The following is a 55875-nucleotide window of genomic DNA, read 5'->3' on the forward strand; positions in this document are numbered from 1 at the left end:
AGTTGTCCCGCCAGGGGCACGGCTGGTTGGCTACGTTCGGTCGGGATAACCGCTGAAAGCATCTAAGCGGGAAGCCTTCCTCAAGATGAGTTCTCCCTCCCCGTTTCGGCGGGGGTAAGGCCCCCAACAGACTATTGGGTTGATAGGCCGGAGATGGAAGCATCGTAAGGTGTGGAGTCGACCGGTACTAATAGGCCGAGCGACTTGACACACATTATGTTTCGGTTGGCGATTCTGCTGCAGATTGTGTTCGCGTCCCTGTGCGGTTCCTGGAAAACAAACGGGAACCGTTTGAAATTTTGAATATCGAGCCTGACGGTTCGGACGAGTCTTGCCGCGCTCCTTGTGTTGGGGTGTGTGCGTGGGTCGTTCGGTGGTTATGGCGAAGGGGAAACACCCGGTCCCATCCCGAACCCGGAAGTTAAGCCCTTCAGCGCCGATGGTACTGCATGGGAGACTGTGTGGGAGAGTAGGACACCGCCGGACATTTATTAGGGGGAGGCCCCGCCACGAAAGTGGCGGGGCCTTCTTCATTTTCCGGGGTCTTTGTGCGTCGGAGGAAGCTCCGTCCCGGTAGTGGATGCGTCAAGATGGGCGTACCAGTAGGGAGGAGAACCACCTATGGCCAAGTACCTGCTGCTCAAGCACTACCGTGGCGCTCCGGCCTCGGTGAACGACGTGCCCATGGAGAAGTGGACGCCGGAGGAGATCTCGGCGCACGTGCAGTACATGCGCGACTTCGCGGCCCGGCTGGAGGAGAGCGGCGAGTTCGTCGACAGCCAGGGACTCGCGCCCGAGGGAACGTTCGTCCGGTACGACGGTGAAGGACGCCCGCCGGTCACCGACGGCCCGTTCGCCGAGACCAAGGACCTCATCGCCGGGTGGATGGTCATCGACGTCGACGGCTACGAGCGCGCCATCGAGCTGGCCGGGGAGCTGTCGGCCGCCCCGGGGGCCGGCGGCGAGCCGATCCAGGAGTGGCTGGAAGTGCGCCCGTTCCTGGCCGCCACGTCGACCACCACGGAGTGTCATCACCGATGAACGAGGCTCTGCTCCGGAGCCTGGTGCCGAGCGTGCTCGGGATCCTCGTCCGCCGCGGGGCCGACTTCGCGTCGGCCGAGGACGCCGTGCAGGACGCCCTGGTGAAGGCGGTCAGCGTCTGGCTGGACGATCCGCCGCGGGACCCGAAGGGGTGGCTGATCACCACGGCCTGGCACCGGTTCCTCGACGCGACCCGGGCGGACAGCGCCCGCCGGCGGCGCGAGGAACTGCTCGTGGAGGAGCCGGCGGCCGGTCCGGCCTCCGAGGTGGACGACACGCTCCAGCTCTACTTCCTGTGCGCCCACCCGTCGTTGACGCCGTCGTCCGCGGTCGCGCTCACGCTGCGGGCCGTGGGAGGGCTCACCACCCGCCAGATCGCCGCGGCCTACCTGGTCCCCGAGGCGACCATGGCGCAGCGGATCAGCCGCGCCAAGCGCACCGTCTCCGGCGTGCGGTTCGATCAGCCGGGCGATGTCGCCACCGTGCTGCGCGTCCTCTACCTGGTGTTCAACGAGGGCTACTCCGGTGACGTCGACCTCGCCGCCGAGGCGATCCGGCTCACGCGCCGGCTCGCGGCGTCGATCGACCATCCCGAGGTGGCGGGACTGCTCGCGCTCATGCTGCTCCACCACGCCCGGCGCGCCACGCGGACGGCGCCCGACGGCGGCCTGGTGCCGCTCGCGGAGCAGGACCGCGGCCGCTGGGACACCGCGCTGATCGCCGAGGGCGTCGAGATCCTTCAGGCGGCACTCGCCCGTGACCGGCTGGGCGAGTTCCAGGCCCAGGCCGCCATCGCGGCGCTGCACGCCGACGCGCCCACGGCGGAGGAGACCGACTGGCCGCAGATCGTCGAGTGGTACGACGAGCTCGCGGAGCTGACGGACAGCCCTGTCGTGCGGCTGAACCGCGCCGTGGCCGTCGGTGAGGCCGACGGGCCGCACGCGGGACTGGCGGCGCTCGCGGAGCTGGACGACTCGCTGCCCCGCCATGCCGCGGTCGCCGCGTACCTCCATGAGCGCGCGGGGGACCTGGCGACGGCGGCGCGCCTGTACGCGGAGGCGGCAGGGAAGGCCCCCAACCTCGCCGAACGCGATCACCTGACCCGCCAGGCCGCCCGCCTGAACAGCACCCGCCGCTGACGGTCAGGCGGGGGCGGCCTCCAGGCGGGCCAGGTGGGCCGCGGCGTCGTCGAGGGCGGTCTCGGCGAAGACCTGGACACCCGCGCGGCGCAGCAGGGCCGTCGTGATGCCGGCGCCGGGCGTCTTGGTGCCGGTGAACGTCCCGTCGTGGACGTGGTGGGTGGCGCAGGAGGGGCTGCCCTCCTTGAGGATCGCCATGCGGGCGCCGGCGCGTTCGGCGGCGGCCAGGGCCAGGCGGGCGCCGCGGAGGAAGGCGGCGGTGACGTCGGTGCCGTCGGCGGTCAGGACGCGGGCGGTGCCGTCCAGGACGGCGGCGGCGTCCCCGTCGAGTTCGGCGGGCGGGCGCGGGGTGGGCAGGCCCCCGGACACCTCCGGGCAGAACGGCACCAGGCGGCCCTCGGCGCGCCAGCGGTCCATGAGCGCGCCGTGCACGGGTTTGGCGGCGCCGTCGTAGCGGACGGGCCGTCCCAGCAGGCAGGCGCTCACCAGGATGCGTTCCATGCCGTCCAGGTTATGCGGCCCCGGAAACCGTCTCTTGCGTCTGGTGGGACGGCGGCGAATAGTTGAAGTGACCCCGTTCACAGGAGCGTCGGCATGGTCCTTCTCGGCCGCCCCGTACCGGAGGCGCAGCCGCGGGTGCGTCCCGCGGGTTCGGCGCTGGTTTCGTGGATCACGACCACCGATCACAAGGTGATCGGATATCTGTATCTGACCACCTCGTTCGTCTTCTTCCTGCTGGCCGGGCTGATGGCCATGGTGCTGCGGGGAGAGCTGGCCGAACCGGGCCTGCAGATGGTGAGCAACGAGCAGTACAACCAGATGTTCACCGTCCACGGGACGGTGATGCTGCTGCTGTTCGCGACGCCGCTGTTCGTGGGGTTCGCGAACGTGATCATGCCGCTGCAGATCGGGGCGCCGGACGTGGCGTTCCCGCGGCTCAACATGTTCAGCTACTGGCTGTTCCTGTTCGGCGGGCTGATCGTGTTCTTCTCGTTCGTGGCGCCGGGCGGGGCGGCGAGCTTCGGCTGGACGGGGTACGCGCCGCTGTCGGACGCCGTCCGGTCGCCGGGGGTGGGCGGCGATCTGTGGATCATGGGGCTGGTGCTGTCGGGGTTCGGCACCATCCTGGGCGGGGTCAACTTCATCACGACGATCATCGGGATGCGGGCGCCGGGCATGACGATGTTCCGGATGCCGATCTTCACCTGGAACATCCTGCTGACGAGCCTGCTCGTGCTGATGGCGTTCCCGGTGCTGGCGGCGGCGCTGCTGGCGCTGGAGGCGGACCGGCGGCTGGGCGCGCACGTGTACGACCCGGCGCTGGGCGGCGCGCTGCTGTGGCAGCACCTGTTCTGGTTCTTCGGCCATCCCGAGGTGTACATCATCGCGCTGCCGTTCTTCGGCATCATCACCGAGGTCATTCCGGTGTTCAGCCGCAAGCCGCTGTTCGGGTACATCGGGATGGTGGGCGCGACGATCACGATCGCCGGGCTGTCGATGGCGGTGTGGGCGCATCACATGTTCGCCACCGGGCAGGTGCTGCTGCCGTTCTTCTCGTTCATGTCGTTCCTGATCGCGGTGCCGACCGGCATCAAGTTCTTCAACTGGGTCGGCACGATGTGGCGCGGGACGATCACGATGGAGACGCCGATGCTGTTCTCGGTCGGTTTCCTGGTGACGTTCCTGTTCGGCGGGCTGACCGGGGTGATCCTGGCGTCGCCGCCGCTGGACTTCCACGTCACGGATTCGTACTTCGTGGTGGCGCACTTCCATTACGTGGTGTTCGGCACGGTGGTCTTCGCGATGTTCGCGGGCTTCTACTTCTGGTGGCCGAAGATGACGGGGAAGATGCTGAACGAGCCGCTCGGCAAGTGGCACTTCTGGTTCCTTTTCATCGGCTTCCACACGACGTTCCTGGTGCAGCACTGGCTGGGGGCCGAGGGGATGCCGCGGCGGTACGCGGACTACCCGGATGAGTTCACGGCGCTGAACCGCGTGTCGAGCCTGGGCGCCCTGATCCTGGGGCTTTCCACCCTGTTCTTCATCTACAACGTGTACCGGACGGCCCGGCACGCGCCGCGGGTGGACGCCGACGATCCGTGGGGGTTCGGCAACTCTCTGGAATGGGCGACGTCGTCCCCGCCGCCACGGCATAATTTCGTCGCGATCCCCCGGATCCGGTCCGAACGACCCGCGTTCGACCTGCACTTTCCGCGGCGGACGGCGGTGGAGCAGGGGCGTGTTGGTCCATCGAAGCAATGAGGTTTCCGCCCGCCCGGCCGACCGCTTCGTCACGCGGGAGTAACAATCACCTGCCATGAGGCAAACCCGCCGAGTGTCTCGCGGGGATGGAGTACGGTTCTCACACCGTCGAGTGAGATGGATCACAGGAGACCGTAGGGGGCGCCGTGAGCGTTGTCCGTGCCGCCGGCGTGGGGGCCTGATGGCGGGGCGTACGAGGTCGGTCAAGTCCAGGATCGTGATCCTGCTCGTCCTGCCGGTCACCGCGTTGGTGGCGCTGTGGGCGTTCGCCGCGGCCCAGTCGCTGCAGGACAGCCTCCGGCAGACGCGGGCGCGCACGTTCACCGAGAAGGTGCTCCGGCCGACCGACCAGATGATCGCGGCGCTGCAGGACGAGCGCCGCATGTCGCTGTCGTTCCTCGGCGACGACGCCACGATCGGCCGCGCCGGGTTCGACGCCCAGCGCGCGGAGACCGACCGCACCCGCGACCTGTTCCGCCGGTCGGCGGCCGACGGCGACATCGCCGGCGCGACCCGGCCGGCGACGCGGGACCGGATGGCGCGGCTGGCGAGCGCGCTCACCGGCCTGGACGAGCTGCGCCGCTCCGTGGACGGGCGGGCGCTGGACCGCTCGCAGGCGCTCGGCCGCTACACCGAGTACATCGAGCTGGCCGCCGAGATCTACGACGAGGTCCACTCGCTGGACCCCGAGCTCGTGCGGGCCAACCGCATCCTGCGCACCCTGGAACGAGCCAGGGAGAACCTCGCCCGCGAGGACGCGCTGGTGACCGGCGCGCTGGCGGCCGGGCGGCTGGAGGGCCAGGAGCACCTGCAGCTGGTGCAGCTCGCCGGGGCGCACCGGTTCCTGTACGACGACGCCTCGCGCGGCCTCCCGCCCGCCGAGCGCGCGGCGTACGAGCGGATCGTCTCCGGCCCCGAGTTCACCCGGTTCAAGGACCTGGAGGACCGGCTGATGCGCGGCGGCGCGACCGATCAGCGGCCCGCCGTCGACATCGGCGCGTGGCACACCTCGACGGAGTCCGCGGACGCCCAGCTGGCGGGGTTCTCGAACGAGATCCGGTCCGGCACCACGGCGCGCGCCCGCGACGAGGCGAACAGCGTGCTGCTGCGGCTCGGCCTGATGGGCGGGCTCGGGCTGGTCGCGGTCGTGGTGGCGATCGTCGTCGCGGTGCGGGCCGGCCGCCGGCTGATCGTGGAGAGCCGCGACATGGCCGCCACCGTGTCGGAGTTCGCGCACCACCGGCTGCCGGAGATCAGCGAGCGGGCGCGGCGCGGCGAGCCCGTCCCGCAGGAGGCGCCGCGCGCGTCCGGGGCGTTCCGGGTGACGGAGATCGCGCAGATCGACCGCGCGTTCGGTGAGGCCCGCCGGGAGGTCGTCCGCGCGGCCGAGGGCGAGGCGGCCGCGCACAAGCGGCTGAACGAGGTGTTCGTGACCCTGGCCCGCCGCAACCAGTCGCTGCTGCAGCGGCTGCTGCGGATGCTGGAGGGGATGCAGCGCGCCACCGAGGACCCGGACGAGCTGGAGCGGCTGTTCGAGCTCGACTCGCTGGCCACCCGGATGCGGCGGCACGCCGAGGGCCTGGTGATCCTGTCCGGCCGCCCGTCCGGCCGCAGCTGGCGCAACCCCGTCCGGCTCGTGGACGTGGCCCGCGCCGCGGCCGCCGAGGTGGAGGACTACGCCCGCGTCGAGGTCGTGCCGATGGGACGGACCGCGCTGACCGGCCCCGCCGTGGCCGACACCATCCACCTGATGGCCGAGCTGATCGAGAACGCGGCGGCGTTCTCCCCGCCCAGCACCCCGATCCGGGTGACCGGCCAGCAGGTCGCGCACGGCTTCGCGCTGGAGGTCGAGGACCGCGGTCTCGGCATCGACCCGGAGACGATGGCGGAGCTCAACCGGCTGCTGGCGACCGACCCCGAGCTGGACCTGGACGACAGCGCCCGGCTCGGCCTGTTCGTGGTGGCGCGGCTGGCGGCCCGGCACGGCATCAAGGTCACGCTGCGCGGCTCGCCGTACGGCGGCGTCATCGCCATCGCGCTGGTCCCGCCGGAACTGGTCGTGGAGCCGGGCGAGATCGACGCGGCCGCCCGCCGCCGCGCGCCCGCCCCGATCGCCGCCGGCCCGTCCGGGACCGTACCGGCCCTGGCCGCGCCCGTGCCCACCGGGCCCGCGAGCGGGGGCGAGCCGGCGCACCGTCCCAGCGAGGCGACCGGCCCGATCGCGACGATCGGCCCCACCGGCTTCGCCGGCCCGACCGGCCCCGGCACCACCCCACCGGCCGACCGCCCCGGCGCCCCCCTGTGGGGCGACGCCCCCGCCCCGCAGACCGACGGCCCCGGCCCCGGCGAAGGCGCCTCCCCCGCCGGAACGGGCGGGTACGCGCTCCCGAGCAGGCCAGGCGAGTACACGTCCCCCGGTGGAACGGAGGGTCATGCGTCTCCCGGCGCGTCCGGCGAGTACGCCTCCTCCGGCGGGTACGCGTCCGGCGGAGCGGAGGGACATGGGGCCTCCGGCGAGACGGGCGAGTACGCGTCGTCCGGGGGGTCCGGGGAGTATGCGAGCTTTTCGGGGGGTGCCGGGGAGCATCCGCCGACGTTGACGACCGGGGAGCTGCCGTTGCCCAGGAGGCGGCGGCAGGCGAGTATCGCGCCGCAGCTCAAGCGGTCCCCGCAGGAGGAGGAGCCGGCGGCGGAGGACGAGCCGGTGGCGCGGTCGCCGGAGGCGGCGCGCGATCTCATGGCGACGATGCAGCGCGGCTGGCGGCGCGGCCGGGACGAGGCCGCGCCGGACGGCGGTGAGCAGGGGCCGGAGGGGCCCGGCGGCGACGGCTCCTGGTACGGGGGCGGCGGCGCGTGATGTCCGGGGGCGGGCCGGACGACCTGTGGGTCGATGAGGAGGCCGGGCCGGTGGTCCGGCCGTTCGCCGTGGCGCGCGGCCGGACCCGCCAGCGCGGCGGCGAGCTGGACCTGATCGCGGTCGTGGTGACGGCCGAGGTGCCGATGCCGGAGCCGGCGACGCTGGGGCCCGAGGACGAGCGGATCCTGGAGCGCTGCATCAACCCGGTGTCGGTGGCCGAGCTGGCCGCCGACCTGCTGCTGCCGGTGGGCGTGATCCGCGTGCTGCTGGGCGATCTGATCGAACGGGGCCTGCTGGAGGTCCAGACTCCGGTCCTCCAGGCGGGCCGTCCCGACGTGCGCATTCTCAAGGAAGTGATCGATGGTCTCCGTGCGCTCTGACGGGCTCCGGGCCCGGGGCAAGGCGCTGCTGGCCGGGACGGCGCTGCTGGCGCTGCTGGCGGCGGGCTGCGGCGGTGCGGGCGACGACGGCTCGGCGTCGCCGGCCCCGGGCGTCACCGGGAAGCCGTGCCCGCAGCCGGTCAACAAGGACAACGGCTGCATCTACCTGGGCATCGTCTCCGACCTGTCGGCGGGGCCGTTCAAGTCGCTGGGGGTGCCGCTGACGCGGGCGCAGCAGGCGTTCTGGGACCGGATCAACCGGCAGGGCGGCATCGGCGGGTACGACATCGACGCGCGCACGTACGTCCGCGACAACAGGTACGACCCCGCCACGCACCGCCGCGCCTTCCAGGAGATCAAGGACGATGTGCTGGCGCTGGCGCAGAGCCTGGGGTCGCCGACGACCGAGGCGATCCTGACCGAGCTGCGCGCCGCGCGGATGATCGCGGTGCCCGCCTCGTACCCGTCCAAGTGGGAGTTCGAGAACGTCATCCTGGAGGCGGGGGCGTCGTACTGCTTCGAGGCCATGAACGGCATCGACTACGCCGTCGACAACCTGGGGGCGCGCAGCGCGATGGCGGTGTACTTCCCGGGGGACTACGGCGGCGACGCGGCGGCCGGTGCGAAGGCCGCCGCCCGGGCGCGCGGGCTGTCGTACTCGGAGGTGCCGACCCGGCAGGGCGCGGCGGCGCAGGACGCGGCGATCAGGGCGATCGTGGAGCGCAAACCCGACGTGGTGATGCTGACGACGGGCCCGGCCGAGGCGGCGGCCATCGTCGCCAAGACCGTGGCCGCGGGGTTCGGCGGCCGGTTCATGGGCAGCAACCCGACCTTCGTCAAGGAGCTGTTGCGTTCGCCGGCGTTCCCGGTGCTGAAGGAGCGGTTCTGGTACGTGGCGCCCTGGAAGCCGTTCGCGTACGACTCGCCGGGGCACACCGCGATGCGCCAGGCGCTCGGCCGGGTGGATCCGGACGACTCGTACACCACGGGCTGGACGCTGTCGTACGCGCTGAAGACCGTCCTGGAGAAGGCGGCGGCGAACGGGAACCTGACGCGGGAGGGCGTGTACGAGGCGCTCGGCCAGGTGACGCGGGTGGACTACGAGGGCATGCTGCCGGCGCACGCGGGCGACTTCTCGGGCACCCCGAACTCGGCGGCGTTCCGCGAGTCGGTGATCTCGCGTCCCGACGAGCGGCAGTACACCGGCACGCGGGTGATCACGGACTTCCTCGCGGGGCGGACGGTCAAGGCCCACCGGCTCGACACGCCCTGCTACAACCCGCGGTGACCCCGGAGCCGGCCCCGGCCGCGGCTCAGCGCTTGTCGGCGCGGATCCGGTCCACGGCGAGCTGCGCGACCCGTACGGCGGCGCCGGGGTTGAGGCGGACGCCGCGCCAGGCGGCCCGGCCGTGCGCGGGGGCGACGATGAGCGCCTGGTTGCGGCGCACGCCGCGCATGATGTCGCGGGCGAGTTTCTCGGCGGTGTAGAGCCGCGGGGACGCCTTGGCGATGTCGTCCTTGGCGTCGCCGCTCATCGGCGTCTCGGGCAGGCCGGGGTTGACGTTGGCGAGCAGCGGGGTGTCGACGAAGCTGGGGCACACGACGCTGACCTTGACGCCGCGGCCGGCGGCCTCGGCGCGCAGGCCGAGCGACAGGCCGACGACGGCGTGCTTGGTGGCGGTGTAGGGGATCCCGATCGGCATCGGGACGAGCCCGGCGAGCGAGGCGGTGTTGACGATGTGCCCGGAGCCCTGCTCCAGCATGAGCGGGTACGCGGCGTGCACGCCGTGCACCACGCCCTTGAGGTTGATGTCGATCGCGCGGTTCCAGTGGTCGAGGGTGAGCTCCTCGGCCAGCCCGCCGATCGCGATGCCGGCGTTGTTGAACACCAGGTCGAGCGCGCCGTGCTCGTCGCGCACCGCGCCGTAGGCCGCGGCGACCGCGGCGGCGTCGGTGACGTCGAGCCGGGCGGCGGACGCCTTGCCGCGGCCGAGCGTGTTGAGGCGGTCGGCGACCTTGCCCGCGCCGGCCTCGTCGATGTCGGTGACGACGACGGTGTCGCCGCGGGCCACCAGTGCCGTGGCGATGGCCCGGCCGATGCCGGACGCGCCCCCGGTCACGATAGCGATGCTCATCGCGCTGCTCCGCTCACATATTGGATGCCGTGTTGAATTGCGCCGAGTCTAGGGCGGCCGCGTCCCCTTGAACACCCGTCCCGGGCAACACTCCGGCCCGCCTCCCGCGCACATTCGCACGGGAGGCGGGCGGGGCGCGGCGGCTCAGGCGGCCTTGGGCGCGCGGCGCCGGGTGTTCGTGCGGCGCTGCTTGGGCTCGTCCCAGATGCCCAGCGCCTTCCACAGCCGGCGGTTGACCGGGGTGATCAGGCCCAGCTCGAACATCAGGTCGCGGACCTTGCCGACCGAGTCGCTGACCTCGTCCATGTGGGCGCCGTCCTTGTACGCCTCGCGGACGACCTCCGGCGGGATGTTGAACCGCTTGACCATCGGCCCGGGCGGGGAGAGCATGATCCGCGCCATCCAGCCGAGGATGAGCGGCGAGGCGATGCCGATGGCGCGCCGCCGGCCCTTGCTCAGGTTGGGCACCCGGTGCTTGAGGTAGTGCCGGGCGAACGAGATGTGCCGGGCCTCCTCGGCGATGTGGATCTTCATGATCATCTCTTCGAGCGGGTGCTTGATGTGCCCGCCCTTGAGGTTCTTGCGCTGCACGTAGTCGATCGGGTCCTCGCCGCCGAGCACGAAGATGAAGAAAAGCTCCGTGTTGACCAGCGGGATCCAGGGGGCGACCTGGGCGAGCGTGGTGAGCGCCCGGGGCATGCCGCGGATCGGCATCTTCGTGCGGTTCACGAACTCCTGGAACATCATGCCGTGATGACATTCCTCGGTCGTCTCGTGGTAGACGTACCGGAACTCGGGCCGCCCGTTCGGCAGCCAGTACGCGTAGTTGAGCAGCCCGCGCTTGAGCAGGTTCTCGAACTGCAGCCCGATCTTCATCGCGGTGGCCACCCGCCACAGCCCGATCTGCGCCTGGATCTCGACCGGCTGTGACCGGTACCACTCGGTGCGGCCGAGCTGGTCCATCTCGCCCAGGATCCAGCGCGGGTCGTTCGGGTCGATCTGGAGTTCCGGGTCGTCCCAGGGGATGTCGACGTACGCTTCCCAGTGCTTGTCGACGGACGCCTTGTTGAGGCGGTCGATGACGCCGTGGTAGGAGCCGCGGTCCTTGACCTGCTCGCGGACTTCCTCGGCGAGTTCGGTGGGGGCTTTGGTCATGTCGGGGGCTCCCTCGCGGGTCGTGCTCAGGGGTGGGGTCGGGGTCAGGGGGCGGGTGCGGCGGCGGGGGCCGCCTCGGCCGGGGCGGCCGTACCCGGTACGGCGCCGGTGTCGGGGACGAGCAGCCGGGCGAAGTCCTTCAGCTGGGCCAGCACGGCGGCCTGGTGGCCGCGGGCGTCGCCGTCCAGCGAGTTCTGTAGCGACAGCCCGACCAGCAGGGCGAACAGGCCGCGGATCAGGGTGTCCACGAGATCCGGCGGGAGGGTCTCCGGGAACAGGTCGTGGAACACCTCCTTGACGATCTGGATCACGCGCTCGTTGAGGTCGACGCTGAGGGCGCGCAGGTCCTCGTCGGTACGGCCGGCCAGGGCCAGCTCCAGCAGCGCCATCGCGGGCGGCTGCCGCAGCGTGTCCCAGAACAGGTCCAGGGCCCCCGCGACGTCGCGCCGGTCCTGGGGGAGTGCGGCGAACGCCTGCTCGTACTCGGCCCGCAGCCGGTCCAGCAGGTGCTCCAGAGCGGCGGCGACCAGCGCCATCTTCGTCGGGTAGTGGTGCTGCTGCGCGCCGCGCGAGACGCCGGCGCGCCGCGACACCTCGGTCGTCGACAGGCCCGACCAGCCGAGATCGGCCAGTGCCTCGGCGGTGGCGTCCAGCAGCCGCTGCTGGGTCTCGGTCCGCCGCTGGGCCTGGGTGCGCCGCCCGCCGTGCCGGCGGTGGTGGCGCCGTCGCTCGTTCACTGACACACCTCGAAGGTACGAGCGCGGTTACAAGCAAGCAAGCCTGCTTGTATGTTGCGCGCATCACAATTGGACATCGAGTCTGATTCGCTCGCGGCCATGGACGCGTGTACGCCTTGCGGTGTACGGGCTCGCGGCTTGCTGCACCCCTGGATGCAGCCCGGGTGACGCTCCTCACCCGACGACGGGCGGCATGCCGGTGGACGAGGATCGCGTCCATGGCGGAGACGACGGGGTCCCCGGTGACGATCAGGTCCGAGGCCCGCGGCGCCCGGGGCCGGGTGACGTGCCCGCTCGCGGCGGTGTCCCTGGGCGTGGCGTGGCCGGCCGGGACGCTGGTCCTGGGCGACACGCTCGCGGCCGCACTGGACCGCCTCCCGGCGTCCGGCCCGGAACGCGGCGGCTCCCTGACGCTGCTCCGCGACGCGCCCGCGATCTTCGGGACGGTGGCGCTGCTGGTGGCGGGGCTCGGCGTCCACCGCGCGTTCGCCGCCACCCGCGGGCGGCGCGCCCCCGAGCGGGCGCGGGTGCCGCCGGCGGAGCACCGTACGGCGACGGCGCGCATCCTGGTCGGGCTCGTGCTGGCGGCCATCGCCGCGGGCGCGGTCGTCACCGGCGCGCTGATCGGCTCGGCCAGCATGACCGACGCGGGCGCCGCAATGACGGTGGCCGTCACGGCCCTGCTCGGCCCGGCCGCCGCCCGCCTCGCGGCGGTCCTCACGAGCGCCTCGCCGGCCGGCATCCCCAGGGGCGGCCCACCGGCCGCCCGTGACTCACGTTGTGCGGCCGGGGTGGTCATGGTGGGGGCCGGGGCGGTCGCGCTGCTGGCGGTGGTCGCCGGGGCGGCGCGTGCGGCCGCCGGGCGGCTGCCGGCGGGGACGGACGCGAGCGCGCTCGCCGGTGCCGTGGACGGCATGTTCGCGCTGGCGGTCGTGGTGGTGCTGCTCGGGACGGTCGGCATGCCGGCTCGGCCGGTGCGTGCGCGCATGGTGCGGGCCGTTCCAGCGCGGGATAGGGCGGGGCTCTGGGAGGCGCTCGTCGGGGTGCTGCTCGGTACGGCCGCGGGCACCGGGATCGGGCTGTTCCTGGGGTGGGCGCTGACCAGGGCGCGGGATGCGCCGTTCGCCGCCCAGCCCCTCCAGATCGGCCTGATCGTCGTCGCCGGGGCCGCCGCCGGGATCCCGATCGCCGCCCGCGCGGCCCGGCGCGGGGCCGCGCACCCCGCGGCGAAAATGCGTTGATCGTCGCGGATATGCTGCGTCCATGCAGGTCACTCAGTCGAGCAAGCTCGCCAACGTCTGCTACGACATCCGCGGCCCGGTGCTCAAGCGCGCCAAGCAGCTGGAGGCGGAAGGGCAGCGGATCCTCAAGCTGCACATCGGCAACCCGGCCCCGTTCGGCTTCGAGGCCCCGCCCGAGCTGCTGCAGGACATGGTGCTCAACCTGCCGGAGGCGCACGGCTACAGCGACTCCAAGGGCATCCTCCCCGCCCGCCGCGCCGTAGTGCAGCGCGCGCAGGAGCAGGGCATCGTCGGTGTGGACGTCGAGGACGTCTACCTCGGGAACGGTGTCTCCGAGCTGATCGTGATGACCTTGCAGGCGCTGCTCGACAACGGCGACGAGGTGCTGATCCCGGCGCCCGACTACCCGCTCTGGACGGCCGGCGTCTCCCTGACCGGCGGGACGCCCGTCCACTACCTGTGCGACGAGGCCGCGGCCTGGGCGCCCTCGCTGGAGGACATCGAGGCGAAGATCACCGACCGCACCCGGGCGATCGTGATCATCAATCCGAACAACCCGACCGGCGCCGTCTACCCGCGCCCGGTGCTGGAGGGCATCGTCGAGATCGCCCGCCGCCGCAACCTGATCGTCTTCGCGGACGAGATCTACGACCGGATCCTGTACGACGGCGCCGAGCACGTCTCCATCGCCTCGCTGGCCCCCGACCTGCTGTGCCTCACCTTCGGCGGGCTGTCCAAGAACTACCGGGTCGCCGGGTTCCGCTCCGGCTGGCTGATCCTGTCCGGCCCCACCGAGCACGCCGAGTCGTACATCGAGGGCCTGGACATCCTGGCCAACATGCGGCTGTGCCCCAACGTCCCCGGCCAGCACGCGATCCAGGCCGCGCTCGGCGGCTACCAGAGCATCGACGACCTGGTACTGCCGACCGGCAGGCTCGGCGAGCAGCGCGACCGAGCCTGGAAGCTGCTGAACGACATCCCCGGCGTCAGCTGCGCCCGGCCGGACGGCGCCCTGTACGTCTTCCCGCGCCTGGACCCGGACGTGTACCCGATCGAGGACGACATGCGGTTCGCGTTCGACCTGCTGGAGCAGCAGCGGATCCTGATCGTCCAGGGGACCGGGTTCAACTGGCCCGCCACCGACCACTTCCGCGTGGTGACGCTCCAGTACGCCGACGACCTGGAGGAGGCGATCGGCCGGATCGGCGAGTTCCTGGAGTCCCGCCGCGGCTGACCGGCGGGGACGCCGGCGGGCGTGAGAGCGCGGTAACGGGGGAAGGACCCCGTCCATGAACACACCTGCCGACCGTCCCGTCCTCGAGGAGCTGGACGCCGCGGAGTGCCTTGAGCTGATCTCGCCCGGCGGGGTCGGCCGGGTCGCGTTCGACGACGGCGAGGGACCCACCGTCATCCCGGTGAACTACACCGTCGAGGGCACCGCGGTGATCTTCCGTACCAGCCTGGAGGGACGGCTCAACCAGAGCCTGGCGACCGTCCTGACCGGCGCGGCGGTCCGGGTCGCGTTCGAGGTCGACCGGATCGACGAGGAGCGGCACGAGGGCTGGAGCGTGCTGCTGCGCGGCGGCGGCGAGCACCTGCCCGACCACGAGCGCCCGACGGGCGCCTCCGTCGAGCCGTGGCCGGGTGGCGACCGCCCCGCCTACATCCGGATCGAGCCGCAGGAGATCTCCGGCCGCCGCCTCGGCCACCGGTGACCGCCGCGGCTCAGCGGCAGCGGACGATGCGCCCGATCCCCTCCAGCAGGTCCTCGGTGGCCGTGGCCAGGGACAGCCGGATCCAGCCCGCGCCGTGCGGGCCGAACGTCGTCCCGGGCGCGACCGCGACATGCTCCTCCTTCAGGAGCCGGATCGCCCACTCGGTCACGTCGTCGCCGCACCGGTCCGACACGTCCACCCACAGGTAGAACGCGCCCTCGGGACGCAGGTACGGCAGCCCCGCCGCGTCGAGCGCCGCCGTGGCCGCCTCCCGCCGCTCGCGGTACGCCTCGCGCGCCTCGGCCTTCTGGTCCTGCGGCCCGGCCAGCGCCGCGAGCGCGCCGTACTGCGCGGGCGCGTTCACGCACGCCACCAGCGGCTCCTGGAGCTTGGCGCAGACGGGCGCCAGCACCGGCGGCGCCAGCACGTAGCCGACGCGCATGCCGGTCATCGCGTACGTCTTGGAGAAGCTGAAGCAGCTGATCACCCGGCCGTCGGTGTCGTACACGGCGGGGCTGACGTGCGGCCCGTCGAAGGTGATCTCCTCGTAGCACTCGTCGGAGACCAGCCACAGGTCGTGCTCGCGGGCGAACGCGACGAGCCGCTCGACGGTCTCCGCGGGCAGCACGGTGCCGAGCGGGTTGGACGGCGAGTTCACCACGATCGCCCGGGTCCGCGGGGTGACCAGCGCGGCGAGGTCGGCGACGTCGGGCTGGAAGCCGTTCTCCGGGCGCAGCTCGTACCGGACGGGCACGCCCTGGAGGAGCTGCACCAGCATGTTGAAGTTCGGCCAGCCCGGGTCGGGGATCAGCACCTCGTCGCCGGCGCCGACGACCGAGCTCATGCCGAGCTGAAGCGCCTGCATCCCGCCGGCGGTCACGATGACCTGCTCGGTGGTCGCGGCCGCGATGCCGTTGAGGTCGCGGAGCTTGGCGGCGATCGCCTCGCGCAGCTCGGTCACCCCGGCGTTGGGGACGTACCGGGTGCGCGCCTGTTCGTAGGCGGCGGCCGCCGCGTCCAGGACGTGCCTGGGCGTGGTGAAGCTGGGCTCACCCACGTGCAGCCCGATGACCGGGTCCGGCAGCCGCCAGGCCATGTCCATGATGGCGCGGATGCCGGAGCGGGGCATCCGCTCGGCGTTGGGGGCGATGGACGGCATCAGGGCTCCTTCGTTGCGAGTTCGGGGAACAGGGACAGCGCGGTGCCGCCGTGCAGCGCGGCGCGTTCGGCGGCCGACAGGCCGGGCAGCGCGTGCGCGGCCAGGCCGAGCAGCTCGGCGTAGCCCGGGACGTCGCGGGTCCACGGGTAGTCGGAGGCCCAGAGCATCCGGTCCGCGCCGTAGGCGTCGGCGAACGCGCGCACGACGCCGTCGAGGTCGGAGTACGGCGGCTCCTCCCGGGACAGCGCGTACTGCCCGGAGAACATCAGGTACGCGTTCGGGTGGCGGGCCAGCTCCAGGACCGTCTCCACCACGGGCGGCGGGAACGGATCCTCGAAGTACGGCCGGCCGTGCGCGTCCACGCGCATGCCGTGCGGGGCGAACCCGAGATGGTTCAGCACGATCCTCAGGTCGGGCACCGTGCCCGGCAGCTCGCGCAGGAGCGGGAGCTGGCCGGGCGGGAGGTAGCTCCACAGCGGCAGCCCGCGCTCGGCGAGCTCCCGCAGCACCGGCAGCATCGGGCTGCCGGCCAGCGGGCGGCCCGGCTCGCCGAGCCACTGCGTGCGGAGGCCGGAGAAGCCCTGCGCGAGCCGCGCGCGCAGGGCCTCCAGCGGGCCCGGGCCCGGGCGCCTTCCCTGGATCTCCGGGCCCGCGACCGCGACCGCGGCGAAGCGCCGCGCATGGGCGGCGCGCGCCTCGGCCACGTACTCGTCCTCCGGGCCGAGCGGCACGAGCACCGCCCGGTCGACCCCGGCGGCCGCCATCAGGCCGAGCAGGTCCCGCGCCGGGGCGTCCCGGCCGGCCGGGGCCAGCTCGTCCACCGCCCGGCGCCGTACCGCGGCCGGGCGGAAGACGTGCAGGTGCGCGTCGACGATCACGATCGCGCCGCCGCCGCGATCTGCGCCGCCACCGTCGCGGCGCGCTCGGCGATGCCGGGAACGTCGCCGGGACCGGGCGCGGCGGGGACGAGGTCGGAGCCGAGCCCGACCGCCACCGCGCCCGCCGCCAGCCACTCGCCGGCGGCGTCGTGCCGGACGCCGCCGGTCGGGATGAACGACACCTCCCGGAACGGGCCGCGCAGCGCCTTCAGGTACGGCGGCCCGAGCGCGCCCGCCGGGAACAGCTTGATCAGCCGCGCGCCCGCGTCCTGCGCGGCGGCGACCTCGGTGGGGGTGGCGGCGCCCGGCAGCGGCTCCAGGCCCGCGCCCAGCACGGCGCGGATCAGCCCGGTGTCGGTGTGCGGGCTGACGCAGTAGCGGGCGCCGCAGGCCGCGGCCTCCTCGACCTGCTCGCGGGTACGGATCGTGCCCGCCCCCAGCAGCGCGTCGGCGGGCAGCGCGGCGCGCAGCTCGCGCAGCGCGGCCGGGGAGCCGGGGTGGTCGAAGGTGACCTCCATGGCCTTGATGCCCGCCCCGTACAGGGCGGCGCCGACCGCGGCGATGTGCGCGTGGTCGGTCATCCGCAGGATGGCGATCGCGCCGCCGAGGCCGGCGGCGGTCACGGGCTCGGTCGCCCCGGTCATCGCAGGATCCTCCGTCCCTCGGCCCCGCGCCGCGCCAGGTCCGCGGGGCGGATCCGGCAGGCGTCGCCGGGCATGGTGTGCTGGAACGCGCCCGCCCAGGCCGCCTTGTCCGCGACCTCGGCGGGGCCGTCGCCGGCCAGCCGGGCGGCCAGCAGGACGCCGAGCGCCGCGTCGCCGGCCCCGAACGTGTCGACGACGTCGGCCTCGTGGGTGCCGCCGGCGTGCTCACCGCCGGCGGTGACGGCGGTGACGCGGGCGGCGACCCGCCGTCCGGGCAGCTGGTCGGTCTCGCGGAGCACGACCATCTCGTGGCCGAACTCCCCGATCGCCCGCCGCGCCAGCTCCGCCACCGCGGCGTCCGCGGGGGCGTCCGGCAGCAGCCGCAGCAGGTCGTGGCGGCTGGCGAGCAGGACGTCCACGTGCGGCAGCACGCCGCGCAGCACCGGGACGGCCTCCTCCCACGTCCACATCCGGGCGCGGTGGTTGACGTCGAACGCGGTGACCGCGCCGTTGCCGCGCGCCGCCGACAGCAGCGCCGCGACGGCGGCGGCCGGGCCGGGGCCGAGCGCGCAGGTGATCCCGCTGCTCAGCGCCGCGCCGGCGCCGTCCGTCAGGGCCGCCCAGTCGAACGCGTCCGGCGTGAGGTCCCGCATCGCGGTGCCGGAACGGTCGTAGAGGACCTCCGACGGCCGCGGCGGCACGCCCTGCTCGACGAAGTACAGCGGGGCGCGGGCGCCGGGGTCCCATTCGATGTGGGTCCGGACGCCGAACGCGTGCGCGTGCGCGGCGATCCGGTGCCCGAGCGGGTTGTCGGCCACCCGGGAGATCCAGGTGGCGGGCACGCCCAGCCCGGCGGCCGCGATCAGCGCGTTCATCTCGGCGCCGCCGACCTCCACCTCCAGCCCGGTGGCGTGGTCGAGCCGCCGGTGGCCGGGCGGCGAGAGCCGCAGCAGCGACTCGCCGAGGCCGACCACGTGCGGCACGACGGGCACCGGTGGCACGGCGGGCGCGGCGGGCCCGGAAGGAGGTTCGGGAGCGTCAGTCATCGTTGGTCCTCGGTACGAAGAGTGCGGCGGCCGCCAGGATCACGACGCCGCGGATCAGGTCGGAGGCGGTGGCGGGGAGCTGGAGCAGCGTGAACGAGCTTTCCACCAGGGCGAGCAGCGTCACGCCGCCGAGCGTCCCGGTCAGGCTGGCCCGGCCGCCCAGCAGCGAGGCGCCGCCGACGACCACGACCGTGATGGCCGACAGTTCCAGGCCCTGGCCCGCGCTGGGAGAGCCGATCGTGGCGCGCGCGGCCAGCATGATCCCGGCCGCCGCGGCCAGCGTGCCCGCGATCATGAACGCGAGCAGCAGGGTGCGGTGCACCGGCACGCCCGCCGAGCGGGCCGCCTCCTTGTCGCCGCCGACCGCGTGGACGTGCCGCCCGAACCGGGTGCGGTGCAGCAGCACCGCCACGATCGCCACGGCGACCGCCAGCACCGCCAGCGCCAGCGGGAACGGCCCGGCGCGCCGCATGCCCACCGCGGCCAGCGCCCGGGTGACCTGGCCGGTCGGGGTGGTGCTGATCAGGAACGCGATGCCCTGGATCAGGTAGAACGTCGACAGCGTCACCACGAACGCCGGGATCGTCGTCCGCGCCACGATGAGCCCGTGCAGAACGCCGATCGCGGCGCCCAGCGCCAGCATCGCGATGATCGTGGGGATCGTCCGGATCGGGTAGCCGTCGATCAGCATCGCGGTCAGCAGCGCGGACAGCGTCGCGGTGGACCCGACCGACAGGTCGATGCCGCCGGTCAGCACGACCAGGTGCTGCCCGAGGGCCACCAGCCCGAGCACGACGGTGGCCGTCAGCACGTTGGCGATGTTGGCCGCCGCCCAGAACCCGCCCGGGTTCGCGACGGTCAGCACCGCCACCAGCACGGCGACGATCGCCCAGGCCGCCAGCCCGGTACGGGCCGCCGCGGCGAGCACGTCCCCCGGCGAGCGCCCGGCGGCGCGCCCGCCCGGCGCGGTCATGACGGTCATGACGCCACCTCGTCTCCGGTGCCGGAGGTGCCGAGCGCCACATGCATGATCCGCTCCTCGTCGATCTCGTCGCCGGTCAGCTCGCCGGCGACCCGGCCGTCCCGGCACACCAGCACCCGGTGCGCCAGCCCGGTCACCTCCGGCAGCTCGCTGGAGGCGAAGACCACGGCCAGGCCCTGGGCGGCCAGCTCGGCGATGATCCGGTAGATCTCGGTCTTGGCGCCGATGTCGATGCCGCGGGTCGGCTCGTCCAGCAGCAGCACCTTCGGGCCGGTGCGCAGCCACTTGGCCAGCACGATCTTCTGCTGGTTGCCGCCCGACAGCTGCCCGGTGCGCTGCCCCGGGCCGGACACCCGGATCCCGAACCGGTCCCGCTCCTCCTCGAACGCGGCGCGCTCGCGGGCCCCCGACAGCCAGCCGCCGGGGGCGACCGACCGCAGGCTCGACAGCGTCGTGTTGGCCCGGACGGGCAGGTCGAGCACCAGGCCCTCGGTCTTGCGCTCCTCGGGCACCAGCACGACGCCCGCGTCCACGGCCGCGCGCAGCGACCCCCGCACGGCGGCGCCGTTCACGGTGACCGTCCCGGCCGAGCGCGGCATCACGCCGGCCAGGGTGCGCAGGAGCGTGCTGCGGCCGGAGCCGAGCAGCCCCGCGACGCCGACGATCTCGCCGGCCCGCACGGTCAGGTCCAGCGGCGGTACGGACCGTCCCGCCGGCACCAGCCCCCGCACGGCCAGCACGTCCTCGTCCCGGGGGGCGGCGAGGCCGGGGAACACCGCGGCCACGTCCCGGCCGACCATCTCGCGGACGATCCGGTCGACCGGGTAGTCCGCCACCGGGCCGGAGGAGACGAGCCGGCCGTCGCGCAGGATCGTGACGTCGTCGGCGAGCGCCCGCACCTCCTCCAGCCGGTGCGTGATGTAGATGATCGCGACGCCGTCGGCGGTCAGCTCGCGGACGACCGCGTGCAGCGCGTCCAGGCCCTCGCCGGACAGCAGCGCGGACGGCTCGTCCAGCAGCAGCACCCGGCTGCCGCGCACCAGCGCGCGGGCGATCTCGACCAGCTGCCGGGTGGCGGCCGACAGCGTCCCGGCCCGCGCCCGCGGGTCCAGGTCGCCGAGGCCGACGCGGCCGAGCGCGGCCCGCGCCGTGTCGCGCTGCCCGCCGCGGTCGAGCAGGCCGCGGCGCGCGACCTCCTGGCCCAGCATCACGTTGTCCAGGACGGACAGCTCCGGCAGGACGGTCAGCTCCTGGTAGACGGCCGTCACGCCGTGCGCGAGGGCCTGCCGCGGGTCGTCCAGCCGGACGGGCTCCCCGCCGATCAGCAGCTCGCCCTCGTCGGGCGGATGGTTGCCGGTCAGGATGCGCACGAGGGTGGACTTGCCCGCGCCGTTCTCGCCGAGCAGGGCGTGCACCCGGCCCGGCCGGCAGACCAGCCCGGCCCCGTCCAGCGCCGTCACGCCGGGGAACCGCTTGACCAGCCCGCGCGCCTCCAGCGCCGGGGTCCGCGTCGTCGTCATCTCGGGGTCACCTCCCTCAGCACAGCTTGAGCTTCTTGAGCAGGTCGGCCGGCAGCGCCGAGGGCACCGCCAGGTCGTCGCTGCATTCCGGCCGGACGTACTGGTCGATGCGCTCGTGCGTGAAGACCGCCGCGTCGACGTTCACCTGGCTCGGCACCTTCCTGCCGCCGAGCGCGTCCAGCGCCACGTCGAGGCACCGCGCGCTCTGCTCGGGCGGGAACGCCCCCAGCGCGAACGGCACGTTCTTCCCGCGCACCGCCTTCAGGAACGCGTTGGTCACGTCCCCGGTGACCGGCGGCACGGGCTTGCCCGCCTGGCTGTACGCCTCGTACACGCCGAGGTTGGTGATCGACGAGTCCGACCAGATCGCGTCCAGGTCCGGGTGGCGGGCCAGCAGCTGCGCCGCCACGGTCTTGGCCTTGGTCGCCGACCAGTCGGTGTTCTGCTTGGCGACGACCTCGATGCCCGGGTACTTCGCGGCGAAGATCCGCTCCGCCTGCGCCTTCGGCAGCTCGGCCGTCGGCACGCCCGCGATCCCCGACAGCATGGCGACCTTGCCCTCGCCGCCGATCCGCTGGGCGATCCACTCGGCCCACAGCGTCCCCTGGAGCTCGTAGTCGCGGGTCACCGTGCTGACGGCGCCGGAGCCCTCGCCGAGCCGGCCCGAGCACACCACGACCGGGATGCCCTGCGCGGCGGCGGCGCGGACCTGGCCGGTGATCGCGTCGCCCATCGGGACGACGACCATCGCGTCCGGGCGCTGCGCCACGAGCTGCTGGACGTTGTCGACCTGCTTGTTCACGTCGCCGTTGGCCGAGGCGTACAGGACGTCCACACCGCGCTGCCCGGCCCGGTGCTTGAACGCCTCCTCGTTGGTCAGCGCCCACGCGTTCGTCGGGCCCTGCGCGGCGATCGCGACCCGGTAGCCGCCCTTGGGCCGCTCCTTGGCGAACCTGCCGGTGTCGACCTCGCAGACCTTCGCCCGCGCGGGGGACAGGCCCTTGAGGCCGATCGCCTCGCCCGCCGTACGCCAGGTCTCGGCGTACTTCTGCTGCGCGGCCCGCGCCTGCGGGCCGGTGCAGTCGGCGGCCTCGCCGAGCCCGGCGGTGAGCGACTCGCGCTCGGTACTGCACGCGCCCAGGGCGAGCGCCCCGGCCAGCACCGCCGCGGCGGTGATCTTCGTACGGGAGCGGGTCATCCGCCACCTCCTGAGCCGTTCGTCCCGCGCTGGCGCAGCCAGGTGGCCAGCAGGATCGCGGCGCCCTGCACGGCGAGCTGGCCGCCGGCCCCGGCGCCGAGCTGGATCATCCAGACGATCAGCACGGCGAGCAGCGCCACGCCGATCACGGTGTGCCCGATGTGCCCGCGCCCGCCGGTCAGCGCGATGCCGCCGATCACGGCCGCGGCCAGCGAGTTCAGGTCCAGGCTGCGCGACAGCTGGGCGTCCACGTGGCCCGCGTACGCGGCGCTGACCAGGCCCGCCAGCACCGCCAGCAGCGCGCTGGCGAGGTACCCGGCGGCCATCACCCGGCCGGTGCGGATGCCCGACAGCCGGGCCGCCCGCGGGTTGGAGCCGGTCGCGTACAGCCGCCGCCCGGCGCTGGTGCGGGCCAGGACCACCGCCACGACGGCCGCGATCGCGGCGAACAGCCACAGCGGCGTCGGCACGCCCAGGAACCGGCCCGAGCCGAGCGGCTGGAGCGCCTTGGGGATGTCGCCCGCGGCCGCGCCCTTCGTCCACGCCGTGATCGCGCCCTGGATCAGCACGAACACCGCGAACGTGGCCACGAACGGCGGTACGCCGCGCAGCACGACCAGCCCGGCGTTCACCGCGCCGACCGCGAGGCCGGCGAGCACCGCCAGCCCGATCGCCAGCGGCAGCCGGCCGGCGTCGCCCCCGCTCTGCGCGGCGATGATCACGGTCGTCAGGCCCATCACCGCGCCGACCGACAGGTCGATGCCCCGGCCGAGCAGCACCAGCGTCTGGCCGACCGCGGTGATGCCGATCAGGCCCGCCTGGAACAGCACCAGGCGCAGGTTGGCGCCGGAGTAGAAGCCGGGCGTCACCACCGCGGCGATGATCAGTACGAGCGCGAGCCCGCTCAGCGGCATCAGCGTCGTCGCCGACGCGAGCGAGCGGCCCCGGCCGGCCGTCAGCGTCCCGGCGCTCACCGGTCCGCCCCCGCGCAGAACGCGGCGGCGATGCCCGCGTACAGGTCCACGGCCCGCCGCAGCGCCGCCACCGACACCCACTCGTCGGCGCCGTGCGCCCGCCGCAGCAGGCCGGGCCCGAACGCGGGCAGGACGGAAACGTTCCACGCCGGCTGCAGGAACGCGGCGTCGGTCGTCCCGGGGAACATCGCGTCCGGCGGGACGTGCCCGAGCACCCGCCCGGCGGCCTCCCGGACGGCGCGCGGCAGCGGCCCGCCGGGGTCGGCGACCGTGCCGGGCAGCAGGCCCTGCTCGTCGAACTCGACCTCCAGCCGCGCGCCGGTCCGCTCCGCCACCCGCCCGACCAGGTCGGCGATCGGCTTCTCCACGTCCGCGCGGGTCATCCCGGGCAACAGCCGCACCTCGGTGTCCACGCCCATCCGGCCGGGCAGCACGCCGTACCCGACGCCGCCCCGGTACGCGAGCCCCGTGTTGACCGTGGTGGTCCAGCCGCGGATGCCGTACGGGTCGGCGGGCGAGGGCAGTTCCAGCTCCTCGGCCAGCGCGACCGCGGCGCGCGCGGCGTCCACCCCGGCGTTGCGGGTGCCGGGCTCGCCGGAGAGGCTGGAGTGGCCCTGCCGCCCGTACGCGGTGGCGCGGAGCCGGGCGATGCCGCGGCTGCCCAGGTGGAGGAGGTCGTAGTCGGCCTCCATGCCGCCGGGCTCGCCGATCAGTACGGCGTCGGGCCGGCCGGCGTCGCGCAGGGCGGGCGGCGGCGCCTCGGCGAGGTACTGGGCGCCGTGGTACGCGCCGTCCTCCTCGTCGGCGGTGAACAGCAGCGAGAGCCGCCCGGCCGCCGGGGCGTCCCCGCCGGTGAGCCGGCCCGCGGCCAGCACCATGGCGGCGAGCGCGCCCTTCATGTCGGCCGAGCCGAGGCCGTAGAGGCGGTCGCCGTCCAGGTCGGCGCCCAGCGGGTCGGCGGTCCACTCGGCGTCGCCGATCGGCTTGGTGTCCATGTGGCCGCACAGCACCAGGTGCCGGCCGCCGGGACCGAAGTCGAGGGTGAAGAGGAGGTTCGGGCGCGAAGGGGCGCGCGAACCGGACTTGGACCGTTCCAGAACGGTTCCGGCGGGCAGCCCGGCGTCCCGCGCCATCTCCGCGAGGGCCCCGGCGACCCCGCTCTCGTCGCCGCCCGGGTTGGGGCTCGGCACCCGGACCAGCGCCCGGGTCAGCTCGACGACGTCGGCGGTCACTTGTACTTCTCCGCCCAGTCGTTGCCCTGCCAGGTGGTGAGGTTGACCGGCTCGAGCCGGAACAGCCAGCGCGGCTTGTCGAGCGTCGGCTCCAGGTACTTCGGGCCGTTCTCGCCCAGGTAGCGCACGCTCATCCGCTCGGCGACCGGAAGCCACCGCCCGTTCAGGCACGGCTCCTCCACCAGGACGGCGCGCGCCTGCGCGACCACCTTGCGCTGGGTGCCGGCCTCGTCCACGGTGATCGCGCAGCGCGGCTCGGCGGCCAGGTAGCGGGCCCAGGCCGCGCGCTCGCGGGGCACGACCCAGAACGCGGACCCGTCCCACTCGTGCCAGCACGGCACCACGTACGGCCAGCCCTCGCCGTCCAGGCAGGCCAGCCGCGCGATGTGGCCCTCGGCCAGGAAGGCGGCGACCTCGTCGCCGGCCAGCCTGCCGACCTTGCCGCGCCAGCTCTCGTCGGTGGTGGGCGTCTCGCTCATGAGACCTCCTCGTGCTCGTGCGATCCGGTGGGATCGGCGGGGGTTCGCGGCTGGTGCCCGAGCCGCTCCGACAGCGTCGCGGCGGCGGCCAGCGCCAGTTCCGCGACGGCCGGCAGGCCCTCGCGGGGGAAGCGGTACGCGGGCGCCGAGACCGACAGGGCCGCGGCGACCTGCCCGGTGTGGTCGCGGACGGGGACGGCGACGCAGCGCACCCCGTCCTCGTTCTCGATCTCGTCGATCGCGTAGCCGCGGTCGCGGGTCGCGGCCAGCTCGGCGGCCAGCGCGTCCGGGTCGGTGATGGTGTTGGGGGTCTTGCGGACCAGCGGGCGCTCCAGGCAGCGCCGCCGGGTCCGCTCGTCGGCGTGGGCGAGCAGCACCTTCCCGATCCCGGTGCAGTGCAGCGGGTTCACGGTGCCGACCACGGCCGCGGGCCGGACCGCCTGCGGACTGTCGATCTTGGCGACGTACAGCACCTGGTCGTCCTGCACGATGCCGAGGAAGCAGGTCTCCCGGGTCTCGGCCGAGAGCCCGGCCATGAGGTCCTGGGCGAGCCCGCGGATGTCCAGCCGGTCCAGGAAGCGCTGCCCCCAGACCGCGAGCCGGGGGCCGAGGTCGTACAGCCCGGCGGCGTCGGTGCGCAGGATCCCGGCGTCCAGCAGCACCTCCAGCAGCCGGACGACGGTGCCGCGCGGGACGCCGCTCGCCTCGACCAGGTCGGTGAGCCGCCGCGGGCCGTCCGCGGCGATGAGATCGACCAGCCCCATGCCCTTCACGAGGGCCTTGGCCGTGCCGGTCGCGGCCGCCGTTCCGGCCACTTTGGACTCATCGTCCATTCTCAGTCTGGACATGGCGTCCATTCCTACCAGCGACTGCCTGACGTGCACAAGGGGTGAAATCTGGGCAGCGTTCGGCCCCGGACGGCGTCCGGTGGAAGGAGGGAAGATTCAGGAAGCGGCGTCGAGGCGGCGCAGCGCGTCGCGGACGACCGCCGGATCGGTCGTCGGCCAGAACGGCGGCAGCGACGCCTTCAGGAACCCGCCGTAGCGCGCCGTGGCCAGCCGCGGATCCAGGACGGCCACCACGCCGCGGTCGTCCATCGAACGCAGCAGGCGGCCCGCGCCCTGGGCGAGCAGCAGCGCCGCGTGGGTGGCGGCGACCGACATGAAGCCGTTGCCGCCCTTGGCCGCGATCGCCCGCGAGCGGGCCGAGGACACCGGGTCGTCCGGGCGCGGGAACGGGATCCGATCCATGATCACCAGCCGGAGCGCGGGCCCGGGGACGTCGACGCCCTGCCACAGCGACAGGGTGCCGAACAGCGACGTCCGCTCGTCCTCGGCGAACTGCTTGACCAGCAGGGACGTGGAGTCCTCGCCCTGGCACAGCAGCGGATGGGTGAGATGGTCGCGCAGCTCGTCGGCGGCCTGCCGGGCCGCGCGCATGGACGAGAACAGCCCGAGCGTGCGGCCCCCGGCCGCCTCGATCAGCTCGGTGATCTCGGTGAGGTAGGCGTCGGCGAGCCCGTCCCGGCCCGGCTGCGGGAGGTGGCGGGCGACGTAGAGGATGCCCGACCGCGCGTGGTCGAACGGCGAGCCGGCGTCCAGCCCCGTCCAGGCGATCTTCTTCTTGTCCTTGTCGCCCTTGTCGCCCTTGTGGCCGCTGCCGCCCTCGCCGTCGTCCTCGGCGGTCCGGGCGAGGCCCTCGGCGGCCGTGCGGGCGTCCCTGGACGCGCCGTCCCCCAGCGGCGGCAGCCCCCACTGCCGGGCCAGCGGCTCGAACGACCCGCCGAGCGTGAGCGTGGCCGAGGTGAGGACGGCGGTGCGCTCCTCGAACAGCGTCGTGCGGAGCAGCCCGCCCACGCCGATCGGCGCGACGTGCAGCGCCGGCGGCCGCCTGGGCCGCCCGTCCGGGACGAACGGCTTCTCCAGCCACACCACCTCGAACCGCGCCGAGATCTCCGGCTGGAACGACTCCAGCAGCCGTACCGCCGTGTCGTGCAGGTCCTCCAGCGAGGACCGCGCCGCCTTGCGCGCCGCCGCGTTGCCCGGGTCGGCGTCCTTCTTCTCCGGCCCGAGCGCCGTCAGGCAGGTGTGCGCGGCGTCGCGGACGACGGCGAGGGTGTTGCCCAGGGCAGGGGACAGGACGTCCATCCGGCCGTCCGGGAGGTCCTCCAGCAGCAGCGACAGCCCCTCGGACGACTCCTTGAGCCGGTCGGCCAGCCCCTCCTCGATCAGCCGGCCGCAGCGCCGCGCCGCCGCCTCGACCCCGGCGGCGCTCAGATCGCCGGTCGCGACCGAGGTGACCCGGTCGACCAGCTCGTGCGCCTCGTCCACGATCACCACGTCGTGCTCGGGCAGCACCTGGAAGTCCTCCAGGGCGTCGATCGCCAGCAGCGCGTGGTTGGTGACCACCACGTGCGCCTCGCCGGCCCGGGCCCGCGCCAGCTCGGCGAAGCACTCGGTGCCCTGCGGGCAGCGCTGGGCGCCCAGGCACTCCTTGGCGGTGACCGACACCTGCCGCCACGCCTGCTCGCTCACGCCGGGGACGACCTCGTCGCGGTCGCCCTCCCGGGTCTCGTCGGCCCACTCGTGCAGGCGCTTGACCTGGCGTCCCAGCGCCGACACCTGCTGGGGGTCGAAGAGGCTCTCGGCGCCCTCGTCGGGATCGTCGAACGCCTCGGTCTGGATCTTGTTCAGGCAGAGGTAGTTGCGGCGGCCCTTGAGGATCGCGAACTTCGGCTCGACGCCGAGCAGCGGCTCCAGCGTCTCGGCCAGCCGGGGGAGATCGCGGTCGACCAGCTGCCGCTGGAGCGCGATCGTCGCCGTGGACACCACCACCGTGGTCTTCTTGCTGATCGCGTGCCGGATCGCCGGGACCAGGTAGGCCAGCGACTTGCCGGTGCCGGTGCCCGCCTGGGCGGCCAGGTGCTCGCCGGACGCGATCGCCCGTTCGACCGCCCGCGCCATCTCGACCTGGCCGGGCCGCTCGGCCCCGCCGATCGCCTCGACGGCGGCGGCGAGCAGCGTCGCCGTGTCCGGAATCTGGGTGTCGCTGCCGGTGAGCAGATCAGGGGCGGGCACGTCGGCCAACGCTACCGCCCGCCGCCGACATCCGCGCCCGGCCCCGGAGATCGGGAGGGCTCCGGCGGGACGCCGGGGGCGGGACGAAGCACTGATCCGCGTCGGCGAAGATATACCTCGTGTCTGCGGAAAGAGAAGTCCTGACCTGGGAGTTGTTCGGTTCGGCCTCGCGCGCGCTGGCCGTGGAGATCGCCGAGGACGGCTACCGTCCCGATCTCGTCCTGTCGATCGCCCGCGGTGGCCTGTTCGTCGCCGGCGCGCTCGGCTACGCGCTGGACGTCAAGAACCTGCACGTGATGAACGTCGAGTTCTACACCGGCGTCAACGAGCGGCTCGACCTCCCCGTGATGCTGCCCCCGGTGCCGAACGCCGTCGACCTGTCGGGCGCCCGCGTCCTGGTCGCCGACGACGTCGCCGACACCGGCGCGACCCTCAAGCTGGTCCGGGACTTCTGCGCCGACCACGTGGCCGACGTCCGCTGCGCCGTGGTGTACGAGAAGCCGCACAGCGAGGTCAAGTGCGAGTACGTCTGGCGGCACACCGACCGCTGGATAAATTTCCCCTGGTCGACCGAGCCGCCGGTCGTCCGCTCCGAGGGCCAGGTCCTCGACGCCTGACCCCCGGCGGAGCGGCGTTCATACGCGGACCGCGCCCTTCGTGGTGGGCGGGAGCCAGGTCACCCGTCCCGGCTTGGGCGCCGGCTGCGGCGGGACCGTGCGCAGGCGCGCCTCGGTGAGCAGCCGCCCGGCCAGGATCCGCCGGATGTGCGGCGGCAGGGCGTGCCGCCTGGCCAGCCGGGTGCGCGCCAGCAGCAGCGCGATCGACACGGTCATCGCGGCCAGCCAGCCCGCCTGGAGTGCGGCCAGGTCCTCGGTGTCGAACGGCTCGCCCCGGTTGCGGCTCAGCGCGGCGACGGGGACCAGCGGCATCGGGCTCGGCGCGATCTGCGGCGAGGCCACCGGCGGCAGCGCCACCTGCGGCGCCGGGATCCCGGCCACCGCGTTGAACGAGGAGTTCGTCAGCGGCGGCACGTCCGGCGGCAGGTTCGACAGCGAGACGCCCGGCGGCAGCGCGCCGGTGGCGCTGGTGATGAACAGCGTGTAGCCGCGGGACACCGGGGCGGCCTTGGACGCCGTCACCGTGGCCGTCAGCCTGATCCTGCTCGGCCTGGCGTCGGCCGGCGCCCGCACGGTGGCCTGCGCGTTCCCGCCCGTGGCGCCGACGCTGCCCATGCCCTGCGCCCTGGGGGACACCGACGCGTTCGTCGCCGCCAGCCGCAGCACGGTGCCCTGCGCGGTCGCCTTCGCCGACGTCACCCGGACCATCACCGTGATCGTCCCGCCGGGCTTGACCGTGGCCGACGACACCGACAGCCCCAGCCCCAGGCTGGGCTTGGCCGGATCGGTCGGCGGGTCGGTCGGGTCCGGCGGATCGGTGGGGTCGGGCGGGTCCGTGGGGTCGGGCGGGTCCGTGGGGTCCGGCGGATCGGTGGGGTCGGGCGGATCGGTCGGGTCCGGCGGGTCCGTGGGGTCGGGCGGATCGGTGGGGTCCGGCGGATCCGAGGGGTCGGGCGGCGTCGACGGGTCGGGCGTGGGCGTCGGCTCGGCCGGGGTCTCGGTCGTCTCCCCGCTCGGGGCGGGATCCGGCTCGGCGAAGACCGGGGGCGCGGTGGCGACGGCCAGGATCGCCGCCGTACCGAGCCCCGCCAGCAGCGAACCGCCCGCCGATCGTGAGCGCACCTCTACGCACCTCCACGCGTCCCGCCGATAAAAGGGTGCCGAAATGGCATGGGAGCATGGAACTAATGGTCGAATCAACCCTGGTGAAACAAGGTTATTGGCGGGTGCGTAATCGCACCCGCCCCTTATCACCGGGTGCGCACTCCCGCCTCGGTGGCGGCCCTGAGGTCGAACGCGGCGAGCCCGCCGCCGCGGGGGCGGGCGGCGGACCGTTCCGGCGCCGCCGCGGGCGCCTCGGCCGCCGCCGGGGACGCGGCCGGCTCGCCGGCGCGGCGGCGCAGCCACATGGCCCGCAGCGCCACCTCGATCGCGAAGCGCGACCCCGGGTCGGTGAGCCGGTCGCCGAGCGTGCCCTCCAGCTTGCGCATCCGGTACCGGACGGTCTGCGGGTGGACGTGCAGCTCCTCGGCGATCTCGGCGGCGGTGCCGCGGGTGGTGAGCCAGGTGTGCAGGGTCTCCAGCAGCCGGTGCCGCTGCCCGTCGTTCAGCGCCGACATGCCCGCCAGGTTGCGCTTGGCGATCTGGTCGATCAGCGCCTGGTCGGACATCAGCCACAGCTCGACCAGGTGGTCCTCGCAGCGGGTCACCGGGCCGTCGTCCAGGACCCCGGCGTCCACCAGCCCCAGCGCCTGGCGGGCCCAGCGCAGCGAGTCGGCGGTGCCGGTCAGCGGGACGCTCACGCCCGACACCGCGCGGCCCTCGGGCAGCGCGTCGGCCAGCATCCGCTGCCGGTCGGCGGTCATCCGGCCGGGCACCAGCAGGTGCGGCTCGGGGGCGGTGAGGTCGGCGAGCACGTCCTGGTCCAGCGCGGTCCGCACGACGCGGGAGCCCGGCGGCACGGCGACCAGCGTCACCTGCTCGGGCACGTCCCATTCGGCGAGCTCGGCCAGCTCCTCGATCGCGCGGCGGGAGGCCGGCGGGCGGCGCAGCAGCAGGTGCAGCAGGCGGCGCCGGTGCTCCTCCAGCTCCTCGGCGGGCAGCGCGTCCAGGTAGCCCTTGAGGGCGAGCGAGGCCAGCTCGTCGATGTACGCGAACAGCGTGTCGGCCAGCTGCGCCATCACCGCCGACGACAGGTTGCGCTGGGGCCCGACGCGCATGACGCGGCGCCAGGCGACCTGCGCGCCGATCCGGAACGCGGCCTGGAGGTGGTCGAGCGTGCGGCCCTCCTGCGCCTCGAACCGGCCGAGCCGCCGGTAGGTGTCCTCGTGCCGCTCGCGCGGCGCCGACGGGTCGTCGATCTGGTCGACGAAGTGGCCGAGCGCGCGCTCGACGCCGATCTGCAGGGCCTGGACGTACGGGCCCTGGATGGGACGGCCGTACTCCGGGATGGAGCGGCGGATCTCCTCGATGATCTCCGCGGCGAGACTGGGCAGCTCGGGCCGCATGATCGTGGCGAGCCGCCGGGGCAGCGGTGTCGCCGCCGTGCGCTCCAGGCCACCCGGTTCGAGCGTTCGGGTCATCGGTGCAACCTCCGGTAACGCCGGAGTCGAGGGTGGGAGGGTGCCCGCCCGGCGGGGTCGCCGGAGCTGCCGACCACGGCGCTGTCATGGACCCGGTGGGCGCGCCGAGCGGGGGACCCCTGCGCGCCCCCCGAGCAGGTTCATGATGAAGTTCTTGTGAGCTGAAGCACACTGAACGTAGATCAATCGAGCAGCGTTTTACGGTAAAGAAACGTTAAAACCGCCCTCCGTCATGATCTTGACACACGCTGTCATCATCGGTCGTGCCTTTATTGCAGCGAAGGGCTCCGCCGCCTCAATCGGCCCGCCCGTAATACCGCTTCCAGCGCGAACCTCGAATCGGCTTCGGCCAGCTGGTCCCCGAACGCCTCGTTGATCTGGCGCAGCCGGTAGCGGACCGTCTGCGGGTGCACCTGGAGTCGCCGCGCGGTCTCCACCGCGTTCCCCTGCGTCTCCAGCCACGCGCCCAGCGTCTCGGTGAGCCGCAGCCGCTGCGTCTCGCTCATCCGCGACAGCACCGCGAGCCGCTGCCGGGCGACCTGGTCCAGCAGCGCGCCGTCGGCCAGCAGCCACAGCTCCAGCAGGTGGTCCTCGGCCGGGGTGAGCCCCTCGTCGTCAAGCACCCCGGCGTCCACCAGGTCCAGCGTCCGCCGCGCCCAGCGCAGCGAGTCCGCCGCCTCGGGCAGCGGCACCGTGACCCCGGCCGCGCCGCGCCGCTCCGGCAGCGCCGCCAGCAGCGCCGCCCGCCGGGCCGCGTCGACCGGCCCGGGCACCAGCAGGTGCGGCTCGCCGCCGCCGAGCTCGGCCAGCAGATCGTCGTCCAGCGCCGCCCGCAGGACGCGCGCCTGCGCGGGCAGCGCCACCGCCGTCACCTCGGCGGGCACGCTCCAGCCCGCCTCCGCGGCCGCCCGCGCGATCGCCGTGCGGGACGCCTTGGGGCGCTCCAGGATCAGCCGCAGCAGCCGCCGGCGCAGCTCGGCGCGCTCGTCGGCGCTGAACGACCGGGCCTCCATGTAGCCCTGCACCGACAGCGACGCCAGCTCGTCGATGTACGCGAACAGCGCGTCCGCCAGCTGCGACATCACCGTCGGCGACAGCCCCTGCCTGCGGCCGACCTCCGCCACACGCCGCCAGGCGACCTGCACGCCCGTCCGGTACGCGGCCTGGAGCGCGTCCAGGCTGCGGCCCTCGTACGCCTCGGCCCGGCCCAGCGCCCGGCACAACTCGTCGCGCCGCTCGCGCGAGTCGGTGGAGCCGGAGATCTGGTCGACGAACGTGCGCAGCGCCTGCTCCACGCTCAGCCGCAGCCGGGGCCGCTCGGCGGCCTCCGCGCGGCCCGCCGCGCCGTCCGCGCCCGCTCCCTGCGCGTACTCCGGGATCGTCCGCCGGACCTCTTTCATGATGTCCTCGGTGAGGGACTCCAATTCAGGCCGGAGAACGGCGGCTATCTGCGGGGGAAGCCGTCCGGGTCGCCGGTCCCGCCCGGGCGGATCGAGGGTGCGCGCCATCGTCGTCCTCCTTCACACCGCCGCCGGCCGCGCGGTTATGGCGGGCGGCGGCGGGGTGCCTCCCGACTCCGGTTCGGCCATTACGGTCAGCGATATCGCGCCCAATTCATAGCGGAGGCGATGTGAATGCTCCACGTCCCCGCGGTGATCTACGACACGTCAAACGTAACCTACTCGGGCGTATCGTGCACCGATCCACGGAAGGTCGCTCCAAAGAGTCGCGATCCGATCCGTTATCGGCGGATGACCAGGCTCGATGGTGCCCGCCAGGCGTGCCGGCGGGCCGTCCGGCCACTCACCTCGTTATAGAAGTCCCGCCGTTTTGATCACCAGGTGACAAGAAATTGGGACGAACGGAGATTTTCTCGGGGGAGCCCTTGTCGGGTGCGAGGTCCGCGCTTAGTTTACTCATCGGTAGGAGGCGCCGCGACAGAACCGAGCAGGTTACCAGAGACCAATGCTCGGTTGTGGCCAAACGGCGAAGTCTCCCGATCTCTCCTGCCCGGTCGCAGATCACGCCAAGGAGGCGCCCGTCTAAAGAGCAAGGCACCCCGTCCCCGGATTCCCACCCCTTCGACAAGCACCCCCGCACCCGGGAACCCCCCTCTCGAAAGGGCAACATCCAATGCGCAAGTCCATCCGCAAGGGCCTCGTCGCCTCCGCCGTCGTCGCCGCCGGCATCGGCCTCACCGCCACCCCCGCCATGGCGGACGCCCCCTGGGCGATCACCGGTGCCAACGCCGACGGCTCGGCCGCCGCCGAGTCGACGAACACCTCGCTGCGCGTCGTGCGGAACAACGCCGTCCTCACCTGCGAAGTGGTCGCCGCCGAGGCGAACATCGAGAACGTCACCGGGCACAACGGCAACGCGATCGCCCAGATCACGGGCTCCGAGTGGACCAGCTGCACCGGCCCGCTGAACCTCTCGTTCAACGTGGTGCAGAACGGGACGTGGAACCTGAACGCCGACCAGACGACCAGCGACCCCAACGTCAACAACGGCTCGATCACCAACGTGTCGGCCACGATCTCCGGCCCGGGCTGCACGGCCACCTTCACCGGTGGGGTCAACGGCCACTACACGAACGGCGACGGGATCCTGACGCTGGACCCGAGCGACCCCGACCCGCGGAACACCACCCTGACGGCCTCGAACGTCACGGGCTGCCTGGGCATCATCGTCAACGGTGACACGGGCGAGTTCTCCGGCGACTTCTTCGTCGACCCCGCGGTCACCCTGACCGGCACCCCGTAGGGCGCCCGCGCTCGATGACCACAGGTGCCGCCCGGCCGACCCGGCCGGGCGGCACCGCCGTCGTGCGCCCATTGACAGGCTGCGACAAACCACCACGCCGAATTATCAGCGATTAACAATGGAAATGGCGGCGCTCCGCATAATGGACGCGCCGTCTTGTGACAAATATGTGCGCGCACTAGGCTCGCGGTTCGTGCAAGTCGCGTTCTCATCGCATCGCCGGTGCGTGCGAATGCGGATCGCGTTCCGGCGCGCGAGCGCGGGCGGGCGGAGATGAGGATCGTTATGCGTACACGTCCAGGGCGGCGGGCGTGGCCGGTACGGCTGGCCGGCGCCGGCGCCGTCATGGTCCTGGCCGCCCTTCTCACGAGCGCCGAGGCCGTCGCCGCCGTGCAGCGGGCGGATCTCACCCTCACCTATTCCTGCGGGCTCGCTTCCGGGCCCAAGGCGGTGACCGTACGGCTCAAGGGCGAGTTCCCCGCCACGGCCGCGCCGGGCGCGCAGATCAGGCCCGAGAAGATCGGCCTGACCGTCACGGCGTCCCGCGCCGCCCTGGCCGGAATCGTGACGGCCGACACGGCGACGGTCGCGGGCAGGGCCGGCCTGCAGACCCTGGTCACCCAGGACAGGCGGCCGACCGGCGCCGAATGGCCGGGCCTGACGGTGAAGGAGACCGCCGTCCGCGGGAAGGACCCGGTGGTGCTGACGGCCACCGGCCCCGTTCCCGCCGCCACCCTCGCCGCCACGGGCGACGCCGTCTTCTCCGCCGGCGAGCTGGCGCTCCGGCTCGACCCGCGCAAGGCGGACGGAACGTCCGCGGGCACGCCGGCCCCGCTGTCGTGCACCCCGGCGCTCGGGCAGGACACCACCTTCGTCACCGTTCCGCTCGGGACCGCGGACGGCGAGCAGCCCGCCGGCGGCGACCCCGCTCCAGGCCAGGGCAACGCACCCGGCCAGCGCAACACACCCCGCGCCGCCCCCGAGGACGCGTGCCCGGCGATGCCCGAGGGCGGTCTGAACCCGGACTTCCCGAAGCCGACCCCGGAGCCGGGCTCCGATCCGCAGCCGCCCGCTCTCGACCGGTCGTGCGCGCGGGTCGACGGTAACGCGAACGTCGACAAGCTCAAGGGAGCCTCGAAGGTCAGCGGCGCGGCCTCCGTCCTGATCGGGGTGGAGCAGTTCGCGCGTTTCCGCAGCCTGCCCGATGACCACGGCTACGTCCAGGCGCGCACCATCGCCAAGTCGTACCTCGACTCCATCCAGTCCACCTTCCTGACCTTCGACTTCATGCCGACCACCGCGAAGATGGAGATCACCCAGCTCGGGAACGCGAACGCCATCGCCGAAGGGCCGGACTGGGCCGACTCGCCCCACCCGACGCGCACCAGGGTGCACGCGGACGTATCGATCCGGCTCTTCGACGTCCGGGTCAACGGCACGCCGATGGACGTGGGCCCGAACTGCCGGGCCGAGCCGGCGCGCCTGGTGGTGCAGGGCAATAGCGAGGCGGAGTTCCCCTACCGGGTCGAAGACGGCGGCCTGCTGACCGGCACCGTGGACCTTCCCGGGTTCAAGGGCTGCGGGGTCGGGGAGAACCTCGACCGGCTGTTCACCGCGTCCGTGTCCAGCAAGGGGAACTACGTCCGGCTCGTTCAGGGACCGGTCTGCTATGTGGACGGCAACGCGTCGCCGAACATCTTCCCGTGCCCGCCGACGGGATACGGCTACACCAACGAGCCCGGCGGGGACTGGCGCGCCACTTCGGGCCCGCTCGACTTCAAGGTCAGCGTCGGGACCAGCCGGAGTATCGTCTGCGACAGCTCCACCATCACCGGCTCGTTCAAGAACGGGTCCCAGATCCCGCCGGTCAGGCTCGGAACGCTCAAGAGCATGCGGTTCCACGGCTGCAAGGGGGCCGGCAGCGGTCTGGCGGCGCTGGGGCCCGTCGAGCTCACGGTCGAAGGCCTGCCTTCGCACATCCGGCACAACCCGCAAGTCGGGTTCGATGCGAGTACCGGCACCCTGAACTTGAATTTCCTCAACACCCGGATGACGGGCCGAGCGGGGGCATGCACGTTCGCCATGAACCCGAACGGGGACGCCGGGTACATGAAGCCGCAGTTCATCTACAAGAACGGCGAGTCCCGCCTTACGTTCGACACCGGGACGATCGCGACGCTCGGGGATAACCAGAACTGCTCCATTCGGCTTTCGGGGACCTTCGGTCCGCGTGAGGCCATCGTGTACACGCTGGACAACCCCCAGAACTTCAAGTACGGCACCACCACTCCCTGACACCACTTGCACGACGGGCCGGGCTTCGTCGGGAAGCCCGGCCCGCGGCGTCACTACCGGGCCCGCGCGCGGAGTACCGCATCCCGCAACGACGAACGCTCGGCCGGGAAGGTGATCCCAGCCGAGCGTTCGTCGTGCGCGCGGGCCGCCGCCGGTCGGTCAGCGGGCCTCGGTGACCGGTGTCAGTCGCCGATCGCGGCGAGCTTCCTGGCCACCTCCGGCGGGACGGTCGCCGCGCCCAGCTTCAGCGTGATCGTGTTGTCCGGGCCGGGGACCGTGAGGTTGATGAGCCCAGTCGCGAGCAGGCAGTTCTGGAACTCGGGGATCGTGTAGCTGCCGGACATGGTGCCGCCGTTGAGGACGTCCCAGTCGGCGCCCGAGGCCAGGTTGATGGTCGCCGGCGTCTTGGTCTTGCAGTTGTCGCCGACCGGGATCGGGATGCCCGCCATCTTGAGGTTGCTGAGCTTCAGCGTGACCTTCGAGGTGGAGGTGGTGGCACCGGTGTTGATGTCCACCTTCCCGGTGGTGGGGCTGTCCTCGATCATCGTGGTGGTCACGCTGACCGGGATGAGCCCGAACTGCTTGAACTCGCCGTGCGCCGGCGGCATCTGGAGGTTCGCGGTCAGGTCGCCGTTGCCGAGGTCGAGGCTCGACGCGAGCTTGCCGGGGCCGAGCGTCATCGTGGACCCGGTCGCCTTGATGGTCGTGCTGCCGTTCACCGGGTAGTCCACCCGGATCACCGGCTCGGCGTGCGCCGCGGTGGGGACCGACACGACGGCGGCGGCCGTGGCGGCCGCCGCGGCCAGCGTGGCGAACCGGCGGGCTCTGGGACGGGGGTTCGAGTGCGCCATGAAGTCCTCCTGAAGGGGGGCGGGGATCAGCACGTGGAATCCCGCCGGTACGGGTGCACCGGCGTCGCATCGTGGCGGGCATCGACCGGCCGCCACCGGGCGAGGTCGATTCGCCCGGGGTTTTTATGGGACACGCCGTTACCCGACATATCCGATGATTGGTACGACGGTTGAACATTACTTCCGCCCAGAAAAGGTGACAAGGGGTGCACGGTAAGGCGGCGGAAATTGATATCGGTATTTGTCACCGGCATACAAGCGGCCGCTTCTGTTTGTTTCGCGGTGATAGCGGCCGCCGGCCGTGTCTCGGCCGGTGGGCCCGCTGACGTGCGCGGAGAGATTCTGTGGAGGCCGGCGACCGGGACCGGCCACCGGAATTACGCGCAGTGAATGGTGCCGCTATCTCGGTGAGAACGCGCCGTTCCCGATCGTCCCGCGCTTCACGTCCGTGCGCCATTATCGGAAGTGGCGGGCGCCGCCTTCCGCCGGAGAACGCGGAGCCCGGACGGCGCGGGGGCGGCGATGAGGGCGGCGGCGGCCAGGAGCATCGCCGCGTACGCGCCGAGCGGGCCCGGCTCGCCGAACAGTTCCGGCCCGGGGCCGCGCCGGCCCGTTCCCTGCCAGCGGGCGAGCAGCCCGCAGGCGCCGACGACCGCGGCCGTCAGCAGTGGCCCGAGGACGACCGGCGCGGCCGCCTCCGCGCCGCGCCGGACACCGCTCGCGGCGACCGCCGCGGAGGCCGCCAGGACCAGCGCGAACAGCACCGCGACGGCGACCGGGTCCTCGTGGGACGCCTGCCGCCCGGGCCGCACGGCGAGGATCAGCAGCAGGATCAGCCCGGCCGCGGCGCAGGCGGCCGACGCCGACCACCGCCGCCAGGCCGGATACGCGAGCGCCGCGCCCGCCAGGACCGCGGCGCCCACCAGCAGCCACATTCGGACGAGCGCGCCCGGCTGGGCGAACATCAGCATCCCGGCCGGTCCAGAGATCCCGGCTACGGCCAGCGTGGCCGTCGCCGTGGTCGCCAGCACCCGCGCGCCGGCGGCCGCGGCGAGCAGCAGCCCGGCCGCCAGCAGCACCGCGTAGCCGGTGGCCGAAAGGGCCTGCTCCTGCTTCCAGAGGACCGTCACCGGGACGAACGCCAGCGCGGCCGCCGCGCCCGCGACCGCCGTCCGCCGGTCCGGCCGGGGATCGGGGTCCGGGTCCTCCGGGCCGGCCGGCTCCGGGCGGGCGCCGTACACCCGGTGCAGGAGAACGACGAGGACCGCGGCGCCGACGGCGGTCAGGACCATCCCGTCCCGCAGCAGCGGCCGCACGAACGTGGCCGCGTCCATCCCGGGCGCGGGGCCGAGCGGCCCGGCCTCCGCCAGGGCCCGGTACACCTCGATGTCCATGGCCGCGCCGAACACCTGGGCGCCGAACGCGGCGCCGATCAGGAAGGCGCCCGCGCCGCGCGCACCCGTCCACGCCAGCCGCGTCCCCGCCGCCAGCACGCCGAGCAGCACCAGCTGCGCCGCGCCCGCCCGCAGTGCCGCCAGGAACAGGATGGCCCTCCAGACCCCGGAACTCATGAGGTCCCACGCGGTCAGCTCCGCGAGCGCGAGCGCGCCGGTCAGCATGACGCCGGACAGGATCAGCCACGGCCAGCTCCGCCGTACCGACCAGCACAGCGCGGCCAGCCCGGCGGCCGTCACGACCGCCATGACCGCGGCGTACCAGACGGTGACGGTGCCGGGATTGACGCGGAACACGTCCGCGACCCCCGCCGCGCGCCGCACCACGTGGACGGGCATGGCCGAGGTGGCGACGGCGCCGAGGGTCCCGGTCGTGCACAGCAGTACGGCCCCGGTCACCCACGGCCCGCCGGGCAGCGCCTCCAGCCGCGCTCGGACGCTCACGGGTCAGTGCGGGCGGTTCATCAGAGCGGCGGGTCGACGTCGTAGTCGCCGGACCATTCGAACGTGTCCCCGTTCGCGACGAGGCCCGAGCATCCGGAGACACCGGAGGCGACGAGGGAGACGTTGCCGGGGTCGGGGGCGGCCGGGTCGAGCGTCATGACCGCCGTGAGGTGGTCGTACGTGCCGGGCGCCCCGCCGGTCACCGTGAACGTGCACCCGAACGGCACGACGCCGGTGAGCGAGACATCGGTGATCGAGACGGAGTCGACGCCGGGGTCGGAGGTCGGTCCCGTGGTGTTCTGGCTCCAGTGGCCGCTCACGGTGAAGTCCACCGGGAGGTTGAAACTCGTCGTGCAGTCGATGAAGGACTGCGCGTAAACGGTCGTCGAGCCGCCGGACGTTTCCCCCTCCATCTCGTGCCAGTCGCAGACGGCGAACGTCACCCCCGTCCTCGGGACCCTCAATTCGATGTTGGACGAGCCGAAAAGGACCGGTGTGCTCGCGGCCGGAGATTTCGGCTCCGCCTGGGCCGGCAGGGCCGTGAGCGCGGTGCCGCAGAGCGGCGCGAGCAGCAGGGCGAGGGCGTGTCGGAACGTCGGTCGTCTCATCTGCCGTCCCCTTCAGGAGGGTCAACGCCGAGTCGGATCACCCGACGCTACGTTGAGGTGTGGGCACCGGCAAGAACGGCAATGAATGGTGCCGGAAAATTGTCATGAAGCGGCAATGGGTTATCGCCGGATGCCAAAATGTGGCTCGCCGTCCTCAGCGATCTGGCCGGGCGCTGAGCGCGGCCCGTCCCGTCCGGCGGTACTCGCCGGGCGGGACGCCGAAGTGCCGCCGGAACGCCAGGTGGAAGCCCACGGCCGAGCCGTAGCCGACCCGTTCGGGGATCATGCCCAGCGGCACGCCGGTCTCGGTGAGGAGCCGGGCCGCCTCGCGCATCCGGCGTCCCGCGAGGTGGCGGGCCGGCGCCTCGCCGACCACCCGGGTGAACGCGGCCGCGAACGCCGACCGCGACAGTCGCGCCTCCCGCGCCAGGCTCTCCAGCGTCCACGGTTCGGCGTACCGGGTCTGGATCGCCAGCAGCGCCCGGCCGACCGCCGGATGCCGCAGCGCGGCGGGGACCTCGTCCGAGCGCTCCAGGGCCACGCGCAGCGCGAGCACGAAGACCAGCTCGAACGCGCGCAGCGCGGCCAGCCCGCCGTGCCGGCCGGTCAGCCCGTCCAGGGTGCCGGTGAGCAGCGGGTCGCCCGCCAGCGTCTCCCGGTCGAGGACCAGGACGTCCGGCAGCGCCCGGTAGAGGGGCGACATGCCCGCCTCGTCGTAGTGCAGGCCGCCGCACAGCAGCTCGGTGGACGGGCCGGGGCCGTCCACCCGCACCTCGGTGGTGGCGCCCGGCGGGCGTCCCGGGAGCAGCAGGTCGAGCGGGGACGTCGCGCGCCCGGGCCGGTCGGCCACCTCGTGCGCGGCCCCGCATGGGAAGAGCGCCAGCTCGCCCGCGCGCAGGATGATCGGCTCGGCCGCGCCCGGCATCGTGATCGCGCACTCGCCGGACCGCACGTGGTGCAGGATCGCGTTCCGCTCCTGGCCGCCGCGGAACCCCCACGGCGCGCGCATCACCCAGCGGCTCGCGAACACGCCCTCCAGCCGCAGCGGCGCCAGCAGCGCATCGAGCAGGTCCGCCGGACGATCGTTAACCGGATCCGGACTCATGCTCATGGAACGTACTGCACGCCCCCGGCAGGCTGGACCCCATGACCGAGACATACCTGGTGATCGGCGCGAACGGCGCGCAGGGCGGAGCGGTGGCGAGGCACCTGGAGCGCGACGGGCACCGCGTGCGCGGCTTCGGCCGCGCGGACGGCGGCCTGGCCGACCCCGAGGCCGTGCGCGCCGCGTTCGAGGGCGTGGCGCGGGCGTCGGTGACGCTGCCGATGGAGTTCGACCCGGCGCTGGTGGAGCGCTACGTGGACAACATCATCGCCGCCGCGAAGGGCTGCGAGCGGCTCGTCCTCAACACCGGCAACCGGATCCCGGCGGAGCGCACGGGCATCGCGGCGTTCGAGACCAGGCGCGACGCGGCCGCCGCCCTGCTCGCCTCCGGCATCCCGACCGTCGTGCTGCGCCCGCCCGTCTACCTGGAGAACCTGGCGCCCGCCGGCGGCGTCCTCCCGTACCCGATCCCGGCGGGCCACCGGGTCGCCTGGCTGGCGCACGCCGACCTCGGCGCGATCACCGCCGCCGCGTTCGGCCGCGACGAGCTGGTCGGCTCCGCGATCGACATCGGCGGCGGGGACGTGGTGACCGGTCCCGAGCTGGCCGCCGCCTTCGGCGCCCGCTACGTGCCGCTGACGGCGGACGCCTTCGAGGAGCACATGGCCCCGATCCTCGGCCCGGCCGCCGCGTCCGGCGTCGCGGCCACCTACCGCTGGATCGCCGCGCCCGGGAACGCGGGCTTCTACGGCGGCGACCCGGCCCGCGTGGAGGAGACCTTCGGCGTCCGGCTCACGCCGCTGCGCGCCTGGGCGGCGGAGGCGCGCCGGTGAACGCCGCCGGCGAGATCGTCGAGCACCACCGATTCATCGAGTCCTGGCTGCGCGGAACCGCCGCCGCCACCGCCGTCGCCGGCTTCCTGGACATGCACGCGCCGGATTTCACCTGGTACGACCCGGACGGCACCCTCCACACCCTGCCCGACCTGAGCCCCGCCATGGGGAAGGCCCACGGCACCGCGCCCGGCCTCCGCCTCCGGATCCGCGAACCCCGCGTGCTCCTGGAAGCGGACGGGATGGTCGTCGCCACGTACGAGGAGCACCACCACCACGAGGAGCAGAGGCGGCACGAGGCGCGCCGGGCCGTCGCGATCCTCGTTCCGGATCCGGGCGCCCGCCACGGCCTCCGCTGGCGGCACCTGCACGAGACGTGGATCGTTCCGGGCGGGGCGCCGTAGCCGTCCTCCGCGAGCCAGAAAAGATCGGCCGGATGCGGGCATTCGCCCTCGTCCACGGACATGCCACGCTATAGTCGCGCGTTCCATAATTCGCATGGATCGGGGGGCGGTCGCATGTCAACAGGCCAGGCGATGTCGCCGTCCGGCGAATCCCTGGCGGACGAGGAGAACGCCGAGCCCCAGGGCGGGCTGTGGGGCTGCGCCGGCCTCCTCGCGGTGATCCTGCTGATCTGCGCGGGCGCCTACTGGCTCTGGTCGGGGAACAAGGACCACATCAACAACGTCGCGGTCGGCGACTGCGTGCGGGAGACGCCCGGCGACGAGAACTCGCCCTACCGCATCCTCCCGTGCGAGAACCCCGCCGCCACGCACAAGGCGCTCCGGCTGATCCCGCTGGGCGCGTCCAAGGGCACCTGCCGGCAGGTGGCCGGCGCGTCCCGGTCGGCCACCAACGACGACGCGACCGTGTGCCTCGGCGAGAAGGACGTCGACCCGGACAGGGCCGTGAACGTGGCCAGGGAGGGCGACTGCCTCGCCTTCGCGGGCGGCGCGGCGCAGCGGGTCGACTGCGCCGCGAAGGAGGCGGAGTACGAGGTCGTCAAGCGCCTCGCGGACGTGCCGCGGCCCGACGAGGCGCGCGCCTGCGCCAAGGTTCCCGGGGCGGTCCGCTCCCATTCATGGACATGGGAGACGCAGGGCGCGTCCGGCGACGTCTCGCGGTTGAAGGTCGACGCCGTCCTGTGCCTGCGCAAGAAGTAGGCGCACGGTACGGCTCATCTCCCGGACGACCTGATCGCGGAGTCGCCCGGGGCGAGGGTGGCCCGGCGCAGGGCCGGGAAGGCGGCGGCCACGGCGAGCGTGGCGGCGACGCAGAACAGGCCGCCGGCGACGACCGCCGCCCGCGCGCGGCACGCCGCCGGCGACGTTCAGCTCGTTCTTCCGGACGGTGGTGTTCGCGGCCGGGCCGGCCCTGACGCTGTGGTGGCCGGTGCGATGGGAGTGAACGAGGTCAGGAGCGCCACCAGCCGTCGAGCGGGGTGACCGGGACGGTGCGCTTGTGCCGCGTCGCGAGATAGACCGACTCCACCTTCGCCGCCACCTCCGGCGCGACGTCGGCGCCCTCCAGGTAGTCGTCGATCTGGGTGTAGGTCAGGCCGAGCGCCACCTCGTCGGGCAGCGCCGGCCGGTCGTCCTCGAGGTCGGCGGTCGGCACCTTCTCCCAGACGCTCGGCGGCGCGCCCAGCTCCTGCAGCAGCGCCGCGCCCTGCCGCTTGGTCAGGCCGGTCAGCGGAGTCAGGTCGACGCCGCCGTCGCCGTACTTGGTGAAGAAGCCGGTCACGGCCTCGGCCGCGTGGTCGGTCCCCGCGACGAGCAGCCCGAGCTGGCCGGCGATCGCGTACTGGATCACCATGCGCTCGCGGGCCTTGACGTTGCCGCGCACGAAGTCCCGCAGCCCCGTCCCGCCGTCGGGCGACTCGCCCAGGCCGAGTGCCACCTCGCGGGCGACCGCGTCCGCGCCCGGCTTGACGTTCACCGTGATCGACCGGTCCGGCCGGATGAACTCCAGCGCGATCTGCGCGTCGTCCTCGTCGGCCTGCACGCCGTACGGCAGCCGCACCGCGACGAAGACGGCCTCGTGCCCCTCGGCGCGCAGCTCCTGGCAGGCGAGCTGGCACAGCCTGCCGGCCAGCGTGCTGTCCTGGCCCCCGCTGATCCCGAGCACGTACCCCTTGGCCGGCGTGGACCGCAGGAAGTCCTTGAGGAAACCGACCCGCCGCCGCACCTCGACCTTGGGCACGATCTCCGCCTGGACGCCGAGCTCGGCCTGAATCCGCTCCCGAAGATTCCCCATTCGCGCACTGTAACCTCCCGCGGATCGGCCCGGCGGGCCCGGGGCGTCAGGTGAGTGGGGCCGTGGGCCGGCGGTCGCGAGCGGGCTCGCTGCGCTGGAAGGCCGGGCGGCCGGCGACCGTGGTGTTGGGCGCGCGCCGCCAGTCGGGCGCGGCGAGGGTGACGGCGAGGCCGGGCGAGAACGCCAGCGTCGTGTTCCGGCCGACGGACGACCCCGCGGTGGCGATCTGGACGTCCCGCACGGCGAGCTGGGTTTCACGGTCGTCTGCACGAGGTCGCCGGCCCGCTGCCAGTCGTGGCACAGCAGGTACGCGACGCGCTGGAGCCAGAGCGAACGCGCCGTCACGTACTCCGTGTACGACGCGTCGCTCGCTCCCTGTGGCTGTCTCGCACCGCTATCAATGCGGCGGTGGTGCCGGGGGTTGCATCGGCACGGACGGTTCCTCAGGCGGGGACGGGCGCGTCCCAGTCGATGGCGTGGCGCTGCTCCCGGCCCAGGCTCTTCTCGACGCTCCCCGCCCTGAACATGATCGGCATCAGCACCGACATGGCCTTCCGCGCCACCGGGCCCGGCGTCTTGGCGCTGTTGATCCTGGCGCCGCGGGCGGCGATCCGTTCCACGCGGGACCGGCGCAGCCGCTCGTACGCGGCGAACGCCGGTGCCGGCCCGGGCAGGTCGCGCAGGCAGCGCGCCAGCTCGATCGCGCTCTCGGCGGCCAGCGACGCGCCCTGCCCGGTGCTGTTGGACGGCGCGTGCACCGCGTCCCCGACCAGCGCCATCCGGCCGCGCCACCAGTGCGGCACCGGCGGCATGATGTGCAGCGCCCCGACGACCTGCAGCGTCTCCGCGCTCGTGCGGGCGGCCAGCGCGCCGCCGGGGTCGTCGCCGGCGTAGGTCTCGCGCAGCGTGCGCAGCCATTCCGCGGCGGGGCGCCGCCGCGCCTCGGTCAGCGTCAGGTGGTCGCGGGAGGGCAGGTTGGCGCCCCAGCCGACCCCGCCGCCGGGCAGCACCCAGTACAGGTAGTACGCCCGCTTCCCGAACGCGAAGACCATCGTGCCGGGCTCGGCGTCGACGGCGACGTCCGCGCGGCCCTCGAAGCCGAGCATGCCGGTGTAGCCGGGGCCGGGCGCGGCCGGGTCGATCAGCGTGCGGACGGTGGAGCGGACGCCGTCGGCCCCGATCAGGACGTCGGCGCGGGCGGTGCCGCCGTCGGCGAACTTCGCCGTGACGCCGTCCGGGTCCTCGTCGGCGCCCACCAGGCGCTTGCCGTACTCGAACCTGGCACCCGCCGCGAGCGCCCGGTCCCGCAGCGCCCGGTGCAGGCCGCCGCGGTCGACCATCTGCAGCGGCTCCACGTCCGGGAGCGCGGGCACGGTGCGGAGCGGCCCGCGCCCGATCGCCATGGCGCTGCGCCGGATCGGGAGGGCGAGGGAACGGACCGCGTCGCCGGCGCCGACGACGTCCAGCGCCGCCATGCCGTTGGGGGCCAGGGCGAGGGTGCCGCCGATGCCGTCCGACGCGGCGGGGTACGCCTCGTGGACGGTCGCGTCGATGCCGGCCTTGAGGAGGGCGGCCGCGGTGACCGGGCCGGCGATGCCGCCGCCGATGACCAGCGCGCTTCGTACCTTGGACATGGGTCTTCTCCTTCGGTGGGTGCGAACCGTCCCGCGGGAGAACCCGGTTATCCTTTCGTCGCCACCTCAGGGCCGGGTCCGTCGTGACGGGCGTCGGTTCGGGGAAGGGTCCCGGTGGCGGTGTTGCCGCACCGCCACCGGGCTTCGTACGGGGTCGTCCAGCGTGTCTCAGCCCTCGACGGCCCCCCTCTCGGCGAGTTCGGCCGCCTCCGGGGGCATCTCGCCGGTGTCGTGCCAGGCTTGCCACACGGCGAGGTCGGGGTGGGAGCCGGACGCCAGCTCCTCGATCATCGAGGCGACCCAGGCCGCCTCCGCCTCCAGGATCGCCAGCTCGTACTCGTCCTCGATGAGGAACAGCCGGGGGACGTCCTTCGCGTGCTCGGCGAGTCCCGCCCGCCGCGCGCCGATCGTCTCCTCCAGCCGGCCGAGCCGGGTCCGCAGCAGGTCGGCCGCCTCGCCCGGCGGGATCGCGGCCAGCACCGAGAGCCCGGCCACGAACCGCGGCCGCTCCGGATGCGGGGTGGAGACCAGCTCCCGCGTCCACTCGACCATCTCGCGCCGGCCGGCGTCGGTGATCCGGTAGATCGTCCGTTCCGGCCGGGCGCCCTGCCGGCTGCTCCCGATGTTCTCCAGGAAGCCGTGCTTCTCCAGGTTCTGGACGACGGTGTAGAGGGAGCCCCACTTGACGTTCATGTCCTGGTCCTTGCTGCGGGCCCGCATGATCGACGCCATCTCGTACCGGTGCATCGGCCGCTCCTGGACGGTGGCCAGCACCGCGAGCGCCAGCAGGTTGTCGACCTTGCGCTTCCCGGCCATCGCGCCCCCTCCTCGCTTACTCGTCCACGAATATACGTCTACGAGTAAATCCCGGCAATACCCCGCCGCTCATGCCTGCCGGTCGAGGCGGACGAGGCCGGAGTGCGCACCGGAGACCCTGACCCGCTGGAGGTGAACGGGCGCCAGCCCGGCGCGGATCGCGGCGGTGAGGTCGGCCGTATCGGGTGTCAGGACGACGGCGGCCCCGCCGGGCGCGAGGACCCGCCGCAGCTCCCGCCACCACCCGGAGAGCCGCCCGTGCCGCCCCACCTGCCTGCCCCACGGCGGGTTGCACACCACGCGGTCGACGCTCCCGTCCGGCAGGGGCAGCGCGGCCGCGTCGCCCCTCCGGAACTCGATCCCCAGCCCTTCGGCGTTCGCGCGGGACGCCTCCACGGCCTCGCGGCCGATGTCGAAGCCGCGGCAGCGCGCCCCCGGCTGGAGCAGCGCGGCCTCGATGAGCGGCGTCCCGGCGCCGCAGCACGGGTCCAGGACGGCGTGCCCGGACCGGATCTCCGCCAGCACCGCCATCGCGGCGGCCACCGGCGGGTGCAGCGTGCCGGGGACCGTGCGCCGCTTGTACGCGCGGCGGTGCAGCGGCCGGCCGGCGACCCGCAGCATCAGGCCGGCGCGGTCGCCGTCCAGCGCCAGCCGGTACGCGCCGTACCCGGGCGGCGGGGCGGACCCGTCCCGCCGCGAGTGGTACGGGACGCCGAGCCGCCCGGCGAGGGCGCGGCCCACGGCGTCCTCGGCGTCGTGCCGGTTGTAGTTCCGCCGTCCCAGGAACGACGCCGACACCTCGACCCCGGCCACCGCGGGCGCGCCGCCGCCGAGGCCGCCCCCCTCACCGAGCGCGGCCGGATCGACAAGATCAGCCGGATCGGCCAGGGCGGCCAGATCGGCCAGGGCGGCCAGGCCGGACCTGGCGGGGCCGGGGTCGGGGATCCGGGCGACGAGCCGGAAGACGTCGTCGGCGAGCCGGAGGGCGGTGGCCTCCGCCGCCGGGAGGCCGGTACGGAAGTGGACCTCGCGGTGGCCGATCCGGGTGATCGTGCCGAGCTCGTGCCGCAGGATCTCGGTGGCCAGCAGGGACTCGAGCCCGCGGACGCAACGCGCCACCATGCGCATGATGATCGTTCTTCTCCCACGTCAGGACCCGGGACGGGCGGTGCGCCGGTCCCGCATCGCCGGCGGCGGGGGCTCCTCGCCTCGCCGGCGGATCGCTAACGCAGGTGGAAGAAGGTCATGCCAGCATGTTAGCGGCGATCGGGGGAGCGGGCGGACGGCCTTCGCGCCGGGCCGCCCGCCCCGGCGCACTCGCGAGCGTGCGTATCGCCGTTTCGGAATGATCGGGCGGGCGGCCGGGAACGTTCCCCGGCCCGGCCCGTCCATATCGGCCGAACCGCATTCGACGGCCATTCATTGCGGGTTTTCGCTATTTCCGTCCCGGCATTTAACGGCATCCCGATGTTTGTTGATACCGTTCCGTGACCTGGAGAGATGCGGTCTCGCCGGGCCCGGACGCGCACTCGTAGATAAACCCTCCGGTAGTCATTGTCATTCGATGACAACGTTCCGCCGGGGGCGAATTTGTTTCGCGCGGATTGCTTGCGTGGTGCCGCTCGCCACAAGTAGCGTACCGGCCAGTAGCGGCTGGCGTCGCGACATCGATAACGGTCGCTATTCGAGCCGGTTTCAATAGATCTCCGCTGTTCTGCTCCGGGAATGGGCTCTGTCGAATGGGACTTGAAGTCGTCGTTGAGGGGCTCACGAAGTCCTTCGGCCGGCAGACCATCTGGCGGGACGTGTCGCTGACGCTGCCGGCCGGCGAGGTGAGCGTGATGCTCGGCCCGTCGGGGACCGGCAAGACCGTGTTCCTGAAGTCGCTGATCGGGCTGCTCAAGCCCGAGCGCGGCCGGGTGCTGATCAACGGCGTCGACATGGTGAACGACCCCGACCGCAAGGTGTACGAGACGCGCAAGCTGTTCGGGCTGATGTTCCAGGACGGCGCGCTGTTCGGGTCGATGAACCTGTTCGACAACATCGCGTTCCCGCTGCGCGAGCACACCCGCAAGAAGGAGACGGAGATCCGCCGGATCGTCCTGGAACGGATGGAGATGGTGGGACTCGGCGGGCAGGAGCGCAAGCTGCCCGGCCAGATCTCCGGCGGGATGCGCAAGCGCGCCGGGCTGGCGCGGGCGCTGGTGCTGGACCCGCAGATCATCCTGTGCGACGAGCCCGACTCCGGTCTCGACCCGGTCCGGACCGCCTACCTGTCGCAGCTGCTCATCGACCTGAACGCGCGGATCGACACCACGATGCTCATCGTCACGCACAACATCGAGATCGCGTCGACCGTGCCCGACAACATCGGCATGCTGTTCCGCCGCGACCTCGTCACGTTCGGCCCGCGCGAGGTGCTGCTGACCAGCCAGGAGCCGGTGGTGGCGCAGTTCCTGCGGGGCAACCGGCACGGGCCGATCGGGATGAGCGAGGAGAAGGACGCCGCCGAGCTGGCCGCCGAGCAGCGGCTCGCGCTGCCGGCCGCGAAGGTGCCGGAGATCGTCCCGCAGCTCCAGCCCAGCCCCGGCATGCCGGAGCGCACGGCCGTGAACCGCCGCCGGGAACGCGTGATGACCATGCTCGCCCAGCTTCCCCCCGCGGCCCAGGAGGCGATCTTGAACAGTCTGCTGCCGCCCGCCCGCGAGCGCCGCGCGCAGCCCGGGTTCGGGCCGCCCGGCCTCGGGCCGTCGGCGTACGGGGGGCCGCGATGACCGCCCCCTCCTCCTCGGTGCCCGGGGCGGGCGCGCTGCGCGAGACCGGGCGGCTGTTCGCGCTCGGCGCGACCGTGCTGACCCAGATGTTCCGGCGGCCGTTCCAGGCGCGGGAGCTGCTGGAGCAGTTCTGGTTCATCGCGTCGGTGACGATCCTGCCGACCGCGCTGGTCTCGATCCCGTTCGGCGCGGTGATCGCGCTCCAGGTCGGGTCGCTGGCGCAGCAGCTCGGCGCGCAGTCGTTCACCGGCGGCGCCAGCGTGCTCGCGGTGATCCAGCAGGCCAGCCCGATCATCGTGGCGCTGCTGATCTCCGGCGCCGGCGGCTCGGCGATCTGCGCCGACATCGGCTCGCGGACCATCCGCGAGGAGATGGACGCGATGGAGGTCATGGGCGTCTCGCCGATCCAGCGGCTGATCGTGCCGCGGGTGCTGGCGGCGATGCTGGTGGCGGTGCTGCTGAACGGCCTGGTCTCGGTCGTCGGCGTGATGGGCGGCTACTTCTTCAACGTCGTGATGCAGGGCGGCACGCCGGGCGCGTACCTGGCCTCGTTCTCCGCGCTGGCGCAGCTGCCCGACCTGTACATCAGCGAGTTCAAGGCGCTGCTGTTCGGCTTCATCGCCGGCGTCGTGGCGGCCTACCGGGGGCTCAACCCGCGCGGCGGCCCCAAGGGCGTCGGCGACGCGGTCAACCAGTCGGTGGTGATCACCTTCCTGCTGCTGTTCTTCGTCAACCTGGTGCTGACCGCGATCTACCTCCAGGTCGTACCGCCGAAGGGGTCGTGAGCGATGGCCACCGGCTCTCTGATGCGCGGACCCGGGTCCGCGATCCGCCGTCCCGGGTCCTGGTTCGCCTGGCTCGACCAGCCCGGCGACCAGCTCGGCTTCTACGTGCGGGCGCTGCTGTGGACGCCGCGCGCGCTGCGCCGCTATCTCAAGGAGGTGCAGCGGCTGCTGGGCGAGGTCGCGTTCGGCTCCGGCGCCCTGGCGGTGATCGGCGGAACGGTCGGCGTCATGTTCGCGATGACGCTGTTCACCGGCGTCGTCGTCGGCCTCCAGGGGTACGCGGCGCTCAACCAGATCGGCACCTCGGCGTTCACCGGCTTCGTGTCGGCCTACTTCAACACCCGCGAGATCGCGCCGCTGGTGGCCGGGCTGGCGCTGTCGGCGACGGTCGGGGCGGGCTTCACCGCCCAGCTCGGCGCGATGCGGATCAACGAGGAGATCGACGCGCTGGAGGGCATGGGCATCCCGTCCATGCCGTACCTGGTCACCACCCGGATCATCGCCGGCACGGTCGCGATCATCCCGCTGTACGGGATCGGGCTGCTGTCGTCGTACCTGGCGTCCAGGCAGATCACGATCTGGGTGAACGGGCAGTCCGCCGGCACCTACGACCACTACTTCAACGTGTTCCTGTCGCCGACGGACGTGATCCTGTCGTTCCTGAAAGTGCTGATCTTCAGCGTGATGGTGATCCTGGCGCACTGCTACTACGGCTACCGGGCGGCCGGCGGCCCGGCGGGCGTCGGCGTCGCGGTCGGCCGCGCGGTCCGTACCGCGATCGTGCTGATCAGCGTCACCGACTTCTTCCTCAGCCTGGCGATCTGGGGCGCCACCACGACGGTGAAGGTCGCGGGGTGAGCGGGCGATGACGGCGAAGAGCGAGAGCGCGATCGCGACACTGTCGCGGCGGCTGCAGGGCGTGGTCTTCCTCCTCGTCCCGGCGCTGCTGGTGTGGCTGGCCGTCGCGATCTACCAGAAGAAGTTCACCGACGCCACGATGGTCACGCTGCGGACCGGGTCGGTCGGCAACGAGATGCACCGGCACGCCGACGTCAAGGTGCGCGGCGTCGTCGTCGGCGAGGTCCGTGAGATCACCGCCGACGGCGCGGGCGCCCGGCTCACGCTGGCGCTCAAGCCCGAGTCGGTCCGGCACATCCCCGCCAACGTCAGCGCGCAGATGCTGCCGACGACGCTGTTCGGGCAGCGGTTCGTGGCGCTGCTGGCGCCGGCCGCCCCGGCCCCCTCGCCGATCCGCGAGGGCAGCGTCATCAGCGAGGACCGCACGGCCAACGCGGTCGAGCTGCAGGAGGTCATCAACAACACGCTGCCGCTGCTCACCGCCGTGCAGCCGGCGAAGCTGTCGGCGACACTGACCGCGATGTCGACGGCGCTGGAGGGGCGCGGGCACGAGCTGGGCGAGACGCTGGTGACGCTGGACGCGTACCTGAAGAAGTTCAACCCCGAGCTGCCCGCCCTCAACCGCAACATCCGCGAGCTGGTGGAGTTCACGCACCACTACAGCGAGGCGACGCCGGAGATCCTGGACGCCCTGTACGACTTCAGCGCCACCAGCCGCACGGTCGTCGACCAGCGCCGCAACCTCAGCGATCTGTACTCGACCGTCACCGGCGGCGCGCAGGACCTCACCACGTTCCTGCGGCAGAACTCCGGCAACATGATCCGCCTCGCGGACCACAGCCGGGCGCCGCTGGAGGTGCTGGCGCGGTACTCGCCCGAGTTCCCGTGCGTGTTCTCGATGCTGAACGACTTCAAGCCCAGGATGGACAGGGCGCTCGGCGCGGGCACCGACCGGCCCGGCATCAGGGCCGAGATCACCACCGTGCCGTCCAAGGGCCGGTACGTCCCGGGCCGCGACACGCCGCGCTTCACCGCGAGCGGCGGGCCGCGCTGCTACCCGCTCCCGTACGACCCCGCCGGCGGCGTCGCGCCGCGGGCCGCGCCGCCCGGCCGGGTCGCCCCGGTCGCGGTCGTGCCCGGCGCGCTCGGGCTGCCCAACTCGCCGCAGGAGAACCAGCTGGTGAACGAGCTGCTCGCGCCGGGCCTGCGGGAGGTCCCGTCGAACCTGCCCGACTGGAGCAGCGTCCTGGTCGGCCCGGTCTACCGGGGGGCGGAGGTGGACGTCCGATGAGGATGAACGTCAAGGGCCTCGGCGGCCCGCTGGTCAAGTCGTTCCTGTTCGTGGTCGTGACCGTCACCGCCACGGCCGTGCTGGCGATCAGCATCGCCAACACCGGGGTCGGCAACGCCGACCGCTACAAGGCGCGGTTCAGCGACGTCACCGGGCTGATCGAGGGCGACAGCATCCGGATCGCCGGCGTCCGGGTCGGCCAGGTCACCGAGATCAAGGTGGTGAACCGGCGGCAGGCGCAGGTGGAGTTCAGCGTGCAGCGCGGCCGCCGGCTGCCCTCGTCCACCAAGGCGACGATCAAGTACCTGAACCTGGTGGGCCAGCGCTATATCGAGCTGGACCGCGGCACCGGCGCGCCGGGCGCGACGATGGCGCGGGGGAGCACGATCCCGCTGGAGCGGACGACGCCCGCGCTGAACCTGACCCAGCTGTTCAACGGCTTCCAGCCGCTGTTCCAGGCGCTGTCGCCCGCCGACGTCAACCAGCTCGCGGGAGAGATCATCCAGGTGCTCCAGGGCGAGGGGCCGACGATGGACTCGCTGCTGCGCACGGTCGCGTCCCTGACCAGCACGCTGGCGGGCAAGGACCAGGTGATCGGCCAGGTCATCGACAACCTCAACGAGGTGCTGGAGACGATCAACGCCCGCGGCGACCAGCTGGCCGACCTGATCGTGACGCTGCGCCGGCTGACCTCCGGGCTCGCCGCCGACCGCAAGCCGCTCGGCGAGGCCATCGGCGCGATGTCCGCGCTGACCAACAGCACCGCCGACCTGCTCCAGGTGGGGCGCGCGCCGCTGAAGGACAGCATCGGCCAGCTCGGCCGGCTGTCGGACGAGCTCGCCGACGAGAGCCCGGAGATCGAGCGGTTCCTGCGGACGGTGCCCGGCAAGAGCGCCACCATCGCCCGGCTCGCCTCGTACGGGTCCTGGCTCAACCTCTACATGTGCCAGGCCACCGTCACCGGCGCCACGTACACCGACGGCCGCCCGCCGCCCACCGGCGTCCCGATGGAGGCCGACGACGCGACACGATGTGGAGGCCAGGGATGAGCGGCACCAACGGCCCGCCGGGCCCGGTCCCGGCCGCCCGGCCGGCGGCGACGGCGCTGCCGCCGCTGAAGAAGCCCCGCGGCGGCGCGCTGCGCAAGCCGATCAAGGAGCGCAACCCCATCGGTGTCGCCGTCGTCGGGCTGGCGATCATCCTGGTGCTCGGGCTGCTGGCCTACCGCGCCGACGACCTGCCGGTCATCGGCGGCGGCACCAAGTACACCGCCGACTTCCGGGAGGCGGCCGGCCTCCGCCCCGACGACGAGGTACGGGTCGCCGGCGTCAAGGTCGGCGAGGTCACGGACGTGGAGCTGGACGGCGCCAAGGTCAAGGTCACGTTCCGGGTCCGGGACACCTGGATCGGCAGCGCCAGCACCGCCGGGATCATGATCAAGACGCTGCTGGGCGCGAAGTACCTGGCGATCGACCCGCTCGGGCCGACCGCGCAGGACCCGGGCCGGCGCATCCCGCTCAGCCGGACGGTGTCGCCGTACGACGTCACCCAGGCGTTCCAGGACCTGTCGGGCACCATCGACCGGCTCGACACCGTCCAGCTCGCGCAGAGCCTGGACACGATCGCCGACACGTTCCAGAACACCGCGCCGAGCGTGCGCAAGGCGCTGGACGGGCTGTCGGCGCTGTCCCGGACGATCTCCACCCGGGACGCCCAGCTCGCCCGGCTGCTCGCCAACGCCAAGCAGGTCACCGGGGTGCTGGCGGAGCAGAGCGCCGAGTTCGAGGCGCTGCTGCGCGACGGCAACCTGCTGCTGGCCGAGCTGCGCCGGCGGCGCGAGGCCATCCACGGGCTGCTGGTCGGCTCGCAGGCGCTCGCGCGCCAGCTGTCCGGGCTCGTGGCCGACAACGAGCGGCAGCTCCAGCCGACCCTCCAGGCGCTCGACCGCATCACCGGTGTGCTCCAGCGCAACCAGGACAACCTGAACCGCGCGCTCGCGGTGGCGGGACCGTACAACCGGCTCCTGGGCAACGCGCTCGGCAACGGCCGCTGGATGGACGGCTACCTGTGCGGCGTCGTGCCGAAGGAGTACCAGGCGCCGAACACGCCGCCGAAGAACGGCTGCATGCCGCCGAGGCCGGGCACCACCGCGGGAACGGGGGCGGGCCGGTGAAGCTCCGGGCGATGACGATCGACAACGCGATGCGCGGCGGGACCTGGCGGGAGCGCCGCCGGACCGTGATCGCGCTGATCATGGCCGTGGTGCTGATGGCGGTCGCGCTCGCGGCCGTCGCCGGCGGCCCGGCGGGCCGGCGGATCACGGCGTACTTCGCCGCCGCGGTCGGCGTGTACCCGGGCTCGGACGTGCGGATCCTCGGCGTCAAGGTCGGCACGATCGACGAGGTCACGCCGATCGGCACCCGGGTCCGGACGCGGCTGACGCTGGACGACGACACGCCGCTCCCGGCCGACCTCAAGGCCGTGGTGGTCGCGCCGAGCGTCGTCGCCGACCGCTACATCCAGCTGACGCCCGCGTACGCCGGCGGCCCCAAGTACGACACGTCCGTCCCGATCGACGTGAACCGCACGGCGACGCCGGTCGAGCTGGACCAGCTCTACGACAGCCTCAAGCGGATCACCGGCGACCTCGGCCCGAAGGGCGCCAACTCCAACGGCGCCCTCTCGCGCGCCCTGCAGGTCGGTGCCGACAACCTGAACGGCAACGGCGAGGCGTTCAACGACACGATCGCGCAGCTCGGCCAGGCCAGCCGGACGCTGGCGGGCAACAGCGGCGACCTGTTCGCCACGATCGCCAACCTGCAGAAGTTCACCACGATGATCAAGAACAACGACGCGCAGGTGCGGCAGGCCGAACGGCAGCTCGCGGACGTGACCGGCTTCCTGGCCGCCGACCGCGACGAGCTGGGCGCCGCGCTCCGCGAGCTGGCGATCGCGCTCGGGCAGGTCCGCACGTTCATCCGCGACAACCGGGCGCTGCTGAAGAAGGACGTCGACAAGCTCGCCTCCCTCACGCAGGTGCTCGTGAACCAGCGCGCCTCGCTCGCGGAGTCGTTCGACGTCCTGCCGCTGACCGCGACGAACTTCCTCAACGCCTACGATCCGGCCACCCGCACGCTGATGGGACGCGGCAACCTGAACGAGATCAGCATGGGCCCGATCAGCGGGGCGTCGGCGGCCGGATCGGCGCTGACCGCCCTGGGGCGCGGCACCGGGAGCGCCGTGTGCGCCTCGTCCGCCGAGATGACCGCGACCACGAAGGCGCTGTGCGAGAAGCAGCGGGCCGGGAGCATGACCCCCGTACCGGAGGGGGCCACCGGGATCCTGCCGCCGATGCCGCTGCCGGCCGTCGGCGACACGTACGGCAACCAGGGCGGCGACCAGGGCGGCAAGCCGCGCGGCGAGGGGGGCGGCCGATGAAGATCCGCGTGGCGGCGCTGGCCACCGCGAGCGCCGCGTTCCTCAGCGGCTGCGGCGGCGGGTTCACCGGCGTCCAGGACCTCCCGCTGCCCGGCGGCGCCGACCTCGGCGACGACCCGTACACGGTCACCGCCGAGTTCGCCAACGTGCTCGACCTCGTACCGCAGGCCGCGGTGAAGGTGAACGACGTCGCGGTCGGCCGGGTCTCCAAGGTGTCGCTGCCGCTCAACGGCTGGACGGCGCGCGTCACCCTGCTGGTCAACGGCAAGGTCAGGCTGCCCGCCAACGCGACCGCGCGGCTGGAGCAGTCCAGCCTGCTGGGCGAGAAGTACATCCAGCTCGCCGCGCCTCCGGCGGGCGCCAGCGGGACGCTCGCGGACGGCGCGACCATCCCCGTCGCCCGCACGAACCGCAACGTGGAAGTGGAGGAGGTCTTCGGCGCGCTGTCCCTGCTGCTGAACGGCGGCGGCCTCCCGCAGATGCGGACCATCGCCCGCGAGCTCAACAACGCGCTCAGCGGCAACGAGCCGGAGGTCAAGTCGGTCCTGAAGCGCATCAACGAGCTGACCGCGAGCCTCGACTCCAACAAGGGGAACATCGTGGCGGCGCTCGACGGGCTC

At 73.2% G+C, this 55875-nt stretch carries 51 protein-coding genes and 2 rRNA genes (1 of these 53 only partly in view); 25 read left to right on the forward strand and 28 right to left on the reverse strand.

Translation table 11 applies throughout. From position 1 onward, the window contains the following. The 4 genes from ACA361_RS27455 to ACA361_RS27470 form a co-directional block, all read left to right on the forward strand. A 23S ribosomal RNA gene (locus ACA361_RS27455) occupies nt 1–212 on the forward strand; the annotation flags it as partial. Nucleotides 213–369: 157 nt separating this feature from the next. Beyond that, nucleotides 370–486: ribosomal RNA gene (gene rrf, locus ACA361_RS27460) — 5S ribosomal RNA — on the forward strand. A gap of 135 nt (nt 487–621) precedes the next feature. Further along, nucleotides 622–1041 (forward strand): YciI family protein, encoded by a 420-nt coding sequence (locus ACA361_RS27465; RefSeq protein WP_375016483.1) that lies wholly within the window; start codon nt 622–624, stop codon nt 1039–1041. Beyond that, the gene (locus ACA361_RS27470; RefSeq protein ID WP_375016485.1) at nt 1038–2180 is read left to right on the forward strand and encodes an RNA polymerase sigma factor; all 1143 of its coding nucleotides are present in this window, start codon (nt 1038–1040) and stop codon (nt 2178–2180) included. The genes ACA361_RS27465 and ACA361_RS27470 overlap by 4 nt, the downstream gene beginning before the upstream one ends. A 3-nt stretch (nt 2181–2183) precedes the next feature. On the opposite strand, the gene ACA361_RS27475 is transcribed toward ACA361_RS27470, so the two are convergent. Next, the gene (locus tag ACA361_RS27475) at nt 2184–2681 is read right to left on the reverse strand and encodes a DUF523 domain-containing protein (RefSeq protein WP_375016487.1); all 498 of its coding nucleotides are present in this window, start codon (nt 2679–2681) and stop codon (nt 2184–2186) included. 93 nt (nt 2682–2774) lie between these two features. Here ACA361_RS27475 and ctaD point away from each other — a divergent pair, with 93 nt between their 5' ends. The 4 genes from ctaD to ACA361_RS27495 all read left to right on the forward strand — a co-directional run bounded on the left by ctaD (nt 2775) and on the right by ACA361_RS27495 (nt 8967). Continuing rightward, a complete protein-coding gene (gene ctaD, locus ACA361_RS27480; protein WP_375016489.1) occupies nt 2775–4442 on the forward strand; it encodes a cytochrome c oxidase subunit I in 1668 nt (555 codons plus the stop codon). A gap of 181 nt (nt 4443–4623) precedes the next feature. Next, nucleotides 4624–7299, forward strand: a complete 2676-nt coding sequence (locus tag ACA361_RS27485) for a nitrate- and nitrite sensing domain-containing protein (protein WP_375016491.1) — start codon at nt 4624–4626, stop codon at nt 7297–7299. Next, on the forward strand, nt 7299–7679 hold the full coding sequence (locus ACA361_RS27490; protein ID WP_375016493.1) for a DUF742 domain-containing protein: 381 nt from the start codon (nt 7299–7301) through the stop codon (nt 7677–7679). Before ACA361_RS27485 ends, ACA361_RS27490 begins: the two co-directional genes overlap by 1 nt. After that, complete coding sequence (locus tag ACA361_RS27495; protein WP_375016495.1) at nt 7660–8967, forward strand: ABC transporter substrate-binding protein; 1308 nt, start codon at nt 7660–7662, stop codon at nt 8965–8967. The genes ACA361_RS27490 and ACA361_RS27495 overlap by 20 nt, the downstream gene beginning before the upstream one ends. Before the next feature lie 25 nt (nt 8968–8992). On the opposite strand, the gene ACA361_RS27500 is transcribed toward ACA361_RS27495, so the two are convergent. The 3 genes from ACA361_RS27500 to ACA361_RS27510 form a co-directional block, all read right to left on the reverse strand. Continuing rightward, a complete protein-coding gene (locus ACA361_RS27500) occupies nt 8993–9814 on the reverse strand; it encodes an SDR family NAD(P)-dependent oxidoreductase (RefSeq protein ID WP_375016497.1) in 822 nt (273 codons plus the stop codon). Nucleotides 9815–9958: 144 nt separating this feature from the next. Then, on the reverse strand, nt 9959–10969 hold the full coding sequence (locus ACA361_RS27505; protein ID WP_375016498.1) for a diiron oxygenase: 1011 nt from the start codon (nt 10967–10969) through the stop codon (nt 9959–9961). Between the two features lie 44 nt (nt 10970–11013). Next, nucleotides 11014–11706: a TetR/AcrR family transcriptional regulator gene (locus tag ACA361_RS27510; protein ID WP_375016499.1), complete on the reverse strand. Its 693-nt coding sequence runs from the start codon at nt 11704–11706 to the stop codon at nt 11014–11016. A gap of 218 nt (nt 11707–11924) precedes the next feature. Here ACA361_RS27510 and ACA361_RS27515 point away from each other — a divergent pair, with 218 nt between their 5' ends. From ACA361_RS27515 to ACA361_RS27525, 3 genes are read left to right on the forward strand one after another with little or no spacing between them, the layout of a single operon-like run. Beyond that, entirely contained in the window at nt 11925–12947 is a 1023-nt protein-coding gene (locus ACA361_RS27515) for a hypothetical protein (protein WP_375016501.1), read from the forward strand. A 22-nt stretch (nt 12948–12969) separates the two neighbouring features. Beyond that, nucleotides 12970–14181, forward strand: a complete 1212-nt coding sequence (locus ACA361_RS27520) for a pyridoxal phosphate-dependent aminotransferase (protein ID WP_375016503.1) — start codon at nt 12970–12972, stop codon at nt 14179–14181. 55 nt (nt 14182–14236) lie between these two features. After that, complete coding sequence (locus tag ACA361_RS27525; protein ID WP_375016506.1) at nt 14237–14662, forward strand: pyridoxamine 5'-phosphate oxidase family protein; 426 nt, start codon at nt 14237–14239, stop codon at nt 14660–14662. Nucleotides 14663–14672: 10 nt separating this feature from the next. Here ACA361_RS27525 and ACA361_RS27530 read toward each other — a convergent pair whose 3' ends face one another. The 12 genes from ACA361_RS27530 to ACA361_RS27585 form a co-directional block, all read right to left on the reverse strand. Beyond that, on the reverse strand, nt 14673–15821 hold the full coding sequence (locus ACA361_RS27530; protein ID WP_375016508.1) for a pyridoxal phosphate-dependent aminotransferase: 1149 nt from the start codon (nt 15819–15821) through the stop codon (nt 14673–14675). Continuing rightward, nucleotides 15821–16699 carry an amidohydrolase family protein gene (locus ACA361_RS27535; protein WP_375016509.1) on the reverse strand — a complete coding sequence of 293 codons (879 nt, stop codon included), beginning with the start codon at nt 16697–16699 and terminating at the stop codon, nt 15821–15823. The genes ACA361_RS27530 and ACA361_RS27535 overlap by 1 nt, the downstream gene beginning before the upstream one ends. Next, nucleotides 16696–17343 carry a bifunctional 4-hydroxy-2-oxoglutarate aldolase/2-dehydro-3-deoxy-phosphogluconate aldolase gene (locus ACA361_RS27540; RefSeq protein WP_375016511.1) on the reverse strand — a complete coding sequence of 216 codons (648 nt, stop codon included), beginning with the start codon at nt 17341–17343 and terminating at the stop codon, nt 16696–16698. Before ACA361_RS27540 ends, ACA361_RS27535 begins: the two co-directional genes overlap by 4 nt. Next, on the reverse strand, nt 17340–18389 hold the full coding sequence (locus ACA361_RS27545; protein WP_375016513.1) for a sugar kinase: 1050 nt from the start codon (nt 18387–18389) through the stop codon (nt 17340–17342). The genes ACA361_RS27540 and ACA361_RS27545 overlap by 4 nt, the downstream gene beginning before the upstream one ends. Further along, complete coding sequence (locus ACA361_RS27550; protein ID WP_375016515.1) at nt 18382–19371, reverse strand: ABC transporter permease; 990 nt, start codon at nt 19369–19371, stop codon at nt 18382–18384. Before ACA361_RS27550 ends, ACA361_RS27545 begins: the two co-directional genes overlap by 8 nt. Continuing rightward, nucleotides 19368–20891, reverse strand: a complete 1524-nt coding sequence (locus tag ACA361_RS27555; RefSeq protein WP_375016517.1) for a sugar ABC transporter ATP-binding protein — start codon at nt 20889–20891, stop codon at nt 19368–19370. Before ACA361_RS27555 ends, ACA361_RS27550 begins: the two co-directional genes overlap by 4 nt. Nucleotides 20892–20907: 16 nt before the next feature. Then, nucleotides 20908–22089 (reverse strand): substrate-binding domain-containing protein, encoded by a 1182-nt coding sequence (locus ACA361_RS27560; RefSeq protein ID WP_375016519.1) that lies wholly within the window; start codon nt 22087–22089, stop codon nt 20908–20910. Beyond that, nucleotides 22086–23063, reverse strand: coding sequence for an ABC transporter permease (locus tag ACA361_RS27565; protein ID WP_375016521.1), 978 nt, complete (start codon nt 23061–23063; stop codon nt 22086–22088). The genes ACA361_RS27560 and ACA361_RS27565 overlap by 4 nt, the downstream gene beginning before the upstream one ends. Beyond that, nucleotides 23060–24295, reverse strand: coding sequence for a M20 family metallopeptidase (locus ACA361_RS27570; protein ID WP_375016523.1), 1236 nt, complete (start codon nt 24293–24295; stop codon nt 23060–23062). The genes ACA361_RS27565 and ACA361_RS27570 overlap by 4 nt, the downstream gene beginning before the upstream one ends. Next, nucleotides 24292–24774 (reverse strand): pyridoxamine 5'-phosphate oxidase family protein, encoded by a 483-nt coding sequence (locus ACA361_RS27575; protein ID WP_375016525.1) that lies wholly within the window; start codon nt 24772–24774, stop codon nt 24292–24294. Before ACA361_RS27575 ends, ACA361_RS27570 begins: the two co-directional genes overlap by 4 nt. Further along, nucleotides 24771–25622, reverse strand: a complete 852-nt coding sequence (locus ACA361_RS27580; protein ID WP_375016527.1) for an IclR family transcriptional regulator — start codon at nt 25620–25622, stop codon at nt 24771–24773. The genes ACA361_RS27575 and ACA361_RS27580 overlap by 4 nt, the downstream gene beginning before the upstream one ends. Before the next feature lie 96 nt (nt 25623–25718). Continuing rightward, nucleotides 25719–27851 (reverse strand): ATP-dependent DNA helicase, encoded by a 2133-nt coding sequence (locus ACA361_RS27585; RefSeq protein WP_375016530.1) that lies wholly within the window; start codon nt 27849–27851, stop codon nt 25719–25721. Nucleotides 27852–27970: 119 nt separating this feature from the next. Here ACA361_RS27585 and ACA361_RS27590 point away from each other — a divergent pair, with 119 nt between their 5' ends. Continuing rightward, nucleotides 27971–28468: a phosphoribosyltransferase gene (locus ACA361_RS27590; protein ID WP_375016532.1), complete on the forward strand. Its 498-nt coding sequence runs from the start codon at nt 27971–27973 to the stop codon at nt 28466–28468. An 18-nt stretch (nt 28469–28486) separates the two neighbouring features. Here ACA361_RS27590 and ACA361_RS27595 read toward each other — a convergent pair whose 3' ends face one another. From ACA361_RS27595 to ACA361_RS27605, 3 genes are all read right to left on the reverse strand, one after another. Next, complete coding sequence (locus ACA361_RS27595) at nt 28487–29590, reverse strand: hypothetical protein (protein ID WP_375016534.1); 1104 nt, start codon at nt 29588–29590, stop codon at nt 28487–28489. Nucleotides 29591–29718: 128 nt separating this feature from the next. Next, nucleotides 29719–31050 carry a helix-turn-helix domain-containing protein gene (locus tag ACA361_RS27600; RefSeq protein ID WP_375016536.1) on the reverse strand — a complete coding sequence of 444 codons (1332 nt, stop codon included), beginning with the start codon at nt 31048–31050 and terminating at the stop codon, nt 29719–29721. Nucleotides 31051–31319: 269 nt separating this feature from the next. Beyond that, complete coding sequence (locus ACA361_RS27605) at nt 31320–32450, reverse strand: helix-turn-helix domain-containing protein (protein WP_375016538.1); 1131 nt, start codon at nt 32448–32450, stop codon at nt 31320–31322. 733 nt (nt 32451–33183) lie between these two features. On the opposite strand from ACA361_RS27605, the gene ACA361_RS27610 reads away from it, so the two are divergent. Beyond that, entirely contained in the window at nt 33184–33813 is a 630-nt protein-coding gene (locus ACA361_RS27610) for a hypothetical protein (RefSeq protein WP_375016540.1), read from the forward strand. A 285-nt stretch (nt 33814–34098) separates the two neighbouring features. Continuing rightward, nucleotides 34099–36108 (forward strand): DUF6801 domain-containing protein, encoded by a 2010-nt coding sequence (locus ACA361_RS27615; RefSeq protein ID WP_375016542.1) that lies wholly within the window; start codon nt 34099–34101, stop codon nt 36106–36108. Nucleotides 36109–36290: 182 nt separating this feature from the next. On the opposite strand, the gene ACA361_RS27620 is transcribed toward ACA361_RS27615, so the two are convergent. From ACA361_RS27620 to ACA361_RS27635, 4 genes are all read right to left on the reverse strand, one after another. Next, entirely contained in the window at nt 36291–36959 is a 669-nt protein-coding gene (locus tag ACA361_RS27620) for a hypothetical protein (protein WP_375016544.1), read from the reverse strand. A gap of 440 nt (nt 36960–37399) precedes the next feature. Continuing rightward, nucleotides 37400–38857: a hypothetical protein gene (locus tag ACA361_RS27625; protein ID WP_375016546.1), complete on the reverse strand. Its 1458-nt coding sequence runs from the start codon at nt 38855–38857 to the stop codon at nt 37400–37402. 20 nt (nt 38858–38877) lie between these two features. Continuing rightward, entirely contained in the window at nt 38878–39465 is a 588-nt protein-coding gene (locus ACA361_RS27630) for a hypothetical protein (protein WP_375016548.1), read from the reverse strand. Nucleotides 39466–39619: 154 nt separating this feature from the next. Beyond that, entirely contained in the window at nt 39620–40576 is a 957-nt protein-coding gene (locus ACA361_RS27635) for a cupin domain-containing protein (RefSeq protein WP_375016550.1), read from the reverse strand. Between the two features lie 35 nt (nt 40577–40611). Here ACA361_RS27635 and ACA361_RS27640 point away from each other — a divergent pair, with 35 nt between their 5' ends. The 3 genes from ACA361_RS27640 (at nt 40612) to ACA361_RS27650 (ending at nt 42566) form a co-directional block, all read left to right on the forward strand. Beyond that, nucleotides 40612–41403 carry an SDR family oxidoreductase gene (locus ACA361_RS27640; protein ID WP_375016552.1) on the forward strand — a complete coding sequence of 264 codons (792 nt, stop codon included), beginning with the start codon at nt 40612–40614 and terminating at the stop codon, nt 41401–41403. Continuing rightward, nucleotides 41400–41807 carry a DUF4440 domain-containing protein gene (locus ACA361_RS27645; protein ID WP_375016553.1) on the forward strand — a complete coding sequence of 136 codons (408 nt, stop codon included), beginning with the start codon at nt 41400–41402 and terminating at the stop codon, nt 41805–41807. The genes ACA361_RS27640 and ACA361_RS27645 overlap by 4 nt, the downstream gene beginning before the upstream one ends. 114 nt (nt 41808–41921) lie before the next feature. Next, nucleotides 41922–42566 carry a hypothetical protein gene (locus ACA361_RS27650; protein WP_375016555.1) on the forward strand — a complete coding sequence of 215 codons (645 nt, stop codon included), beginning with the start codon at nt 41922–41924 and terminating at the stop codon, nt 42564–42566. Nucleotides 42567–42816: 250 nt separating this feature from the next. Here ACA361_RS27650 and nadE read toward each other — a convergent pair whose 3' ends face one another. From nadE to ACA361_RS27675, 5 genes are all read right to left on the reverse strand, one after another. Then, entirely contained in the window at nt 42817–43659 is an 843-nt protein-coding gene (gene nadE, locus ACA361_RS27655) for an ammonia-dependent NAD(+) synthetase (protein WP_375016558.1), read from the reverse strand. A 46-nt stretch (nt 43660–43705) separates the two neighbouring features. Next, nucleotides 43706–43900 (reverse strand): hypothetical protein, encoded by a 195-nt coding sequence (locus ACA361_RS27660; RefSeq protein WP_375016560.1) that lies wholly within the window; start codon nt 43898–43900, stop codon nt 43706–43708. Nucleotides 43901–44102: 202 nt separating this feature from the next. Then, the gene (locus tag ACA361_RS27665) at nt 44103–45293 is read right to left on the reverse strand and encodes an FAD-dependent oxidoreductase (RefSeq protein WP_375016562.1); all 1191 of its coding nucleotides are present in this window, start codon (nt 45291–45293) and stop codon (nt 44103–44105) included. A gap of 168 nt (nt 45294–45461) precedes the next feature. Then, nucleotides 45462–46109, reverse strand: a complete 648-nt coding sequence (locus tag ACA361_RS27670; RefSeq protein WP_375016564.1) for a PadR family transcriptional regulator — start codon at nt 46107–46109, stop codon at nt 45462–45464. A gap of 69 nt (nt 46110–46178) precedes the next feature. Continuing rightward, nucleotides 46179–47231 (reverse strand): methyltransferase domain-containing protein, encoded by a 1053-nt coding sequence (locus ACA361_RS27675; RefSeq protein WP_375016566.1) that lies wholly within the window; start codon nt 47229–47231, stop codon nt 46179–46181. A gap of 617 nt (nt 47232–47848) precedes the next feature. Between ACA361_RS27675 and ACA361_RS27680 the strand changes: the two genes are divergently transcribed. The 8 genes in view from ACA361_RS27680 to ACA361_RS27715 are tightly spaced (at most 21 nt apart) and all read left to right on the forward strand, a layout consistent with a single transcriptional unit that may run on beyond the window. Further along, on the forward strand, nt 47849–48883 hold the full coding sequence (locus ACA361_RS27680; protein ID WP_375016568.1) for an ABC transporter ATP-binding protein: 1035 nt from the start codon (nt 47849–47851) through the stop codon (nt 48881–48883). Continuing rightward, nucleotides 48880–49668 carry an MlaE family ABC transporter permease gene (locus ACA361_RS27685; protein WP_375016570.1) on the forward strand — a complete coding sequence of 263 codons (789 nt, stop codon included), beginning with the start codon at nt 48880–48882 and terminating at the stop codon, nt 49666–49668. Before ACA361_RS27680 ends, ACA361_RS27685 begins: the two co-directional genes overlap by 4 nt. 21 nt (nt 49669–49689) lie before the next feature. Continuing rightward, the gene (locus ACA361_RS27690) at nt 49690–50526 is read left to right on the forward strand and encodes an MlaE family ABC transporter permease (RefSeq protein ID WP_375016908.1); all 837 of its coding nucleotides are present in this window, start codon (nt 49690–49692) and stop codon (nt 50524–50526) included. A gap of 7 nt (nt 50527–50533) precedes the next feature. Further along, nucleotides 50534–51817: an MCE family protein gene (locus ACA361_RS27695; RefSeq protein WP_375016572.1), complete on the forward strand. Its 1284-nt coding sequence runs from the start codon at nt 50534–50536 to the stop codon at nt 51815–51817. After that, a complete protein-coding gene (locus tag ACA361_RS27700; protein ID WP_375016574.1) occupies nt 51814–52866 on the forward strand; it encodes an MCE family protein in 1053 nt (350 codons plus the stop codon). The genes ACA361_RS27695 and ACA361_RS27700 overlap by 4 nt, the downstream gene beginning before the upstream one ends. After that, entirely contained in the window at nt 52863–53990 is a 1128-nt protein-coding gene (locus ACA361_RS27705) for an MCE family protein (protein WP_375016576.1), read from the forward strand. Before ACA361_RS27700 ends, ACA361_RS27705 begins: the two co-directional genes overlap by 4 nt. A gap of 11 nt (nt 53991–54001) precedes the next feature. Then, nucleotides 54002–55255, forward strand: coding sequence for an MCE family protein (locus tag ACA361_RS27710; RefSeq protein WP_375016578.1), 1254 nt, complete (start codon nt 54002–54004; stop codon nt 55253–55255). Then, a protein-coding gene (locus tag ACA361_RS27715) for an MCE family protein (protein WP_375016580.1) crosses the window boundary here: on the forward strand, nt 55252–55875 show its 5' portion. The gene runs 594 nt beyond the window's last position; only the first 624 of its 1218 coding nucleotides appear in the window; the start codon lies at nt 55252–55254; its stop codon lies off the right edge, out of view. Before ACA361_RS27710 ends, ACA361_RS27715 begins: the two co-directional genes overlap by 4 nt.

The sequence above is a fragment of the Actinomadura sp. 21ATH genome, assembly GCF_041951345.1.
Lineage (GTDB): Bacteria > Actinomycetota > Actinomycetes > Streptosporangiales > Streptosporangiaceae > Spirillospora.

What these genes read in the sequence shown, in the direction of transcription:
- ACA361_RS27505 (WP_375016498.1), bottom strand. Translation starts at nt 10,969, where the DNA reads ATGACCAAAGCCCCCACCGAACTCGCCGAGGAAGTCCGCGAGCAGGTC.
- ACA361_RS27490 (WP_375016493.1), top strand. Translation starts at nt 7,299, where the DNA reads ATGTCCGGGGGCGGGCCGGACGACCTGTGGGTCGATGAGGAGGCCGGG.
- ACA361_RS27710 (WP_375016578.1), top strand. Translation starts at nt 54,002, where the DNA reads ATGACGATCGACAACGCGATGCGCGGCGGGACCTGGCGGGAGCGCCGC.
- ACA361_RS27610 (WP_375016540.1), top strand. Translation starts at nt 33,184, where the DNA reads ATGCGCAAGTCCATCCGCAAGGGCCTCGTCGCCTCCGCCGTCGTCGCC.
- ACA361_RS27555 (WP_375016517.1), bottom strand. Translation starts at nt 20,891, where the DNA reads ATGACGACGACGCGGACCCCGGCGCTGGAGGCGCGCGGGCTGGTCAAG.
- ACA361_RS27675 (WP_375016566.1), bottom strand. Translation starts at nt 47,231, where the DNA reads ATGGTGGCGCGTTGCGTCCGCGGGCTCGAGTCCCTGCTGGCCACCGAG.
- ACA361_RS27495 (WP_375016495.1), top strand. Translation starts at nt 7,660, where the DNA reads ATGGTCTCCGTGCGCTCTGACGGGCTCCGGGCCCGGGGCAAGGCGCTG.
- ctaD (WP_375016489.1), top strand. Translation starts at nt 2,775, where the DNA reads ATGGTCCTTCTCGGCCGCCCCGTACCGGAGGCGCAGCCGCGGGTGCGT.
- ACA361_RS27500 (WP_375016497.1), bottom strand. Translation starts at nt 9,814, where the DNA reads ATGAGCATCGCTATCGTGACCGGGGGCGCGTCCGGCATCGGCCGGGCC.
- ACA361_RS27580 (WP_375016527.1), bottom strand. Translation starts at nt 25,622, where the DNA reads ATGTCCAGACTGAGAATGGACGATGAGTCCAAAGTGGCCGGAACGGCG.
- ACA361_RS27650 (WP_375016555.1), top strand. Translation starts at nt 41,922, where the DNA reads ATGTCAACAGGCCAGGCGATGTCGCCGTCCGGCGAATCCCTGGCGGAC.
- ACA361_RS27690 (WP_375016908.1), top strand. Translation starts at nt 49,690, where the DNA reads ATGCGCGGACCCGGGTCCGCGATCCGCCGTCCCGGGTCCTGGTTCGCC.
- ACA361_RS27575 (WP_375016525.1), bottom strand. Translation starts at nt 24,774, where the DNA reads ATGAGCGAGACGCCCACCACCGACGAGAGCTGGCGCGGCAAGGTCGGC.
- ACA361_RS27685 (WP_375016570.1), top strand. Translation starts at nt 48,880, where the DNA reads ATGACCGCCCCCTCCTCCTCGGTGCCCGGGGCGGGCGCGCTGCGCGAG.
- ACA361_RS27705 (WP_375016576.1), top strand. Translation starts at nt 52,863, where the DNA reads ATGAGCGGCACCAACGGCCCGCCGGGCCCGGTCCCGGCCGCCCGGCCG.
- ACA361_RS27530 (WP_375016508.1), bottom strand. Translation starts at nt 15,821, where the DNA reads ATGCCGTCCATCGCCCCCAACGCCGAGCGGATGCCCCGCTCCGGCATC.
- ACA361_RS27545 (WP_375016513.1), bottom strand. Translation starts at nt 18,389, where the DNA reads ATGACTGACGCTCCCGAACCTCCTTCCGGGCCCGCCGCGCCCGCCGTG.
- ACA361_RS27695 (WP_375016572.1), top strand. Translation starts at nt 50,534, where the DNA reads ATGACGGCGAAGAGCGAGAGCGCGATCGCGACACTGTCGCGGCGGCTG.
- ACA361_RS27620 (WP_375016544.1), bottom strand. Translation starts at nt 36,959, where the DNA reads ATGGCGCACTCGAACCCCCGTCCCAGAGCCCGCCGGTTCGCCACGCTG.
- nadE (WP_375016558.1), bottom strand. Translation starts at nt 43,659, where the DNA reads ATGGGGAATCTTCGGGAGCGGATTCAGGCCGAGCTCGGCGTCCAGGCG.
- ACA361_RS27525 (WP_375016506.1), top strand. Translation starts at nt 14,237, where the DNA reads ATGAACACACCTGCCGACCGTCCCGTCCTCGAGGAGCTGGACGCCGCG.
- ACA361_RS27665 (WP_375016562.1), bottom strand. Translation starts at nt 45,293, where the DNA reads ATGTCCAAGGTACGAAGCGCGCTGGTCATCGGCGGCGGCATCGCCGGC.
- ACA361_RS27520 (WP_375016503.1), top strand. Translation starts at nt 12,970, where the DNA reads ATGCAGGTCACTCAGTCGAGCAAGCTCGCCAACGTCTGCTACGACATC.
- ACA361_RS27670 (WP_375016564.1), bottom strand. Translation starts at nt 46,109, where the DNA reads ATGGCCGGGAAGCGCAAGGTCGACAACCTGCTGGCGCTCGCGGTGCTG.
- ACA361_RS27550 (WP_375016515.1), bottom strand. Translation starts at nt 19,371, where the DNA reads ATGACCGTCATGACCGCGCCGGGCGGGCGCGCCGCCGGGCGCTCGCCG.
- ACA361_RS27635 (WP_375016550.1), bottom strand. Translation starts at nt 40,576, where the DNA reads ATGAGCATGAGTCCGGATCCGGTTAACGATCGTCCGGCGGACCTGCTC.
- ACA361_RS27475 (WP_375016487.1), bottom strand. Translation starts at nt 2,681, where the DNA reads ATGGAACGCATCCTGGTGAGCGCCTGCCTGCTGGGACGGCCCGTCCGC.
- ACA361_RS27560 (WP_375016519.1), bottom strand. Translation starts at nt 22,089, where the DNA reads ATGACCCGCTCCCGTACGAAGATCACCGCCGCGGCGGTGCTGGCCGGG.
- ACA361_RS27485 (WP_375016491.1), top strand. Translation starts at nt 4,624, where the DNA reads ATGGCGGGGCGTACGAGGTCGGTCAAGTCCAGGATCGTGATCCTGCTC.
- ACA361_RS27630 (WP_375016548.1), bottom strand. Translation starts at nt 39,465, where the DNA reads ATGAGACGACCGACGTTCCGACACGCCCTCGCCCTGCTGCTCGCGCCG.
- ACA361_RS27470 (WP_375016485.1), top strand. Translation starts at nt 1,038, where the DNA reads ATGAACGAGGCTCTGCTCCGGAGCCTGGTGCCGAGCGTGCTCGGGATC.
- ACA361_RS27600 (WP_375016536.1), bottom strand. Translation starts at nt 31,050, where the DNA reads ATGACCCGAACGCTCGAACCGGGTGGCCTGGAGCGCACGGCGGCGACA.
- ACA361_RS27465 (WP_375016483.1), top strand. Translation starts at nt 622, where the DNA reads ATGGCCAAGTACCTGCTGCTCAAGCACTACCGTGGCGCTCCGGCCTCG.
- ACA361_RS27540 (WP_375016511.1), bottom strand. Translation starts at nt 17,343, where the DNA reads ATGACCGGGGCGACCGAGCCCGTGACCGCCGCCGGCCTCGGCGGCGCG.
- ACA361_RS27515 (WP_375016501.1), top strand. Translation starts at nt 11,925, where the DNA reads ATGGCGGAGACGACGGGGTCCCCGGTGACGATCAGGTCCGAGGCCCGC.
- ACA361_RS27615 (WP_375016542.1), top strand. Translation starts at nt 34,099, where the DNA reads ATGCGTACACGTCCAGGGCGGCGGGCGTGGCCGGTACGGCTGGCCGGC.
- ACA361_RS27700 (WP_375016574.1), top strand. Translation starts at nt 51,814, where the DNA reads ATGAGGATGAACGTCAAGGGCCTCGGCGGCCCGCTGGTCAAGTCGTTC.
- ACA361_RS27605 (WP_375016538.1), bottom strand. Translation starts at nt 32,450, where the DNA reads ATGAAAGAGGTCCGGCGGACGATCCCGGAGTACGCGCAGGGAGCGGGC.
- ACA361_RS27640 (WP_375016552.1), top strand. Translation starts at nt 40,612, where the DNA reads ATGACCGAGACATACCTGGTGATCGGCGCGAACGGCGCGCAGGGCGGA.
- ACA361_RS27680 (WP_375016568.1), top strand. Translation starts at nt 47,849, where the DNA reads ATGGGACTTGAAGTCGTCGTTGAGGGGCTCACGAAGTCCTTCGGCCGG.